A 57,671-nucleotide genomic window follows, 5' to 3' on the forward strand; every position below is an offset into this window, starting at 1 on the left:
AAATGAACTTTCCCATGGAGCGGCGCATGAGTGATGGGGTTTATGAGTTAAAAATGTTTTTCAGCTGAGGATTTTCCCTACCATAATGGTCCGACGTTATAGTCGTTTCTAGTAAGACTTAGGTAGTCAAATTCACCGAAAAGCTTATCGATAAAGACTTAGGCAGCCTTGAAGTTATTTGAAATGACTATACCTATTTATTTTTTATCAAAGTGGAAGGATTGCAAGGGAAGAAAAAGTATAGTTGATTTAATTGCAAGTAAGACACTAACTAGAGCTAAAAGCGTCTTCGGTAAAGACCTTAGTCATCTCAATCTTACTTTGATTGACTATATTCCCAATTTGCCATCTTTTGCAAAAGTTAGCCAAGCTTTTAATAAAAATTGAGGGACTAGACCAATTGTAGGTTTTGGTAAACTTATCGGGCATATCCTGCTATTTTTTTGCTCAAACCGATGCAAAAGAGACATTCAATTTAATCCTGACTGACGGCCTCCACCACTAACCAGTTGCCTGCAGGATTATAACGGCCTCCGAGGGTAACCTTTTGGCTATGGTTAAAGTCGATTAATTGTTCTGCTACTTCCGGTCGTTCTGTAATTACCTGTATAGATTTACCCAATTCTCGACAGATTAGTTGGTAGGTTTGGTTAACATTTTTTTGGAATTCACCGCTGTAAACTAATTGGTTTTTTGCCAAGGGTAATTTGGCTAGACTAACATCCACTGGACAATGGCCAGACTGCGGATATTCATCGGGATTATCCAAATAATACCTTTGCCATTTTAGCCATTCAGGATGATCAACACTAAGGTTAAATAGGGGAATAACCGCTGCTGGAGCCTGGCGATCGCCAATGAGAGCTTCCTGTACATCGTGGACATTTAAATTCTGGGGATCACAATTTTTTTCCACACTTAAAGCTGCGACCATACCCACTGCTTGCCCTGTGTTCATCACTAAAGGTTGTAAACGGGTACTGCCATTGGCCATATGACTGACCGAAATATTCTTTTCACAGGGTAAATAGCCTCCCACCGTTGGGGATAAAAGGGCTTGAAAGGGAATGGTAAAAGGAGTTCCTGTCCACCGTCCACCCCAGATTAAAGATTTAGGACTGAGGGGAAATTCATAACCAGGGTAGTGATGGTCATTGGCATAATTACCCACCGCAATGCTAGTAACTTTGTGGCTATGAATTGGCAAGGAAGCTACCTGGCCCTGGGGCAAAATATCCCTTTCTGTAATAACTTGTTGACCCTTTAATCGGCGACTTTCTCGATAGTAAGGATGGAGAGCAAAGGCCGTGGAAAGATTGTCCATTTGTGGAAAAATCCCCGTGGCTAATTCCAAACTTTCCGAGTGATGCTGTTGTAAATAATGGGCGTAGGCATAGCTATATTGGTAGGCCTCCCGTAAATAGGTTTGCTTTTCCTTTTCACTGCCCAATAAGCGGTCTAAATTTTTACCGTAATCGTTGCCGGCGATCGGCCAGTTAACCATGTAATGTTCCCCAGGTAATTGACCATAGGTTAGAAATTCCTTTTCCCCATGGTTTTGCCAAGTAGTGGTGAAATTGTGGCTCACATCAATGGTGGGTTCAGCAATGATATTTGTCTGATTATTTATTGTTTTTCTGAGCAAAAATACCCACGTGGGAGACTGTATTGGATATTCTTTTGTCATCTCATTGGGAGCAGCGGGGCAACTGGGCTCATCGAATTTATCCTGCCAATCCCAACCCCAACGGTGGTCAATGTCCCCCAAAGCTAGTAAATCTCCCAATTCTGTACCATCGAGAATTAGCTTGGCCCGAATTTCATAGTCTGGAAACCTCACCCCCACCAGGCGATCGCCATTTTTTACCACTTCCATAGGGCACTGATTGGCAATCCAAGTCAAATTGGGTAATTCTGCCACCCAGTCAGCAAAAATCTTGGCCCCTAGACGGGGGTCAAAGGTAAATAAACTTACCCAACCATGGTCTAAACCTCCCGGTTGTTGGGCTTTTAATGCCCTTAAAAACTGCCCCCATAATCCTGTTTGCCAAGCGGCTAATTCATTGCCATCGGGAGCAGACACCCCCGCGGAGGTTAACATACCCCCCAACCAGGGCCATTCACTGACGAGAATAGTTTTTACGCCCCGCCGAGCCGCCTGGATTGCCGCCGCTGTGCCCCCAGTGCCCCCTCCCACCACCAAGATGTCTGTGGTTAATTGGCTGAGGGATTTTGTCGCAGTGCCCATAGTTTTTCAGAAAATTTAAGGACGATTTAAAAATTGTTTTGCTGTCAGGATAGGAATATTTTGATGCGCTTCCAAGACAAGTAAATCACTGTCGCCACTAATGAGCACATCAGATTGGGAGGCGATCGCCGTGGCCAAAACCATAGCATCGTTGGGATCTTTTAGTTCAGGTACTTCCAGTGGTTCGATAGGATAAATAGGATAAACAAGAGAAATTTCCTTCATTCCAAGCAGAACTTCCTCTGATGTTAAAGAAAGTAATGTTAGCTTTTTTTGCAGCTTTTGGTAACTTAAAACTTTTTCTATTTCCTACAGAATTTCTAGGGAAGTACAGCTCAAAATTTCCTTTTCACGGGCCAATTTTATTAGATTTTCTGGTAAACCTTGCCACAACTACGCAGAGAACTTTCATAATGCTGCTTCTCGTTAGTAAGCTCCTCACCGTTGCGCTGTAAACCATGCTCCCACTTTTCCCAATCAAAGACAGGAAACCGTGTTAGCTCAATTTTATCTCCGTGGGCTGTAACCCCATGGTTTCCGCCGGGAACTAGTTTTGCTCTAATTTCTGGGGGAAGACCTAGGATTTGATCTCAAGTGACAGTGGCGGTCAGAACTTGATTAATGGTGCCCATGGACTGAAAGAGGGAGCAAAAGCTATCATTGCCATCATGGGTTAGCTAGAAGAGAACATGCTCTGATGCTCAGTCTAACCGTGCTGTCTTTGAAAATAAAAATTGACCGAGTGCCTCGATTTTTCTGCTAACTAAGCAAGAGCAATGCACCCGGCCCACGGCTAATTTTGCAAGGAGGGTCAGAAAACTTCCGCTAACCCTTGCCAGATTTACTTTTTCAAGTCCTTAGCCATCTGGCGGAACATATCCAAACCCTTGTCGCTGGAACGGCGATCGCCGTTGACTGGGTTAGAGGTTGTTGGGGAAGGAGTGGACTCCGTCTTTGCACTGGGTATGGCTTGGCCATTGGCCTGGATTTTTCTGACTTCTAGGGCGGAAATTTCCTTGACCACTTCTGCCCCCTGGGAATTGAGGGTTTTGGGAAAACTCCGTTTAATTTTGATGGGGGTCCGCATGTATTCAGCATTGCCCAAGCTTTTGGCGTCGTCAGTTTCGAGGAAAAATGCCTCTTTCTTCACCGGTTGAGCAGGGGGATTGGATGCAATATCTTCGACGTACTGCGCTTTTTTACCAAATAAGCCAAATAATCCGGCCATTGATCGTTGCTCCTGGGAGATATTGTTAAAATTTATTGCGAATTGTTAAATTCTAGCAACTTTTGCCCCAGCGACAATGGCCTCCGCCCTGTTCTGCTCTGGTTTTCGGCGTTTGCCCATAGAGAACAATTAAAAAATTACTGCTCCCCCCTCGTCGTCATCCCCATCATCCATGGCATCCCAATCCATTCCATCCTGGTCCTGTTCATCTCCGTCTTCGTCATAATCATCCAAGTGGTCATTGTTGGAATCTTTGGAGGCATTGTTAACTGCACCAAGGTCGATTTGTTGACGGTAATAGTCCACGCTCCGAACCTGTACCTCCACTTCGTTGCCTAGGCGGTAGGAAGTACGACTTTTACGCCCGACTAAAGCGCATTGGCGACTGCGGAACTCGTACCAGTCATCTTTGAGGGAACTAACATGAACTAGGCCCTCAGCTAGTAGGTCGAAAATTTGCACGAAGAAGCCATAGGATTGAACACCAGTAATTAAACCGCGGAAAATTTCCCCAGTGCGGGCTTTCATTTTTTCCGCTTTTTTCAGTCCCGATAGGTCTTTTTCCGCATCTTCTGCGGTTTGCTCTCGGTCATTGAGTCCCAACACCAACTGGTGCAGATCCCCTTCAATGGCCTCCTGGAGGTTCGGGGGCAATACATTCCAATTAATTTGATTGCGGCAGGTGTGGCTATTTAGTTCTACCCCGGTTTTCATTTGTTTGGTGCGGCGATCGCGGCCTTCAGTGAGCACCAGTTTAAGCAACCTTTGCACCACCAAATCCCCGTAACGTTGGGCCGGCGAAATGCAATGGGTATAGCCAGAATTATAGGCTAGGGCAAAGTGGGGAGCGGGGTGGCTAAAATATTTTTCGATTTTGAGGGTGTTGGCCAATAGATGGTTTAGTACCGCTTTAGCCGGGAGGGATTCAAACGCCTGGCTGAGGTGATGGTAGTGTTGGGGAATAATGTCCCCTTCTAGGTCAATTTTCACACCCAAATCAAGGTTTTCCGCTAACTTAACAATGTCCGTAAGGTCCTCTGCTTCTGGAGCTATCTGGCCACAGTAAAGACCCGGTATGCCCAGGGCTTGGAGTTGTAGGGCCACTTCCCGCTGTAATACCACCATCAGTTCCGCTAGCAAACTGCGAATGGGTAGGCTTTCCTGGGTCATAATTACCCCCAAACGGCCTTCATCGAGGCGCTGGGCCGGCTCTTCCGTTTGCAGGTTAAAACTGCCCCTTTGTAGACGTTGGGATTTAATTAGGGGGCAAATCTGAAAAAATAGTTCCTGGAGTAGGCCACTGTAGGGCTTCAGGTCGTCATCGACCGATTCGAGTTCGGCCAGAGCTGTTTGCACTTGACTAAAATCCAGTTGGCGATCAACTTTGACCACACTGCGGTGGTATTCAAACCCCGTTACTTCCCCCTGGTCGTCCACTGTCAAAAAGAAAGATAAGGCTAGGCGGTCTTCGTCAGGAATAAGGGAACAACGGCCGGTTAAACCTTCGGGAAAAAGGGGACAAATATGTTCATCCAAGTATACGGTGGTGCCCCGTTTACGGGCCAACTGATCCAAAAGGCTATCTTCGGCAATGTAGTGGGCGATGTCGGTGACATGGATACCCACTTGCCATTGTTTTTTTTGTTTTTCCAGACTCAAGGCCACTTCCCGCCAGGGCAATGTTTCACCCCGGGGGCGATCGCCAAAGGTGATCAATGTTAGTTTGCGGTAATCCTGCCGTTGCTTAAGTTCTCCTGGTTCAATTTCCTTGGGCAAATTTTGCACGGCTTCGATGGCTTCCGGAGTCCAGCCTAAGGGCAAATCATGTTTGCAGGAAACAATATCAGTATCGGCGGCGGCTTCGGCGTCACTGCCCAGTACTTTGGTGACTTCCCCTAGGGGCGGATGCTGGGCAATGGGATAGCGGAGCACGGAAACATGGACTAGATGATCCACAGCTTCGGCTAAATTCTGCTTTTCATCCTGAAGCTCTAGCTCAAACAACAAACGGTCATCCAGGGGCACGGCCCGATAACGGTCTTCATTTTTCTTCACTTGGGCCAAAAGGGAGGGATTAGCCCGGTCAAGAATGAGATGGACAGTCCCTTCAGGGGATTTACGGCGGGTACCGTCTTTGATCACTTTCACCAGAACCCGATCGCCGTTCCAGGCATTGCTGAGATTCCCTTCCCGGACATAGATATCGGCGGCATCTTCATCGTCTTGGATGGCAAAACAAAAACCCTTACTGGAGCAACGTAACCGGGCTTCCACCACATCTTCCCGAGCCACGCGTTTATATTTACCCCTTTCTTTGACCAACACCCCCATTTTTTCCAAGGCATCGAGGACAATTTGTAGGGTCTCGATAGCTTCGGGGCTTTCGCAACCTAGTTTTTTTTCGAGAAATTTACCCGCTACTAACTTGTCGTCAACAAAATAGGACAAAAGTGTGGCGATCGAATAATCCATGAAACTGAATCCTGGGGTGGGCTTACGGGGTGAAGGGAAGTGATTGAATTGCCGGGTTTGCCATTGACCATTGAGTTTGTAGTGGGAATCCGCCCTCAGTGGGGATACTGAACCAGTCCAACTGCAGGTGTACAGATGTTTCAGAGACGGACTACCTCCCCCACCAATCCCTGGGAAGCGGGTTAACCATGGCAGGGGACAATTAAACCAGTATTAAGGGCAATGCACCGATGGAAGCAAATCCGACGATGACAATCCATAACAACCCTCAATTGTATCAAACAGGGGCCTAACCTCACGGTTCCCCGACTCTAACCAACAGCATTAGTGTTCTGTCAAAAGCCCGTCGGCTCGGGGTTTCTAGATTAAATAAAACAGGACTTCAATGTGGCGGAGCATAGCTTCTCGCTCTTCCTGGGAAACAAAATTCCGAAAACCATAAATTCTGGAGAGGGAAACCAGTTGAATGGTATAAATTTTCTAAGTATAGGTGCTGTCAACCCTAGCCTTGGCGGCTTGGGATAATTTAGACCACACTTCCGGCTTTTAGTCCCATTGCCGATTGAGTCGCCCCAGGCGATCGCCATGCCCCATTGCCCTAGGGTTGGCTAAGGATTGGTTCGATGAACCGGGGTAAAATAGGTAAGCACAAATAATAGCTTTAGTTTAGTGCCGTTTCCCCTTGTACCCAAAGGCTGTTGTGAACTACTTCTCCCTAATCGTCACACTAGGCTTGCTTGCGAGGAAAGGGAATTCCGGCCCGTGTTAGTTAAGTTTTTGATAACTGCCTAATATTTGCCAACAATGCCGCCATTTTTGCCCCGTAAACCATGAGTGAAACTTCCCTGCGCCCCGCCAAAATAAGTACTGTTCTACCAGGTTCCCTGGGGGAAGAAATGGGCTTTGAACCGGGGGATGCCATCGTGCGAATTAACGGCCAAGCACCGAGGGACTTGATTGATTACCAGTTTCTTTGCGCCGATGACTATTTGGAATTGGATGTGTTGGACAGCCAAGGGGAACTGCACGAACTGGCGGTGGAAAAGGAATTTGACCAGGATCTGGGTCTGGGGTTTGAAACTGCTTTATTTGATGGGTTGATCCAGTGCAATAACCGCTGTCCCTTTTGTTTCATTGACCAACAACCCCCAGGGAAGCGGGAGAGCTTGTATTACAAAGACGATGACTATCGCCTTAGTTTTCTCTACGGCAGTTACCTAACTTTGACCAACCTAAGCGCCAAAGAATGGCAGCGGATAGAGCAGTTGCGACTTTCCCCCCTCTACGTTTCCATCCATGCGACAGAGGCATCGGTGCGGGAAAGACTGTTAAAAAATCATCGGGCCGGTCAGATTTTAGACCAGTTGGCTTGGTTCCGGGAAAGACGCTTACAAATCCATGCCCAGGTGGTGGTGTGCCCCGGCATCAATGACGGTCAACATTTAGAACAAACCTTGCGGGATTTAGCCCAATTTCACCAAGGGGAAGTACCCACAGTAATTTCAGTGGCAGTGGTGCCAGTGGGATTAACTCGATTTCGTCCCTCCGAAGATGAATTAGTGCCTGTTAGCCGGCAGAAAGCGGTGGAGGTAATTGCTCAAGTTCAGGCCCTGCAGAGGGAATTTGCCCAACAATGGGACAGTCAGTTTGCCTGGTTGGCTGATGAATGGTTCCTCATTGCCCGCCGGGAATTACCGCCAGAATCCCATTACGAAGATTATCCCCAGATTGGCAACGGGGTGGGCTCTATCCGTCAGTTTATTAAGGAATTTCATCAACAAGCCCGGGAATTTTTGCCGCCGGCGATCGCCCCGGAGAGAATCTGGACCTGGGTGGTGGGCAATGCAGTAGAACAAGCATTTGAGCCCTTAGTGGAACAATTAAATCAAGTCAAAGGTTTAACGGTTAATTTAGCCCCATTGAACAGTAATTACTGGGGCCAAGAAATTACTGTAACGGGACTATTGACGGGGCAGGATTTAATCGCTAAATTGACAGGCAGAGACTTGGGGGATGGTGTTTTATTACCTGCTCTGATGTTGAAACATGATGATACTTGCTTTCTCGACGATCTCCAGGTGGCTGATGTGGCCCAAAAGCTAGGGACTACCATTTATCCCGTGGCCAATGTGGCTAGTTTGCTGGAACATTGTGTCAAGCCCATGGCAGTTCTGAACCATTGCTAAACAACCTACTTAGTTTTTTACAGTAGGGGGCAGCTTGTCCTCCTTGCCGCCATTGACGCTAACTGTTTTTGCCGTTTTCCCATTCCAGGAATCAATGGGCCAGGCACTAGTTTAAGTTGGACATTGCCCCATGGCCGGGGCCATTCGCTGGGCTGGGCACCTTTGGGCTCTTGCCATTTTCTGCGCCGATCTCTGGTTTACTGGTTAATCTGTCGATGAATCCTATAGACTTTTTTCTTTATTGCTCCAATTAGCTTTCCTTGGATGTACTCCATGCCCTTCGTGCCTAGTTTGCCGTCCACCGATGCCTCCATTCCCCCCGGCAATTTTGTCAATCCCCCTACTTCTCCCATAGTTATTCTTAAGGAGCTGGTGGCCAAGTTGTACCGGGAGCAGAATAAGGTACAGGACCTCCTGGGGGCCATGGGCTATGCTCTGCGGAGTTTGCATAATCTTAATCAGTTTTTGGAACTGACTCCCTTGATGGCCACTAGGGTAACGGACGCGGATGGGAGTGTACTAGTTCTGATGCGGGATGGGGAAATGGTTGTTTTTGAGCAAATCCATGGACACAAACATGGCCTGAAAGGCACCATCAAAGGAGCTTTGCAGAAGGCCCGTCAGAGTGCTTTGGCTCCTTCGGTAGACTCCTCTGGAATTTTAGTTCACTTCGACTGTAGTTTACGACGGGAATTACCGGCGATCGCCTGTTACAACACACCCATTTTGAGCCATCAACGGGAAGTAGGCCGCCTGTACATTTTCAGCCAAGACCGTAACTATAGCTGGACCCCCACCCGCCGCAAATTGCTACAGCTAATTTCCGATCAAACTGCCGTGGCGATCGCCAATAGTGATCTGAATCAGAAGTTGAGATCCAGGGAAAGTCAGGACCGGGAGTTGGAAATTGCTTCGGAAATCCAAAATCAACTTTTGCCCCGGTGTTGTCCCCAAATCAACGGCCTGGACATTGCCGCCCGATGTAAAACCGCCAGCCGAGTGGGGGGAGACTACTATGATTTCATTCCCGCCAACTATGACCAACTGCGCCAGGGGGACTGGTTATGCCGCAATATTACCCACATTGATGTGCCCTGGAGTATCGTCATCGGCGATGTGATGGGCAAAGGCGTACCAGCGGGGTTGATTATGACCATGACCAGGGGTATGCTCCGGGCGGAAGTGCTCAATCGCCATAGTCCGGCCCAAATTCTCAATCACCTCAATCGGGTAATGTACGCCGACCTGGAAAATTCCCACCGCTTCGTTACCCTGTTCTACTCGGAATATAACCCGGAAACTAGCATCCTTTCCTATAGCAATGCCGCCCATAATCCTCCTCTGCTGTGGCGGGCGGGTAGTGATTCGCCCCAATGCTTAATTCCTTTAGACACGGAGGGGGCCTTGATTGGTTTGGAGTCCGATTCCACCTACCGGGATGCCCAAATTCAGCTAATTCCCGGCGACGTATTATTGTATTATACTGACGGGCTGACCGATGCCGGTAATGCCAAAGGCGATCGGTTCGACGACAAAAATCTCCGCTTAGCTTTCCAGCACGCCTGCGAAAATTCCCAAACAGCCCAGGGCATCCTGACAGAAATTTTTACAGCAGTGGAAACATTTGTCGGCTCAGAGAATAGTCATCAAACCGACAAAATGCCCGCCCGGGACGATATGACATTGGTCGTTCTGCGGGTAAAATCGACTGAGTGAGCCTTAACTGTTTGGGAGCGAATGGCAATGTGGCAATGTGCAGAACTGGTTTTGACCGCTTTTCCCTTTGATGGCATAATCAATGCCCATCTATTCGCCGATACCAATCTTTTTGGCCATGGCTTTGACCAAGCCCTCTTCTTTGCTCAGTCAGTTCGGGAGGTCGATATTCTTGGGGATTTCCAGGATGCGTGGAACAATTTTATCAAAACCGGCCAGGTCTGGGCATTAATTATTGGTTTTGTCCTCGGATGGGGTTTTCGGGGCTTCACTGGGGGTTGATCTTTCCACCCAGCAGTAACAATTTTAAAAATTTAAAAACCACTTCCCGTTCTTCTTCCATCAAAAAATTTCTATCTCCAATGACAAAAAAAACCTGGAGCGATCGTTTTGAAGGCACCTTGCACCCCGCCATTACTCTGTTTAATGCCAGCATTGGTTTTGATATCGAACTAATTGAATACGACTTGGATGGCTCGATCGCCCATGGCAAAATGTTGGCTAAAACGGGCATTATCAGTGAAGGGGAAGCGGCACAGTTAGTGCAAGGCTTGGAACAAATTCGCCAGGAATATCGGAACGGCAATTTTAACCCGGGAGTAGACCAGGAAGATGTTCACTTTGCCGTGGAGCGGAGGTTGACGGAATTAGTGGGGGATGTGGGCAAAAAACTCCACACCGCCCGTTCCCGTAATGATCAAGTTGGCACTGATGTACGGCTTTACCTACGGGCCCAAATTGATGACATTCGCCAAAGGTTAAGGGAATTCCAAGCAGTTTTGCTCAAACTAGCGGAAACCAATGTGGAAACCCTCATTCCCGGTTACACCCACCTGCAACGGGCCCAGCCAGTCAGTCTGGCCCATCACCTTTTGGCCTATTTCCAAATGGCCCAACGGGATTGGCAACGGTTGGGGGAAATTCGAGCCAGGACTAATGTTTCTCCCCTGGGTTCTGGGGCTTTAGCGGGGACAACTTTTCCCATCGATCGCCATTACAGTGCAGAATTGTTGGGCTTTGAAGGGGTTTACGCCAACAGCTTAGACGGGGTGAGCGATCGGGACTTTGCCATTGAATTTCTCAACGCCGCCAGTTTAATCATGGTACACCTCAGTCGGCTGAGCGAAGAAATGATCCTCTGGGCTTCCCAGGAATTTAGCTTTATCAGTTTGACCGATAGCTGTGCCACGGGGTCGAGTATTATGCCCCAAAAGAAAAACCCAGACGTACCGGAATTGATTCGGGGTAAGGCAGGGCGGGTGATGGGCCATCTGCAGGGAATGCTAGTGCTGATGAAGGGTTTGCCCCTGGCCTACAACAAAGATCTACAGGAAGATAAAGAAGCGTTATTTGATGCGGTGAAAACTGTCCAAGTGAGCCTGGAAGCCATGACCATTTTGCTTGATGAAGGCATTGTTTTTCGCCAAGAACGGTTGGCCGAAGCTGTGGCGGAAGATTTTTCCAATGCCACCGATGTGGCGGATTACCTGGCAGCCAAGGGAGTGCCTTTCCGAGAAGCCTATAACTTAGTGGGGAAAGTGGTTAAAACTAGCCTAGCGGCGGGGAAATTGCTCAAGGATTTGACTATGACGGAATGGCAAGAACTCCATCCAGCCTTTGAAGAGGATATTTACCAAGCCATTACCCCCCAACAGGTGGTGGCGGCCCGCAACAGTTACGGTGGTACGGGCTTTGAGCAGGTAAAAATGGCGATCGCCAACGCTAAAGCTGAGTTAGGCCAGGCTTAAATTGGTGTGGAGATACGCCCAGGTTTTAATTAGATTACTGCTCCGTCGTCCCCTGTCAGCGGTTACGGTAATCCCGGTTCTGTCAGATGGTTCCCTAGTCCTAGTCAAACGGCAGGATACGGGGCAATGGAGCTTACCCGGCGGCCTAATCGACTGGGGAGAAACCATAGAAATAACCGCTAGTCGAGAATTGCAAGAGGAAACGGGTTTGCGGTTAATTAAAATCGATCGCCTGGTGGGGGTTTATTCCAGTCCTGATCGGGATCCCCGTATGCACTCCATCACCATTTCCCTAGTAGTTAAAGCAGAAGGTCATTTACTCGTTGGCGATCGCCAGGAAATATCCCAGGTACAAGCCTTTTTGCCGGAACATTTACCCCTAGGGAAATTAAGCCATGACCATGACCGCCAGCTACAGGATTTCTTCCGAGGGGAAACGATTATTAGTTAATATTTTTTGCTCAATTAATAACCCAAGGCTCAGAATCTCTGATCCCCCAAGATATAGTCATTTCAAATAATTTCGAGATTGCTTAAGTGTTTATTGGTAAGCTTTTCAGTGAATTTGACTGCCTCAGTCTTACTAGAAATGACTATAGCTCTTTGAAGTTCTTTATCGTACACCTATCCTGTGAAGCCAGAAATCGGCAGTAAAAATGTGTCTAAATCCTAGGGGATTTACCCATTGTCACATAATGCCATCGGAGAATGGGTGGATATGTGGGTAATAGTTGCTTTGGGAAAATCTCTTTCATCAACTGGTATTATTCCTTGTCCATGCTCCTTAGCCCCCATGGTTGATATCACCATGGCAATATTTGCCAAATCCAGAGTCAATGATAGAAGGAAATTATAGTTGATTTAATTGAGAGTAAGACACTGACCGGCGCTAAAAGCGTCATTGGTAAAGACCCTAGTCGTCTCAATCTTACTTTGATTGACTATACTACGCAACTGGCACCTTTCACCACTGCCTTAAAACTCTCAATTATTTTTGTTTTATTCTCCACAGTTGAAGAGCTAGGGCATCAACAATTGGGCATCTCCCGGTTGGGAAAGTCCAGGTTGATTGGGAGTTGTAACGGCCGGGGGGGGCGTTTGGTTTTGATCACCCTGTTCTCCTGAACCAGGCTCCGTTCCATTGGATCCGGCCTGGGGTCGATAAAGTTCAGCGAGAAAATCTACCAATTCCTGCCGTTGTTTCCGATTCAGCTGTGCAATCAACTGGCGATCGCCTTCGAGGGGACTTTCCTGTAGGGTGGAAAAACCGGGATAACGTTCCGGCACCATTTGCTCATTGGCATTAAGATAATCTGCCAGAGTTAAACGCCAATCAAAACGATAACGAGTTGGTCTTTTTTGTATATCCCGGTGATAGCGGATCATCCGACTGATCAAGGTGTTATCCGGATCGGGACTCCCGTCACTTTGACGGCGATAATCATTGCCTTTGGGCAGATCGGGGAAGCGGTTATAAACTTGCTGGGCAATTATTTCCACCACCACTGTATAGCCCCCAGCAGGAACCCCTTGGGAATCTTGGGCCTGGGAAACTGCCCCCCACTGTCCAGGACTATGGAGTAGCATGGTGAGCAAAAAGCTCAGACAACCCAATAGCAATGAGAGGGGGAAAAGGGGCTTAAACATGGCACTGAGACGTTAATTGTCGCTAATAATTTCGGGGCGAGTTAACTCGTCGGACATTTCAATAATGGCGCGGATGGCAGGCTTCATGTTGGGGTCGTCAATGCTATCAAAATCTTCCGAGCGATTTTCCTTGGCCCGCTTAGCCACCCTCACCGTAATGTTGTAGCGGTTTGAGGCTGCCTCTAGCAGTTCTTCGGAACGATAAATAATGTGATTGGAATCCAAATTGCTACGCTTGGTCATGGTAAACAAAGTAAAGGAAGAAATGGCGATCGCCATTGAGGGAAGAAAACAGAGAGAAACTAGATCCAGGCAAAATCTGGGCAACACGCTTCCCAGTCTAGCGGAAAATCAACCCAGCTCCATTTAGATGGGGTCGGTACCATCTCCAACATCCCTGAGAAGGATTATCACCATGGACGAAAACATCGGCTTAGACCTTGGTATCGAACAATTCAACCGCCAAGACTTTTATGCTTGCCATGACACCCTCGAAGCTGTGTGGCTGGAGGCAAACCCGATGGAGAAAAACTTTTACCAAGGTATTCTGCAAATTGCGGTAGCCCACTACCATCTCTCCAATCACAATTGGCGGGGAGCCGTGACATTACTAGGGGAAGGCATCCGTCGATTGCGGAATTTTCGTCCCCACCATCGAGGAGTAGACATAGAAAACCTTTTCCAAACTAGCGCTCTGCTGTTACAGGATTTGCAAGCCATTGCCCCCGAAAAATTGCCCCAATGGCTAGACCAGGCATCAAAGGAGCAATTGGCACCCCAAATTAAAGTCGAGTCAAAATAGGGCCAAAAAGATCCAAACACTGTGCTAGCATTGTTAATGCCGAAAGCGAAACGGCGAGCGTAGCCAAGGGGTTAAGGCAGAGGATTGTGGTTCCTCCACTCGTGGGTTCGAATCCCATCGTTCGCCCTCTTCATAGGATTATTCAGAATTCAAATGGCGGTTCTTTCGCCAAGTAGATAGACCGGGTCTGATTTACATTTAGGACGGTAGGTGAGGCTGTGAAAGCAAAACTTACAGTTCACCTTAAATTCCTTTAGCACATGGTTCGCCTAGCCCAGTTTCCTGTGATTTTTACAAAACTTTGCCCGACCGGTTATAGTAGAAAATGATGCAAGTGATTAAACGATCAGTTCGGAGTTAGGGAGTAATAATGGAATTTAACTTTGACTTTCATACGTCAGAACAAGAAGAACAACAAGTTAATACTCTGCTCCAGTATCTGCAAAAACAGCATCCCGAAACTCTTGCCTGGATTGCCCAGTCCGCCAGTTCTGAAATTAAGGAAATCATCCACCAAAACGTGCAGGGCCTCGTGGGTATGCTTCCTATGGACGACTTCGATGTGCAAATCACCACTGACCGGGAAGATTTTGCCAATCTGCTAGCTTCGGCCATGATGACGGGCTACTTCCTTAGTCGTATGGAACAACGAAAGAATCTGGAGTCATCCTTTTCCAACTCAGATTATCTTTAGAAGCCGATGATCATAGTGCTAGGGAGCACCACTGCTGATGGCGTTCAGACGATGGGAGAACTTGCATTTACCCACTCCACGAAAATCAAACAGATATACTATTGATGGTCCATGGCTAAGGAAAAAGAAAGGATAAAAATTGTCAGCGATAATCGCCAAGCTCGCTTTTTGTACGAAATTTTAGAAACCTATGAGGCCGGCATTGAATTGCAAGGCACTGAGGTTAAGTCCATTCGGGCCGGTAAAGTTAACTTGCGCGACGGCTTTGCCCTTTTGCGGGATGGAGAAGTCTGGCTGATGAATGTGCATATTTCCCCCTACGACAAAAGTAGTCAGTTCTTTAACCATGACCCCCGCCGTACCCGTCGTTTGTTAATGCATAACTGGGAAATTCGCAAACTGATTGGTCAGGTTGAGCAAAAAGGCCTGACTTTAGTGCCCCTAAAAATGTACTTCAAAGGCAGTTGGGTGAAAATTGCCCTGGGTTTGGGCAAAGGTAAAAAACTCCACGACAAGCGGGAAACCTTGAAGCGTCGTCAGGACGACCGGGATATGGCCCGGGCCATGAAGCGTTAACAGCCCAAAATAGCCTAATTCTCCATATGGTATGGCAAAAAATGGGCTGTTTAGGACATTTTAAATTTTAGACCCCTTATTTAGAAAGGTTTTCAGTGATTGTTAGTCCTAAGCGTCCTGATCTTTGCTATGGCAGTTGGGTTTTGGACGATCGCCGCCGGTAAATGAATCAACGAAGAATTTTTAGACCTTCACACTTATCTTTCATTCTTTCATCTTCCAGATTAAATTCTGCCCGTACTGAATATTCTCGGCCGGGATGAAAATAGGAATTATAAAAGAAACTAAAGGGGGCTTTTTCCACAATGCAAACCCGATCGCCGTCTTTAATTTGACTAAAAATTTCCTTTTTTACCATCCAATCTGCGGTTTCTAACTGTTGGGTCAGGGGTTGAAAAGCTGGATAGGTAAAGAACTTATTAGTTTTGTGAATAAAGATAATCATAAATATAAAGGCAACTAAGCCAAAATATTGCGGCTTTAGAATATTTCTTGGGTTGGGATTATGGTCAGCAAAACGGGTAACTAAATAGGCGTTGAGACTGACAAAAACAATCATCCAATACATGTAGTAGCGCAATTCATAGGATTGGGGCATCCACATAGTTACCACTGACATAACTAGCATCAAAGCCAGGGCTACCTTAGTTGATTTCTGCCAATTTTTCCAGCAAAGAAATGCGAAAAGTATAGTATTAAAAATTACATAGCCGCCAAAATATCCCCCCATGCCAAAGCGTTCTTCATTCCAGGAAATAAAGTCCATGGCCAATGTCCAACGCCAGGGTCGGCGATCGTCAAAGGCATTAATTTCTAGTAAAGATTGTCCCCAACGGGCTGGGGGTGGTAATCGGCGAATCTTTTCGTGCATGAAGTTGGGGGATTCTTCAGTATGATTAAGCACCTGGCCGGCAATGCTAATTTTGACGGGATAGGCCGGGTTTTGGTAGAGAACAATATTCTTGACGGGGTTGTAGAAGATAATCAGACTAGCAAGGGTACCGAAGGCAAATACCTGGGCTAGTTTGAGCAAATTGTCCTGGCGAGTTTTATCTGTTCGCCAGTAGTTAATAACAAAAAGTGGCAATGAGCAAAGTATCAATAAAAAAACTACAGGGATTAGTTGTAGTTTAATATTGGCCGCCACAAATGCGGATAAGAATAAAATTGAGATAGTTTTTAAATTAAGTTTAATCCTATCTATGTAGAGTAAATACAAGGTTAAAATGCAGATGCTAACCCCCACATTGCCGGGCAAATCAATGTAACTTCTTGCGGCATGCATGTGCACCATCGGCACGGCCAGCAGGGAAAGACTAGCTAAATAAAAAGGAATCTTCGGAACTTTTACGAGATAAATGATTAAAACTATTAAGCTAAAATAAGAAACTAAATTAGTCGCCTCAATGCGGTTAAAAACCACCCAGAATAATCCCTGGAGCCAGTTCGCCAAGAGAGGAAAACCAAGAAATCGATTTTCTGTAAAGTATTCAAACGTGTATTGTTCCGGTGGAATGATGCCCCAAATTCTAGCGGCAAAAGGGATATGGTACATGAACGCATCCCCACCATAGTTATAGTCAAAAAAAGCAATGCCAAAAATAGAAATTAAGGTTAAAACTGCCGCGCCACTGAGAATGTAACCAATAATATTTAACACTCCTATTTTTTTGATCTTTGCGCCCACAGCAAATTTCTTCAAAGGATGATTAACATCTAAGGTCTCCAAAATTGACCAAGCAGTGGCCGTGGCCCCCACAATCAATAAAACAATTCTCCCCAAACGTAGATCGTCCCCCTGAAATACATTCCAATAACCAGCGATGCCCAGCATTGCGGCCAGGGAAATGGAAATGTTCCCCCAAATGAAGAGCACGTTATTTTCAAATTTGCTCAGGAAAGCATAGCGGCGCACAGCCGAAACTCCCTTGTACACTGAAAAACTAAAAATTAACAGTATGAGCCCGATCGCCAAACCAAGGAGGGGAACTAACATTGGGGATTAAATACTAGAAATAAAGGGCGGAGGGGAGAGAGTCAAAGTTGGTGATTTTAGTGATTTTGGCGCTATTAATGGTCAAAGTAGGATCTTGGGTACCATGTTGGAATTCAAAATACAGTTGAATTTCACTAGTTTCAGGTAAATTTATCACCCAATCTCGGTAGCTAGAGGCTAACAATTGACTAAAGGCATGGTAACGAAATATTACTTTTTCATTAACTTTAACCCCACACATTAAATCATTGTCGGTGCCTTCGGCGGTGAAATCCCAATCAATTAGATACCGACCTTTAGGCAAAATAAGACTGTTTTTCAACAGGGCAGAGCCGTCTTTAGTTCGCTTAAAGTCCTCTGGTCCTAATATGCTCTGACTTACAAATTGGAATGGTGCTTGGTAGGGAGTTTCCCCCAGGCGATCGCCATGGATATAGAGATTATTGCGAATGTCCGCTCCCACGGGATAATCCTCAGCAGATTTAACTTCTCGGTAGGTATTAACGTCAATGGCAACGTAACCTAAATTACGCAGAAAATCTAAACATCTGGTGTCATTTCGCTGGGTTTCTAAAACCAGATGAGGTTTAGCGGCAATCAGTGTTTTTTCTAGCCCCTTAATAGCGTCAAATTCTGCCCCTTCAATGTCCATTTTTAGTAGGTTTGGCACCAGCTTAGTATGGTCGATAAAGTCATCTAGGGCAATGGTTTTGACTTCATAGGTGGAACCTTCCCCATTCTCACTATAAATGCTGTCATTGAGATGGCTTCCGAGATAAATTTTCACCGTTTCGTGGGAAGTGGAATAAACTGCATGGTGAAAAAGTTGAACGTTATTGCAACCGCTTAAAACTAAATTACGTTGGGTTTTGTCAATAATACGGGGACTAGCTTCAAAAGCACAAACAATGCCCTTTGGTCCTACCATTCTGGACATCACAGTGGTCAAGCCAGCAAAATTTGCCCCCACATCAAAAACAATATCTCCAGGTTTACAAAGATCCCGTAATACTATCTGCACCGGTGGTTCCCAGAGGTTTTCCTGGTACCAGGGGGCAATGCCAAACAGTTGAACGGAAGCTAATTTTTCTTCCACAGCCAATTTTTTATCAATTTCTGGGGCAAGGATTTTGGCTAATTTATACTTGAGCTTATCTTTGATTTTGTTGAGCATAATTAATTATTTTTTAGAGGTGGTAATATCTGTAAACCAGAGAAAGGAATGTTGTTCGTGGCGATTGTCGTTGAAGATGGAATAACGGGGAGCAAAAATTCTCTCCTTGGGCCAAGACTGTTGATGTTCCTGCTCCCATTGCTGAGTTAGTTTACGGGCCGCTAACATCGAGTTGAGGGGAGAAAATTTGGATAGTTTAGGGAACCAGTCCAAGGAACGGTAGGCGGTCAATAAAGACTTGATGCCAGCAAAGTATTTTAAAGCTTCAGCATCGGGTTGAACTTTTTCTAGGTAAAGTCCCAGATTATAGGCGTGATCAAAGTCGGTGCTAACATGTTTGCAGTAGGACTTACGATAGCCTAAACAATGGTAAAGCAAATTCTCCACTTCCCCTGGCGATCGCCGTTGGAAAGCATATTTAACACCGGCCAACGTACGATGTAAATACCAAGCCCGCATATCCTCAATTTCCGTGGCGGGACTTTGGGTAGTACGTTCATCAGGATAATTCCAAAATAATCCCAACATCTTATCGACTACCTTACTTTTAATGAAGGGCATCACTCGGTTTTTAAATTCCGTATCCCCTGCCCCCCGAAAACTTTGGTCGTAGTAACCAAAACGTTCGTGGATTGACCTACGGTACAATGCCCCCACCCATGATAAATAGCAGGTTTCCAAGTAAACTAAATCCTGTTCATAGCCGGTGCGGTCGTAGGGCATAATGTCACTGACCCAACCCCCCTGCATGTCTACATTGGTGACCAAACTATGGCCAATGGCCCAATCCAACTCCGGGTCTTGATCCAGTTCCCCGGCTAAAATTTCTAAGCAGTCGGGCAAAATGGTTTCATCTACCCCCAAGAAAGCTAAATATGGGGATTTCGCCAACTTTATACCCCGATTCCAGGCACTTTGGATGGTTTCCCGCTGTGGCGATCGGACATACAAAATTGGATAGGCTAATTCCGGAGCGAGGGCTTTGAAAACTTCATACTCATTCCCTGGGGACCCACTATCCACCAATACCACTTCCGCCTCTCCCCGCTTAATCAGGGTTTGATGTTGTAGTGTCCGCAGAAATAGAGGCAATTTGGCCGCCGCATTGTAAAGGGAAACAATGATCGTAGCCCGGCGCGGTTCTTCCCCCCGGCGATCGTCCCAAATCTCATACTCATCCCCAGCAGGATTAATCAAATTATCCGAACGAGCCTGTTCAATTAAGCTATAGCAACGCTCTTCCCGCTCCGATGGTTGGCCATAAAGGGCCGATACCGCTTCCTGTTCCTTGGGGAAACCGTATTCTGTTAGGGTCCGCAACACAAAGGGTAAATCATCAAACTGGTCTTCCCCCAGTGCCCGCATGGCTCGAAGTTTATAGGTAGCTGACACCAAAGTATTGCCCCGCAATTCTTCAATGCGAGCTAATTCCCGCCAGAGTCGCACCCGATCAATGCGGTAATTAGTGGCCAGTTTACCCCGTACCCCCTGGAACTCCGATTCATAACCGGAGCCTAAGCGCCATCCCATTTGGATTTTTTCAGCTAAATCTTTCGCGGTCTGTTCCGTTGCATTGAAAGTTTCTTTGTACTTTTTCAACAAATTGGGAGCTTTAACTAATTGGGCATTGCGGTCATCCCCTAGGGGCTGTAAAATCCTTCCCTTTAACTGGCCAGCAGTACCCTTTAGGTTATTTTTAATTTGTTTAAGAGTTGGTTTTAGCTGGGCTTTCAGAGGTTGTAAGAAAGAGACGTTTTCTTGGGTGCTGACCCAGTAGCCCATTAGCTGGTTGTACCAACTTTGTAACTCGTTTCTAATTTCTTGCTCATACTGACTAGGTTGATGGTAAATCTCTTCTAAGGCAGGGCCATTGGCGACGGCTTCTGAACTTTTTACCTTATCTACTAGTTGACTACGATACCCAGAGTAGTCCCTTAAAATATGTTCAATGGCTGGTAGACAACTGTAAATATTATCCAGATCAATTTCCACAAAAGGAATGCTGGGAAAATCCTCTTTCAGGAGGCGACAAACCCCCGCACCACTGCCAATAATAGTGGGGCAACCAGAAAATAGAGATTCTAGAGCAACTAAGTTGAGCGTATCGTAACGGGAAGGCACAAAGGTAACCGTTTTGCGAGCAAATAGACCCATCAATTCCTGTGGAGGCTTGGGAGGTAAAAATTTAACTGGACTTTGGCGATCGCCAAGCATACTCCGCAGATAACTTTCGGAAGAAATGGTGCTGGTATCGTTAAAACTATGGGGACCAATGATATTGGCTTCGTTATACAAATCCTTATTCAGCCACCAGGCTAAGTCAATGAAAATATCGGGACCTTTACGTCTCTCTGTACGACCAATAAAATTTAAATTAGGGCGATCGCCACTGGCAATTTCTTCTAGGGGTTGGGGTAATTCAAAAAAGTGGAGAGGATGGTAATAATGGGCAGAAAATGGACTGAGAGCTTGCCATTCATCGATATAACTCTTGCTGATGCCGTAGCGCAGATCGACGGTGGCATATTGCTTTAATTCTTCTAGATCCAGGGGGATATTTTCTTTGCCTTGGTTGAACCAATCTAACTTTAAAGTTGTGGAAATTTTGCCGTGGAGGGAAAGGGCAATTTTATCGAACTTAACCCGGTGATAATCAAGGGCAGGACGAAGAAAGATAGCCCATTGTTCATAATCTGGGGAATCAATTAAATCGAATTCCCTACCACTGAGAGAAGCTGCAATGTTGCTTGCCCTAACAAAGGAACGGTAAACCCATTTGGGGGGATTGACATCAAAAAAGTTATTTAGATCTGCGAGGAAATATTTTTCCTGAAAAGGGACTCCGTAGGCATTATCAGGACGCTTCGTCCCACTGCTTTCCTTTTCAATCAGGTAATAGAAATCAATGTTGGGATTTTTACGAATTAAACTACGGTAAAAAGTTTGCCCACCACCTACTTTGGCAAATAGGTCAAAATCTGTGATTAATACCTTCATGAAAGCAAATCTAGATAGGTTTGATAAAGCTGACGATGGTCATAATTTTGGGCAAAGTTGCGGGCGGAATTACCCAATTGCTCATACCGATGGGGATGCTGAATAATATCTTCAATTACCCCGATATAAGTTGCTAAATTATTGTTAATTAAACAATGCACCTCCGACTCCACAGGATAACCCCGAAAGGCGATCGCCGTGCCGAGGATTACCTTACCATAAGCCATTGCCTCTAGGGTTTTGACGGACATGCCAGTACCTGTCTCCAGGGGGATTAATACCAGTGCCGCCCGCCGATAAAGGGCTTGGAGAACGGAATCGGAGACTTTCCCTAGGGCAAAAAAGTTTCGTTCTTGCTTAGATGGACAGCAACCACCGACGGCGATCGCCTGCCAATGGCCGCCCCCAGCCTGAGCTAGGGTTTGAATCTGCTCCACTGCTTTGACATTGGGTAGATGTTGACTGCCGACAAATAAACAGAAGGGTTGACGCCAATTAATGGCCGTATCCAGGGATTCTAGAATTGCCTGGGTTGGTTCTGGGTCAGCAGAAGTTGGATAGGATGCCACATCTAAACCGATGGGAACATAATGGCTCCCAATGTTATAACTCCGGAAAAATGCTTGGTCTTCTGGGGAAAGGGTCACCACTTCATCGGCTTCCTGCAAAGCCTGTAACTCTTCCGCTAGAGCAATCTGGGCTAGCCAGCTATCCGTAGGTAATTGTTTGGCCAACACGTCATGGGCTGTGAGAATCAGTTTTACGCCCCGATTACGACAAATGGGCCCGGCGATCGCCGCCCAAAAAGGATATTCCAGCAGTACCGCATCTGCTCCGTCAATCACCCTTTCTAGTATTTCTTGAAACCTAGCATCAAAACGGCTGCTATAGTAAATCCAAGGTAGCCAATTTTCTGTTAATTGTTGTCGGGATAGAGTGGAAGAATTGCTATTATCAGATAAAGAAATATTCAGCATTTTTTGCCAGCTCAGAAATGCTTCTTGGTAAACTTTTTGAACCAATTCTCCCTGGGGAAACCCTGACTTGAAATAACGGTAATGAACTTGGCCATGCCAATTACTCTGGCGATCGCCAACGCTCAAGACAGTCACGTCTAAACCCTCACTGGCCAAAAAATCTGCTACCCTTCCTGACCTTTGGCTGGCCCCACTGCACCTTTCCTCAATGTCTCCCCAGGGATAAAGCATGACAACCTTTTTAACAACATTTTTGCTTTTAGGTGCAATCAGGACTTTCTCCCCAAGAAGATAAGTAATGGCTTGGTTTAACTGATCATAGTCAATGCCCTGATCAGTGGTCCTTAGCGAATAAACTTCTGCTTGGGGTTGTAGTTCCTGTAACTTAAAGGCTAAGGATTCAAGGGTGGTGAGTAAAACTGAAAATAATTTCAGTTGATTTATTTCCCATTGTAAATCCTGATATATAACCTCTCTTTTCTGGCGGAGTGCATCATCGTAGGCATAGAATTTATCCACCGCTAATATGGTTTTAGCTAAATCCAAACCTAATTTTTTTAGATGATGTTGACAAAAGAATGAATCTACATAAATTAAATCAATATTACCTTGAATATTATTTTGTAATTCTGGTGGAATAATCAATCCCGCTGATTGCACCCAATTTGTAATTAAGGTGGATTGGTGATGGTAATAATCCCGCAAATATTGTTCACATTGTTCCGGAGATAAATGGGTAGAATTTTTGGCAAAATTGATGTAAAAATTGTCAGCTGTATAATAATCTTGTAAGATCCAATGTTGTTTCAAGCCAAGTTGCTGTAAATTATCAAATAAATAAACATCTTCTGGAGAAGAACTATGTTCTGGTTGACGATAAAAAATACCGTAGACTTCATAACCACAACGACAAAAATGCCTAATTATATTAACATTACGCCTATCAAGTAATTTGTCTAAGGAAATGACTATCAGTATCGAAGCAATGGTCAAATTTTCAGATTTAATCTGAACAGTTTTCCCGGGGACTATTACAGGTTGTCTGAGTAGGCATTCTAAAAAATAATCCGGAGATTGACACGACCGCCAATGATGACTAAATTCTTCAGCTTTTTTCGTTAAATTCGCTAAATTCTCCAATACATATCGAACAGATATAGGCAAATTTGAGGGACTTGAATATATACCGGCTCGGGTTAGATCAACCTGCTCTGCTAACCAACTTCCTTGGGGTACCACCACTGGTTTACCCGCGGCCAACGCCTCCGTTAATACCCCCGAAGTACGTTGATAATTGGTAGGATTATAAGGCAATACCACTATGTCTGCCGAGGTAAGTAAACGGTAATAATCATCGGGTTTAAGGGCATGGTCAATTAATTCCACCGCACTACGGGGATACTGAGAAAGTTTAAGCTTTGCTTCTAAAACTGTCGCTTCTCCCCCGGTAACATTATAGTTAGACTGAATCGTAAACTTTGCTAAACCCGGCTTAAGATAGTCTGGCCATAAATCTTCGATTAAAGCTGGTAAATGTTGATAACCTTTTTCTGATCTAGCATCCCCTAGGTAAACTATATGAATATAATTCGTATTATTCTGACTAAAATCTTCTAGACACAACTTTTCTTGACGAAAGGGAATGGGAACTTGAACAAAATTAGCTAGACTAAGTTGGTTATATTTTTTGACCAAATCGGCGGTGTCCGTGTAAAAGCGGATTTTATCTGGCCAAAGTTGGGTTTGACAAAAACCTTCCAAGCATTTTTGTAATCCCATCCCCTTAGCATTGACCACTAGAGGATCTTCGGTATCTCGCCTAAACAATAAGTGATAGGTGGGTAAATCAGTAGGATTTTGATGGGCCAAAAAATAAAATAATTCTTCTAATTGTTCAATGCCAAAAGTATGAATTAGAACTTGATCTCCTGAAGTTAATTTTAAAGTTGATAAAACCTCCCCTAGGGTTTGGACAAAACTCCTAGGTTCTACGGTGATTTTTTCTCTGGGTTTACCAACTTTATTGAAAATTGTATTAACGGTTTCAGTGATAATTTGATTGGTTATTTTTAAGGGGATTTTAGTGATCAAACGAGTAATTCCCCAAACAATTTTTAATAAACCCCAAGTTGTATTTGCCAAGGGTATAGACCGCAAGGAGCGCAGATCTGCTTTAAACCATTCTTTTAATCGTCGGGTGCTACCTTCTACTTTTTCTAATAGAATTCTTAATTCCCGGTAATCTTGTTGCCATAGATAGAGTTGGTAACGCAATCGTTGCTGCCAGGGTTGTTTTGGCTTGGGTGAAACAGGAATAAGAGATTTTTCCTCTTCGATATTGACTGGCTGGTTAAACCAGTCGACTTCAAAAGCTTTGATGATTTTGATATTTTCAATTGCTAAAGAATCATTTAGAACTTTGTTGGCAATGATAATTGGTTCATAACCCTTTCTTTCTGCTGCTTCTGCCACAGCAATACTGCATTCATAATGGTGTCCTTGCAGGTTACACAGGGAATGATCAATAACAACAAATTTCTTCATTACTGGAAAAAAATAAAAGTGGCTCTTCTCCAGTTCGGTGGGAATGGAGAAGCCAGTCAACCTAGATAACTAGGGTATAACTACGGCAAGTCAGCTACTGCTTAGTGGCCATATTTAATTAGTAAACTAAGCTAAGCAAGGTTAGCTAATGCCTAACTTGGTCAATAGCGGTAGGCGATCGCGATTAAAATCCTCTGCTACATTTTTGAGATGTTCTAAATTTTCAGCTTCTGTTTCCAAGGTTTTTCCTTCCTTAATAATTTTCTTGCCTTGATTGGAAAGTATTTGCCAGATAAATTGGGGGCCATCCTGTTTACGTTCTCTCGCTAATAGCAGTAGTTGTTCCAGACGATTGACAGCAACGCCTGTGCCAATTAGGGGAGAAGCTAAAAATGTCATTTCATCGCTGTAGAGAGATTTTGCTTTGACGGCACTGTTAAAGGTATCGGTGGATTTTTGTCTTTGTTTACGTACTGTTTCATTTACCGCAGGATGGACATAGCCAATGCCGGTCATGAGAATTAAGGCTTGGTAAAGGCTGTTTAAGGTAATATCCTTCGTTTTACCATCTTTTTGCAGTTCTCCCAGGGTCAGAGGACCATTCTCTAGGGCTTCACAAATGGGGCGATAAACATTTTCCTGGAGCTGCACTTCCCCCAAAGGAAATTGATGTTTAAATTTGATTGATTTGAGGGATGTTACCAGAGCAAAACGCAGACCTTGTAGGGCCCGTAAGTGTTCTTGGGGTAACAGAGAAAGTTTACCTCGGGTAAAAATATCTCGCCGGAACTGGGTATTTAAGAAGAAATCCCGTACTACCTCCCGAAAAATTGGATCCGTTACTTGGGATAGTTGAGTTTGGGCCGCGCTGGATAAATTCACTGCGTCCACATAGTCAATCAGATGGGCCGACCCCATAAAATTAAGTTTTGCTTCCTCCAACTCCTTGGCTACTTCATCAAAATAAAAAGCATTCCATTCTTCATTAAAATACTCGTGGGCTAAATAATAGCGGTTTTGCTCTTTGAGTTTTTCCAAGCGGGGTTTTAAAATCGGATTCTGAGTGAAATAAGTAGCCTTCGCTTCCAACATTTGCTCGGTAAAACCTAGAGCTTTTTCGATACGACTAAGAATAGGTTCAGATGAGCTGCGCCCGTAACGAAGCATCAGAGCTTGCATGGGTCGGGCCGCGGCCCAGCCAGGCAGGGTGTTATAGGAAATGTAGACCAAGCCTCCCACTTTTAGCTTTTGACGGATGAAGTTAACGATCGCCTGGCGGTTCCCTGGCGTAATCCAACTGTAGATACCATGGAGAACAATAAAATCAAATTGAGGTAAATCCTGATTAATAAATTCCTCAAAACTATCGTCAAAAAAGTGGACATTTTTAGTGCCAGCTGTTTCCGCTAAAGTGCGGGCTTCAACAATGTGATTGGGGTTAAAATCATTGGCGTAAAACTGAGCTTGGGGATAACAGCTTGCTAACAAATTGGTAGAATAACCCCGGCCACAAGCTAGTTCGCAGTAATTAAAGTTCTTTTCCAAATGGGGAGATTGTAGGGACTTGAGGGTGGCGGCTAGGGCTAATTTGAGGGGACTTAGTTCCCCATAAAAACCACAGGTATAGTTAACTTCTAGGACGTAGCCCTCATTCCAAGTCATGGCTTCTGATTTTCCATAGGGGTCAAGATTAGCCCTTAGCTTACAAGAAACCTATAACTTTAGACAAATAAGAAAAGCTAATCCCTCATAATATAGCCTTTTTCCGGTTCCCCCCAACGGTGGGGGATGAGGGGGGTTAATCCGGATCGACTTCGATTGTTCCAATTTTTCTGGGGTAGCCAAAAAAAATAAGTGAGCCTGGCTACCCACCAGACCCACCAATCTAACCTCCGCTAAAAATCAAACAATACATGATAACCATTAATGCTAAAACCTTTATCAAAATCACTTAACTTACCCTTATAACTCCAAAGCTCACAACTACAATAACCATCCTTATCCCATGGAAACCTTTTCCATTTACTCAAACCATCTTTAATAAAGACTAAATCACCAATCAACTTAACCTCTAACTTTTTACCATTTGATAAAATCATGTAAACCATGCTAAAATCTCCATTAAATCAAATTACAATTTTTAGGTAGTTTCTAGAATTTAAACTCTAAAAACTACCTATTTTTATTTTACCAATTTTTAAATATCTAAATCCTCCCAAAAACTACTCAATTTATCAATCAATTCAACCTTTTTAAACTTTTTATAATTCTTAATTTTTCCACTACTCAACTTATACAAATTTCTTATTCCTAACTTACTTAATTTCTCCTTATAAATCTCAATCATATCCTCATCATCCAAAAAATACTTAATACTCTTAACTTCTTCAACTACACTAAAACCAACACTATTTCCACTTAAAACATTACAATTCACACTTTCAACCTTATTTTTACTCTTTCCATAAATACCCCAACTAAAAAACACAAAAATCAAACAAAACAAAAACAAATCTAACATAATCAAAATCCTCAATCAAATTACATATTTTTCTTATCATTTCCAAAATTTATATCTTTCTTCGTTGCGTCCTAGTGTCAAGGGTCTAGCTAATCTTGGCGAGTTATCTTTTCTTGGCAAATACGGTCGCTGGTTATTTTTCTTAGTGAGGAACGAACTTAGAAAAATTTCAGCTAGCCTATTTGCTTAGAAAAAGTTAGAGCCTTAGATTAACTCCCTTGACACGGGTTAAAAATGATACAATGGAAAACAATTTGGATACCCTTCAAGTGCAAGAAATTAAGTCGAAATTTAGAAGATCAGCAAAGACTATTCCCATCAAACCAGTACATACAGACAACCCTTTCTCTCCTCTCCTTTCTCTCCTCTCCTTTCTCTCTCTGCAATCCCCTACTAGATTTTTTTACCCCAAGAAAAAAACAAAAGCGGGTTCCAAAGAAAATCACGTTTTTTTCCGGTCAGTATTTTTGCCAGTGATAGAAAAGGTTTAGACGTAAGAAAAAAACCAAAATAAAAAGCACATCCTTAAAGAGGCAAATTTCACTTGTTTAAATTTGCCAAATATTAAACGTGCAACCTACTCCCGATTTTCGACGAATCTGCTAAAATTCCTAAACGGTAAAAAAATCGTAATAAACCGAGCTTTGCTCGTCCTTAGCTGTCTTGCTTTCCGGTTCCCCCACACGGGGGGTTAGGGGGGTGGGGAGGAGTCCACAAAGTTCCCCCCTGGGGGGGGTTAGGGGGGGTCGGATAATAAATCGACGGGTACTTCGCTTTTGATTTTATTACTCTAGATTTTCATTAGGTTCTGTTTCAAGATATTGGGTAAATACTTTTTCATCTGAACGGTAATATTCACAATTTGTTGCCATATTTGAACTTCCATTTTTTCTTAAAAACTTGCAGTAAATGGCTTGTTCCCATCCTTGTGCATGATATCTACATAAATAACAATTTTTTATTTTAATCTTTTTGTAATAAGCTTCAATTACCTTAGCTTTATAAAGCTGACTCATTAAGTATCCGCTTGTATAATAGTCATAATTTTTAAGCATTTCTTTATATATTACATATCCAATATTGACTACCTCTTCCAATTTTTTGTGCTGTAAAATAGCGCTTGCTCCATTTTTGCGAACAACAAACAAAGTGTATCTCACATCTGATTTAGCATAGGGCATAATTCCATATTTACACACTCCATTACAGTATCCATCATATTTGTCTTTTTTAAAATTATAAAATTTAACATCTTCACACTCTCCTAATTCACATGAATCTATAATTTTTATATCATCTTCATTTTTTATTGCAAATTCAATAATTTTATATTTTGAAGTTAGTTTTTTTTCTTCACAACTATGAGTTGCATATACTTCAAAAAATATTTTTTCGCCATTATTTGCTGTAAGTAATATGTCCGGTATAAATTTTTCTATTCTCTCTTCAATTTGAATATTTTTAAAATATTTTGTTATGTCAAATTCATTTAAAGTTTCTCCTTCATATAAACAGTCTTCTAAAAACTCGTTTTTATAAAAATCACATATTTTTCTCATTGTCAATCTAATCAAGAATTGTTTTCCGGTTTTTAAACAATTTTGATAAGTTTCATAAAATTTAAATTTTGCTAATTTGTGTAAATAACTCTCCGGAGAACATTCAATTTCTTGAATAACCTTGTGGCGAAAATGTTTAGCCCTTTTAGAACCTAAAACTGTAATCATTTCATGTCCGCAGCTAATGCAAGTAAATTTTTCATGTTTATTCTGTTCTTCTTTGGTGATTTTATTAACATCTATGATTTCTTGAAGGGAATTAAATGCGAATTTGTATTTAATCATAATTTCAATCTCCTTTGCTACGCTCTGGGCCAAAATTAAGGGGAGTGCCGAGATAAAAACAGACCCTGGGCATCAAACAGAGCCTTTCGCCGATCCACATCCTTCCGCCGCCAAAGCGTAGGGAAAGAAAAATAATCACTAAACTGATACCAATAGTAACAACCTTGTGCTTAATACTCATGATTAATTACCAAAAACTCTGATAGGGTTAAGGGGTCTAATGGGGGGTGCTTTAACATCCTCCATCGTTAGAATTTTTAAATTATTAGCTTTTAAAGTTTCGTATAAATACTTGTCTTGGTAATCCTGGGTAAAACTAATGACCGTCTTTAAATTATTTAACTCAGTGTATAACCTCCAACTAATAAAAAATGAAACAATTAAAAAGAAAGTCAAAACATAAAGATAAAGAGTTTTCAAACTAACACTAGATTTGTTTTTCATGATTAAAATCCTCAAAAATATTTAACTGATTAGACTCTTCATTTACAAGAGATTGGGGTCTTGTAGGCATTCTTCTGTATCTTTCAATGCCACAATTAGGACAGAAAAAAATTTTGTAATAAAATCCTAATCTTTCCTCATAAAAACACTGAACTGTTTTAGTATTGATTGGGTGCTGGCAATTATGACAATTAAAAATCATTAGCCTAATAACTCCGATAAATCAATAGGTTTGGTTTTCCCCCTGCCATTACGGTGGTGGGGTTTTCTGGCTTCCTCCTTAAGCTTTTCTTCTTGCTTGTGCTGTTCTGCTTCAAAATAAGCCCTTGATAATTCCTGCCAGTCGTCCGGTCTTTCTATCAATAAACATTGGTCAAGAGTGCTGATAATGTTTAAATTTTTATTGTCAATAATGTCTAATCTAGTGAAAGAATTGAAACAATTAAAAATCTGCTTGTCTGCTCCGGTTAAAGCTCCTGAGAAAGTATCAATGGCATAGGCAAACCTCGTCTTGATACCATTGGTTCTAGCTTTGGGATTGTAATACCATTCCTTAAAAGTAGCGGCATCAAAAATGTGTACGTTCTTAAACTTTAGCTCAGGTCTTCTCATCTTCTTGTTCCAAAATGTCATTCCCGAACAATACCAAAAGAACTGGGTTAATAACCTTAACTGCTTGTCGATTTGCTCATCAAATTGGGCACAGTAAATTAAATCAACCCCATCTTTCCTTGATTGAGCAAGATCCGATAATAATTCCTTTGGTGTCTTAGCAAATTCTCTGGCATTAAGAAAAATACCAGCTTCATCTAACAACACAACACTTTCAGGAATCATCAAATCTTGTAAATTTTCTGGGTTGATAATCCAACTAATTCCTCTACCCTTCTCAATTTGCTCCTTTAAAAAAGGAAGCATAGGTTTAAAGGTAAACTTTTTGGGCTTTTTACCAATTGCCTTCTTAAAACTGCTTGATAGAACATAAATTAGTTTGTGTAACTCATATCTAAAGCTCCCTAAAAAACTGTCAAGATAAGCAGGTAAACAAGCATAACGGTAAACCTCCTTAACATTTAAGGCAAAATTAGCAACGATCTGCTTTTCTCGTTTGTCAGCATACATTAGCCCATACTTGAGCTGACTATGGGATTTTCCTGAGCCAATAGCGCCAAAAATACCAATAATTGTCATGTTGCTTTAAAGGGAATTAACTTGTAAATCTTGATTATTAAAGCTAAGCCTCCTAATTCAATAAAAGTGTTTAAAACTGCTCTGATAACTGCCGTTCCCACTAGGGGGACAGCTTCTCCTAAATCGCTGGCAATATTGCTTAACTTAAGGTTTTCAGGGGTTGAGGGTAGAACATTAGCTACGGCATCTACCACAGCATTAATTCCAGCATTGATAGCACCAAAGGGATTGGTTATGACTGCCACTAAAAAACTGTAGGTAGTGGCAAATAGTTCTAGTAGGGCTTGAGGCCAAGGCTTAACAGTGACATTAACGCTGATGTCTTGACCATCATTTTCAATGACTGCGCTAGCATCTGGTGTGGGTGGTGCGTCCTGGGCGCTGGCAACTCCTGTAATTAGCAAAATGATGAAAATAATCACAAAAACTATGATTAGATTCTTTGATAAAACATGAGAGCCACGGCAATTTGTGCCGGAATTTTTACTGCCATGATAATGTCTCTTAGAATACATAATTGTATATTCTCTCCAAAAAATTCATAGGTTGGACAATCACCACCAGAGTTTCCCCCAGTGGTAGAGCCGAGCATATCAAAGGGAAATTTCGTGCTTAACTCATCAATTGCATTAGTTAGAAAAAATGGTTGGTCACTGAAGTCAAATTGGGGTATATCTAAAGTCTCTTCCTCCTGAGCTAATGATGGGAGAGTGATGGTGATAACAATAGTTGCCGCTACTGCTAGAGCTTGAAGAAAAAGTAGATTACTACTGCTATTTCGAGAGGAATTTTTAGGGAAAGAATAGCGTCTCTTAGAAAACATAGCTCTGTGGTTTGTTCAAAAAAAGTGTAGGTTGGGCAATCTGGTAAACCTTCAGGTAATGGGCCTCCGAGCATATCAAAGGGAAACTTATCTTTAAATTTGTTTTGAGCATTGGTAACAAAAAATTGTCCATTGAATTGTGGTGGTGGTGGTGGGTCAAACTTTTGCAGAAAAGTAAAGATTCTTAGGAAAAAAATTTTGGGTTCTTCTGGTTCCTCCGGTGGTTCAGGCTCATCAGGTGGATCTGGTTCCTCTGGATTGTCCGGTGGAGGATCTGGATTATCCGGTGGGGGGTCTGGAGTATCCGGTGGAGGATCTGGAGTATCCGGTGGGGGGTCTGGAGTATCCGGTGGGGGGTCTGGAGTATCCGGTGGGGGTTCTGGAGTGTCCGGTGGAGGATCTGGAGTGTCCGGTGGAGGATCTGGAGTATCTGGTGGAGGATCTGGAGTATCTGGTGGAGGATCTGGATTATCCGGTGGGGGGTCTGGATTATCTGGTGGAGGGTCTGGGTTATCCGGTGGCGGATCTGGTGTTGGGGTTGTAGTCGGTGATGGTCCAGGGCTGGGGGACTCTGAAGGAGAAGGACTGGGAGCTGGGGTTGTAGTCGGTGACGGTGATGGGTCTGGAGACTCCGACGGTGAAGGACTAGGGCTTGGTGTGGTAGTTGGTGATGGTGATGGGCTGGGAGATTCCGTTGGAGAAGGACTGGGAGTTGGTGAAGGTGAAGGATTAGGATCTGGATTGCCAGGGCTGGGCCATGGGTCAGGTTCAGGGTCAGGATTCGGGTCTGGTGATTCTGAAGGTGAAGGACTAGGGCTTGGGGTTGTAGTTGGTGACGGTGATGGACTGGGGGTTGGTGAAGGTGAAGGATTAGGATCTGGATTGCCAGGGCTGGGCCATGGGTCAGGTTCAGGGTCAGGATTCGGGTCTGGGGACTCTGAAGGAGAAGGGCTGGGAGTTGGCGTTGTGGTTGGTGAAGGTGAAGGACTAGGGCTTGGGGTTGTAGTTGGTGACGGTGATGGACTGGGGGTTGGTGAAGGTGAAGGATTAGGATCTGGATTGCCAGGGCTGGGCCATGGGTCAGGTTCAGGGTCAGGATTTGGGTCTGGGGACTCTGATGGAGAGGGACTGGGAGCTGGGGTTGTAGTTGGTGATGGGCCAGGGCTAGGGGACTCTGATGGAGAGGGACTGGGAGCCGGGGTTGTGGTTGGTGTAGACCCAGGACTAGGAGATTGCGTTGGTGTAGGCCCAGGACTGGGGGATTCCGTTGGTGTAGGCCCAGGGCTGGGGGATTCCGTTGGTGTAGGTTCAGGACTGGGGGATTCCGTCGGTGTAGGCTCAGGGCTGGGGGATTCCGTTGGTGTAGGCTCAGGGCTGGGAGATTCCGTTGGTGTAGGCTCAGGGCTGGGAGATTCCGTTGGTGTAGGCTCAGGGCTGGGAGCTGGGGTTGTGGTTGGTGAGGGTTCTGGCTCAGGTTGGGTTTGGGGTCTGCAAGGAAAAGGAACTATGCCAGGTTCACCGGGAAAAACAATAATTCCGGGTGCTCCAGGAAAAGTGCTAGGGGGACAATTTGGTGCTTCTGGTGTGTCGATCGCTGGTGCTATACCTGCCTTAATTAATCCATCTAAAGTAGGAATAAATAGATTATTAATAACAGGAACAGCTTGGGGTAAAGGTGTAGGCTGGGGGATTATGTCATCTAGATTATTCTCGACAAAATCCCTAACGCTATTGAATAGAGAATCAAATAAATCTCCCGTAAATTCTCCAATTGCTTCGATAATGTCATCTACGATTGATTTACCGTCTTGCCTTCTTACCCGTATATTTCTTATTTCTGCTTTTCCTCCCCAGTATCCGTTGTAATAGCATCCCGTGCTTACTTGATCTTTATTTGGCCCTGATTCAACTGTCCATGAGGCAAAATTTTGACTGTAATCATTTTTCCCATTCAATATTAGTTTTCCTACCGGACCATTTATTACTACTTGTGATATTTGCCATCCTCCGCTAACCTCTATCACTCCTACATAAGGGTGCCATAATCTAGTTCTGCATTCTGCGGTGAAAATATAAGTTTTATTTGTTTTGCCCGTCCACTGACTGCAATCAGCATTTAGACAAATAGTAGCTAAGGCATTTCTCAACGGGTCGCCATCTAAATTAACATCTACAGTATTTCTATTAACTAAATCAGCAAGCTTAATTGCACTTCCTGTCACTAAGCCCGTTCTAGTAATTTCCCAACCTAATTGACTTGCACATATAGCATTGGCTACACAAGCATCCAAAGAAGTAACAAAAGCTTCTGCGGGTCGATTACTAACTCCAATAAAGATAGAAATAGTCATTAAAAACAGAACAAAAAAAGAAACAATTCTATTGGTTAGCTTTCGTCTGTTCTTGTATAAACTCTTCTTAAACTTATTAAAAATAATGGGTAACTTATAAAAAGCAGATTTCATAAGCTACCCTCCTAGTAATTTGCTCTGGCTAAAATCAGCAATTAACCTTTGGTTGTCATGCGGTTGACTTGCTTAACAGCAATACGGAAGCCCATAGCAGTCATAACGATTGCGGCCACTCCGGCAGTTACTCCACCAATGGCGCTTACGGTATCAGCTACAGCAGAGGTGTCAGCTTTGGCAACAGTGGGAATGGTCAAGCTGGCTAGAATAGCACTTCCGATTAGGATTTTCTTGTCAAAATCGCTTAATTGAAGTTTGAAAGATTGCATTGGTTTAATCTCCAATAAAGAATAGAGCTTAGCTTTCGGCTAAACAAACCCTCCCAACTACCCACTGTTATTAAATTCTGATTAATTGGCTAAATCTTATAGAAAAAGTAAGCCGCTACAGTAAGGGCTAAAGTAGTGCCAAAAATAACTAAACCTGCGCTAGTTCCCCACTCATAACCAGACTGTAAAGTGCTGTTTATCTGGCTTAAATCAGAATTGGCTAAAATCAACATACTTAACCTCTGGTAAAGGATTTAACAACAAATACAATGACCATAACTCCCATTAAAGCGGTAGCATACTTAGCGCCTTCAGTTAAGATTTTAGCGGCGGTTTCCTGTCCAAAATTACTGGGTAAATTTAGATTGGTAGCGTAATAAAATTGATAAATCATAATCTGTAAATAATTCCAGTAAGAAAAGATAAACTGCCATGGATTACTACAGCCTTAAAAAGACTTATGGCTAAATTCCAGTGTTCAGCTATACATAGAGTGTCAATTGTGGTGTTAGGGTTTCCTGCTCCGGGGTTAGCATTTGGATTTTGTGCTAATAACAAAATTCCGTCAAAAATGTGGCTTATATCCATACGTATTTCCTGATTACGATTACAATCCAAGCGGTGGTGTACATTGATAGAAATGGGGCTGAAAAAGTAGCTTCAATGGCTTGCTGTAGGCTTGTAACTTTTTCGATGTAGTTCGTGCAATCCTGATAATACGCATCGGAACATCCGGTAATGATTAGAGATCCGGTGTATAAGCTTAAGCTTGTCCATAGTGTGCGGTTCCTCATGGGACTAGGCGGCAAGGTCTGCCATGTTTAATTGCTCGATGGGATTCATGTCAGCAATGCGTTCCATTTCTTGTCCTTTGGTATCACGGACAGATTTAAACTCTGCTTCATACCAACCGGGGATAAATTGGAGGTTGTTAAAATTCCAATGTTCAAAAGTTTCCTCAATTGCCAGATAGCCATAAGCTTTCCCCTTTTCGCTTAAAGCTTCCATCTCTCCCATAGGGTCAATTAAATAGGTGACAAGGCCTTTCCATTGCTCCATCTTGACCATCTTTGCTCCAATCAGAAGAATCTCCTCTCGTTCGGGAAACTTGATCTTCTTAAGCAAATTGGCTCTGATGGGGATTAGGTTGTAGCCTTTTTCGCCTAACTTTTTCTTTGGAGTGCGTCGGCGCTCAATTTCATAGATTCCGGGTGCATCTGAGAAATCTTCGATCCTTAAAGCAGAATTTCTGAGGTTAATTCTCATAGGTTGATAACCCTTGATTACCCCGTCGTTAGTTCGTTCAAGATTCATCACTTGGATAAAACCAGACTTGATGGTTTCCCCTTCGATGACATATTCCTCTTGGGAAGCGCCAATAACTAAATATTTGGAAGTACTAAGCATAGGGTTGTTCTCGTTGTTCTTGTAGGTAATTAATCCAAGCTAAATGGTGTTCTTGGAGCCTTTCGCTAGAGCGTTCGGCTATGCGGCTAATACTTTTAGTAAATTCAGTCTGTCCGAGACCGAAATACATAACAGCAAAAGTGGGCCCTGCTTGTCGCTCCAACCAATCCAAGGCTCTTTCTAGGGTGGGTTCGTCTCTGGGCTTTCTGAGCCGGCATTGGCCAATCTCTTTGACAAACTGCTCCCAAAATCGGTATCTCTTATCGTGGTTACTGTTGCTCCCAGGCTTAATAAAATCAAGAGTTCCGGTTAAAAACTTTCCTCCTGCTCGAATATCTCTTTTTTCGATAATCTCATCGGCACAAAATTCCGCATAATCTCCACGCAGTAATAATTCCCAACGGTCGGCGGGGATACCGTGCATAAATTCAGCGTTGTAGAATTTGACGATCTTTTCAGAGCTACCAAAAATACAAGTCCCTATTGGTTCCTCTCCCTTGACTGCCTTAGACTCGATAAATTTAAAACTATCTAAGCCTTTGTAGTGCTTCTTTTCTGCTAGGGCTTGTATCTTTTTTTGGCTGATGCGCCGCTTTTCGTCATCAATGGCAATGTCAATGCGGGTAAGCTTTTTAAGCCTCTCTTTGATAAGCTCTAAGCTCTTTAACTGATCCGTAAACTCCCAGCAAATAGTACCGGGAAACTGTAAATGGCAGTCGATGTAATCATCATGGACGGTAAAGCCTCCCCATAATCCCTTAACTGAGCGAATACGGTTGTTAAACTTTCTGCCAATAGTCACTCCTTCCTGGTCAAAAAAACATTTGTCCCCTGTGACCATGCCCGCTTGTACTTCCTCCAAAAAGCTCTCCAACTGGCGAAACTCTGAAAAACGGGCCATGCCTTGCAGGTAGTCAATGCCAATGCTGAGGTGCTTAGGGGCCATAACTGGGTAAAAGAGAATAAACCAATAAAAAATTTCACGGGCGTGCTAACAGCCCTCTAGAAATACCGGGATTCAATGCCAGCCACAGTAAAAAAAAAGTCCCATCGCCGCAATAGGACAAATGAAACTGGATAACTAAGCCTTATAACCTGACTGCTAATGCCGAGACCAACAGCGTTAGCGCCCGATTTAAGCCTGTTTAAGTAACTTTCTGTCGTTCTCTTTATTTCCCCCCCAATCTTCTCGATAGCTCCCGCACCCGTGTAATTAAATCATTTGTCTTAGTCATCTGATTATTTAAATCTTCTACTGATTTTTCTAACTCTGTCGCTAATTCTGCTAAGTCCTTAGCGGCTATGGCTAGTGTTACTGTACTGGAATTGATTAATGTCTCTAAATAGGTACTGTGCTTCATATCTGCGGCGTGGGCTCCGATGCGGATCATCTCAACGGTGCTGGGCTTGAGACTAAACCCTTTGACGATGCGGGTTTCACCACTACCTAACTTTCTACCTCTTTTAGCCATAGTTTTTTCCTTTTTGTAAAGAAATGTAAAACTTCTGTAAATTCTTTATAAAAATTTGACAAGTAGTTTTTTTTTTTTATAATACACCACGTCGAACATAGCATAAATTTTTGCCCTTTGCCTAGGTCTTACCTATGTCTCCTCCTGATATAGATTCCTCTACCCACTACTTCTGCTCTTGTGGTGCTCGTCTTGGGTCTCCAGACTTTGATGGGCTATGGTCTGCGGAGCATAATACTTTGTGTCCTTGGGTTCGAGACCATGCTTCTAGGATTGTTAATGCTTTAGAGATTGATGATCCTATTCATATTGATCAGGTTCTTAGTGATGTTATTGCTAATTCTCCTTCTTATATTTCTCATGTTTCTCCTCTTCGTAGTAAAGATATAGAATCTCTTCTTTTTTTTATTTTTATGTAGATAGTTAATCCTTCCCTACTGACCTCTGAGCTTAGGTTGAGGGGTCACTAGGGACGGAGTAGCTTCCCGTCTCATCGGTTAGTTAGCTAATAGAATGATTTACAAGAAAGTTGCTTTATTGCCTCGCCCCTTTATGTCGGACTATTAACTAGCTAGCTACCCAATAAGCTTAAGAGTAAACTGTCTTGTATTTATAGGTTTCTGGCTTCTATTGGGATTAATTTAAAGCTAACTTTCTCTTTCCTATTGGAGACAATTTAATAATGAGAATTGCAGGTCTTGACATTTGTAAAGGCTACGCTGTGGCATGGATTCTTGATGAGCTTCCTGCTGATCCTAAGCAAGTTTGGAAACACGGCTTTAGGTCACGGTTCAAAAAGCCATCTGATGATCCTTATACCTTCTGGTTTTGCCATGATGTTTATCGCACTCAAGATGGTGAAAGGGTTTTAGATGTGCGGGGTATTGATACTTTCCTCAGTTGGGAGGTTGATGCTATTGCCTTAGAACCTACGGGCCTTCATTACTCAATGTTCATTTCTAAGGTTTGTGAATCTCACGGTATTAAGGTTTTCTGGGTGAATCACCATAGCTGTAGAAACTGGCGACAAACCCACGGACTACCAGATAAGAATGATATTGCTGATGCTTATGCGCTCTGTGCTTATACTCAAACCTTTAAAGATTACTGGCGCTATTTCATCCGTTTTGAGAATGGGTCAATTGCTAAAATTCGGGACTTATATCACTTAAGAAAATTTTGTATAAAGATGTCTGTTAAGGCTTCTAATCGGGCCCAGCATCATCTAGCCTTTGATTTCCCTGAGTCTGCTTCTCTCTACTCCGATCCTGTTGGTAAAGCTTCTGATGGTCGTAGGCCATTGCTTTCTGTAGTTGCTGGTCATGAGCGGGGTACTCGTAGGTCTCCTTGGGTCAATCGTCTTAATAATTCCATTGCTAGGGAATATGGCATAGAGCTTTCAGATCCTTCTATTTATCTTGCTGGTTTGACTGATGACTTTGATTTAAAGGTCAATGAAATTAACAGCAGGCTCTCTGAGCTGGTTTATTCTCCCCAGTTTGCGGGTTATAACTTTGTCTTTGATCGATTTAATTTTGGTGTTCCTTTGCGGGGTCTACTTCTTACTCTTATTTATCCCTTCTCTGAGCGTTTTACTGGTTCTTCTCTTCCTGCGTTTAAACGTCGTATAGGGTTGGCAAGGGTAGAAACGCAGTCAGGGACTAGCATCAAAGGTTCTAAGACTGGTTCTAGTTCTTCTATTTGTCGGGCTGAGTTCTATTGCTGGGTTAGTTCCCAGTTCAAGCTTGGTGCTAAGACTCAATACTCTGAACAGTTGCAAAGGATTAAGGACTATCACGATGAGAAAACCGCTCAGCTAAAGGCAGATCCTGAAAAGTTGGCTTTGCAGGCGGCCGCTAAATACCAAGCTCGTTTACGGTCTGAGATGTTTAACTCTCTCTCGTCTTCTGGTCTGATGACGGTTAATCAGGTTAAAGCTCTGCTCTCGGAAATTGACTGGTCTGCTAAGGTGCCTGCTGGTATGGCTAAAAATAATCTAGTAGGTAACTTGGTCATTAACAAGACTGGAGGCTACGCAGCTAAGCTTCTCTACCGTGCTCTAGATGAAGTTAGGGAGACTCTCGATATTACTGATTAATTCTGGCTTATAGGGGTCTTTTCTTAAGATCCCTTATTTAGTCTGTAAATTAGTGGATTAGAGTAAAGGGGCTTTGGGGCCTAGCTTAATCAAACTGATTTTTAGATTCAAGCATTTTCCCTAATTTTTCTGGGCAAAGGGTTCAACCTCTGTGGTCTGGGACAAAAATACTTTTAGTAAACCAGATTTCCTAGTTAGTAAAGGGTAAACCCCACTGATTAATCGGGAAAACCCGCCTTACTGACCATGGAGTTATGCTCCTAGAATTATGGTTGTAGCCCTCACACAGCTAATCTACACTCGATATAGAAAATTTTATGCAACCTACAGACCCTAACAAATTTACGGAAAAAGCCTGGGAGGCGATCGCCAAAACACCGGAGATAGCCAAGCAGTATCGGCAACAGCAAATTGAAACAGAACATTTACTCAAAGCTTTGTTGGAGCAGAATGGCCTGGCCAGTAGTATTTTCAATAAGGCGGGGGTGAGTGTGCCCCGGGTGCTCGACCAGGTGGATAATTTCATTGATCAACAGCCAAAATTAAGCAATCCCACCGAATCTATTTACCTAGGCCGTAGTCTCGATAAATTATTAGATAATGCCGAAAAAGCCCGCTCCAAGTATGGGGATGATTTCATTTCCATTGAACATTTAATGACCTCCTACAGCCAGGATGATCGTTTTGGCAAAAATTTATATCGGGACCTTGGCTTAAGCGATAGCAAACTAACAGATATTATTAAACAAATTAGGGGAACTCAAAAAGTGACTGATCAAAATCCAGAAGGTAAATACGAATCCCTCGAAAAATATGGACGAGACTTAACTGAATTGGCCCGGGAGGGTAAGCTAGATCCCGTCATTGGCCGGGACGAAGAAGTACGCCGTACCATCCAGATCCTTTCCCGTCGGACTAAAAATAACCCTGTATTAATTGGGGAACCAGGGGTCGGTAAAACGGCGATCGCCGAAGGCTTGGCCCAAAGAATTATTAACCATGATGTACCGGAATCGTTGCGAGACCGGAAACTAATTTCCCTCGACATGGGAGCATTAATTGCCGGAGCCAAATACCGGGGAGAATTTGAAGAAAGACTGAAAGCGGTACTTAAGGAAGTTACCGACAGCCAAGGGCAAATTATTCTCTTTATTGACGAAATTCATACCGTTGTCGGCGCTGGAGCAACCCAAGGGGCCATGGATGCGGGCAACTTATTAAAACCGATGTTGGCCAGGGGAGCTTTGCGTTGTATTGGGGCCACAACTTTGGATGAATATCGCAAATATATCGAAAAAGACGCAGCATTAGAAAGACGTTTCCAAGAAGTTTTAGTGGACGAACCCAATGTGTTGGATACCATTTCTATTCTGCGGGGATTAAAAGAACGTTATGAAGTACATCATGGGGTAAAAATTGCCGATAGCGCCCTCGTGGCGGCGGCCATGTTGTCCAATCGCTATATCAGTGACCGCTTTTTACCGGATAAGGCCATCGACCTAGTGGATGAAGCAGCGGCCAAACTAAAAATGGAAATTACCTCCAAACCGGAAGAATTAGATGAAGTAGACCGCAAAATTCTTCAACTAGAAATGGAGCGGTTATCTTTACAGCGGGAAAATGATCCTGCTTCCAAAGAGCGGCTAGAAAAATTGGAAAAAGAGTTGGCTGATTTTAAAGAAGAACAGTCTAAACTTAATGGCCAATGGCAATCGGAAAAAACAGTTATTGATCAAATTCGTACTGTTAAGGAAACCATTGACCAAGTTAACTTAGAAATCCAGCAAGCCCAACGGGATTACGATTACAATAAAGCGGCGGAGTTACAGTATGGCAAGTTAACTGATTTACAACGGCAAGTGCAAGCCTTGGAAACCCAATTGGCAGAGCAACAAACCTCTGGAAAATCTCTGTTACGGGAAGAGGTTTTAGAGTCTGATATTGCTGAAATTATCTCGAAATGGACTGGTATTCCCATCAGTAAATTGGTGGAATCGGAAAAGGAAAAACTACTTCATTTGGAAGATGAACTACACGGCCGAGTAATTGGCCAAGATGAAGCGGTAACTGCTGTCGCAGAAGCTATTCAACGTTCCCGAGCTGGTCTTTCCGATCCCAATCGTCCTACGGCTAGCTTTATTTTCCTGGGCCCCACCGGGGTAGGGAAAACTGAGTTGGCTAAGGCTTTGGCGAAAAATTTATTCGATACCGAAGAAGCCCTGGTGCGAATCGATATGTCGGAATACATGGAAAAACACGCCGTTTCCCGTTTAATGGGGGCCCCTCCGGGTTATGTGGGCTATGAAGAAGGGGGACAATTGACGGAAGCTATTCGCCGCCGGCCCTACTCTGTCATTCTCTTTGATGAGATTGAAAAAGCCCATGGGGATGTGTTTAATGTCATGCTACAAATTCTGGATGATGGTCGTTTAACCGATGCCCAGGGCCATGTGGTGGACTTCAAAAATACGATTATTATTATGACCAGTAACCTGGGCTCCCAATATATTCTAGATGTGGCGGGTGATGATAGTCGCTATGAAGAAATGCGGAGCCGAGTTATGGATGTAATGCGGGAAAATTTCCGCCCAGAATTCCTTAATCGGGTGGATGAAACGATTATTTTCCATGGCTTACAACAATCCGAATTACGATCCATTGTTCAAATTCAAATTCAATCTTTGGCTTCCCGTTTAGAGGAACAAAAATTAACTTTGAAGTTGACGGATAAAGCCCTGGATTTCCTAGCCGCCGTGGGCTATGACCCCGTTTATGGAGCCCGACCTTTAAAACGAGCAGTCCAAAAATATCTAGAAACGGCGATCGCCAAAGGTATTTTACGGGGGGACTATAAACCCGGCGAAACCATTGTGGTGGATGAAACCGACGAACGACTGAATTTTCAAAGTTTAAAGGGGGATTTAGTCGCCGTTTAGGGATTTCTGTTCCGTCAATTCGGGGAGATTGAAGCTAATCTCCCGACGCAAGACCACACGTGCTAGGAGTTGTGGTTCTAACTACCACTTGTTGGTGCCCCGTACTCCTCAACAAGCTGGTCACGGCTATTTCTGCCTGCTCGTTGGCTTGGTCCAGAATGCCTTGCTCACAGGCCGCTGCTGTGATTTTACTGAGGGTCTCTCGTTGGGCCAGGCTTTGTAACTCCGGTGCAGTGTCGGGTCCTAAATTTAAAAATCCCCGGTCGTATTGGTAAATGCGAGAACGAGCTACGTCAACCTTCTGGTCTAAAATTTTGGGCGCAGGTAGGGTGACAATCAATTCTTCTCCCCTTCGCTCTATGTCCTGTTCATTTAACTGGGCCAGGTCAATGCCCGCTCGCACTTCTCCATAGCCAATATACAGTAAATTTGTCCGGCCTAGGGTGAGAGTACCCCATTGTCGTTCCTGGCTGGTGGGTACCACAGTCTCCATCGCAAAAACGGTGGTGGTTAGCTCGCTCACGGCTCGAATTTGTTGCACCACTAGGGTTGCAAGTTCCATATGGGCTTCACTGTTATTGATGCGGAACCAAGGGGCAATGGACTGTAATCCTTGGCTAATTCCCCCAATGGCGATCGCCATGGCGAATAATAATCCTCCAGTGCCGAGCAATGGGGCTGACTTGAAAATTTTCTGGGGTAACTTTAGTGAAGAACGCACCATGACTGAAAACCTAAAAATTTCGACGGGGGCATCGGTAGCTATGTCATATATTAAGTAAAGGAACTTTTGTTCCGATTTACCCATTTAATGGTCAAAAAGATTGGATGGGTCTGGACAAATCTCCCACCAGAATTGGGCCCAGGGGTTTAGGAACGGCGATCGAATCTCATTACCGGGATGGCAGAGAAGACTAAATTTAGGGCAATTTTAGGGCAGTTTAGGGCTTAGGTCAGTTTCGAAAAATTCCACTGCTAGCGCCCAGAAGCCGAAACCCATGCTGTATATGGTGTTTTGATATGCCAGGAGGCGGACTTGAACCGCCGACACGAGGATTTTCAGAACTCGTACAAGAATTATATCAAACTTTATTCATTAAGGCTTTCAGCGTTTTTAGGCTGAAGGCTTTTTGCTTTTATGCAAATTTTATGCAAGTTTTTAGAGTGAGCAGAAACATTGACAATGGAGTATTTGGGGCTATGCCAAGGCAAATTAATCCACGGGATAACAATGGAGGAATTTTGCTCCGGTGGTCGTTTAAGGGAAAAAGTTATAGTTTGACCCCGGTACCTGGGGGGCGGTTTGATAGTGCAATCGACATTAAGCGGGCCCAGTCCGTAGCTAATCTGATCAGTGCTGATATTGCCATGGGCCAATTTGACCAAACCTTGGCCAAGTATGGGGGCAGTCTCCACAAAACCCAGTTGGCGATCGACGATGCCCAGGAAAGATTAAAGCAATTACGCCAGCAACGCTCCGAAGCAGATTTGCGGGAATTGTGGGAAAAATACAAGGCTTTTAAGGCTCCCCAGTTGGCCCCCACTACTCTCAAGATTGATTACGGGCGACGGATGAATTTTTTAGGGAAGCTGGAAGATTCCAGGTTGTCCCAAGCCATAACCATTCGGGATTGGATTGTGGCCAACACCACCACGGAACAGGCCAAGAAAATTCTGCAAAATCTAAATGCCTGTTGTGAGTGGGCGGTGAAGTCGGAGCTAATCGAACTTAATCCGTTTGTGGGCATGGCGGGGCAGATTCACGTTAAGCACGATGAGGAGGACATTAACCCATTCAATCCGCTGGAAAAGGAGGCAATCATTCAGGGGTTTTATTCCAGCCCCCACTATGGGCATTACGGGCGGTTGGTGGACTTCCTGTTTGCCACTGGTTGCCGTCCGTCTGAGGCTATTCCGTTGGAGTGGGGAGACTTGCGGGGAAATAAATTAACTTTTCAGCGGACGTACAGCGATGGGGTGCTTTCCCCCCGGCTCAAGACCCAAAAAAAACGGACGATCATCCTTAATGAAAGGGCGATCGCCGCTGTGAGTTTCGACTCAGATCACTATATTTTTCCTTCACCAGAGGGGAAGCTTATAGATTGGCATAATTTTGCCAATCGTGCCTGGCCCAATGTTCTTGGACTGTTCCCAGAGATTGAATACCGCAACCCCAAGCAAACCCGCCACACTTTCATCACTGAACGGATTTTGGCGGGGGATTCCCCGGCGGATGTGAGCCGTTATGTGGGCAATTCACCGGGGACAATCTACAAAAATTACCTGGGGGCTAGTCGGAGCTATTCACCGGACTGATCAAGAAAATACTCATTTCGCCAATTTGTTAAGACAGATATTGCTGATTTGTAGTCTTCTTCACTGTAGCCTTGCGACCGAGCTTCATCTGACAAATACTTTTCTTGTGCAAACTCTATGATTTCTTGATCTGAAACACTGCCTGCCATTTCAGCAAAAGCTTCAAGTAAGACAGGATTTGCAAACCCATAAACTTTTGCACAATGAATCAATTCGAGGATGTCGGATAAATCAACGTTAATTGTTTTCATAATTACCTGGGGGCTAGTCGGAGTTATTCACCGGGTTAGAGATTTCTCCATATTTTTTCCCGCAAAACGGACAGTAGGTAAAGCCAACGCTTTTTGGTTGGGCTAATTTAGGTTTTCGCCCATTTTCTAGTTGAACTAGGGGGATTGTTTGAATGAAATAGCACGGCCCTTTTTTCGGCAAAACAAGGGTTAAATTTTTGTCGCAAAGTTTTAACCCTTGGGGGGCTAGACGTTCATCAAGATTTTTTAGGCAATCACACATAATCTAATCCTCTTTTTTCGGGGTGGGGGCTAGTCGGAGCGATTCACCTGATTAATCCCATGGTTAACGGAGGCGATACGTTTTTCGATTTTTTCGAGAGACGCATCAACTTTTATCTCTTGATGGACTAATTCGGGGGAACGATGCACAAATTCATACTCGGTTTTTTGCAAGCGACGCATACAGCGGAGATGCATGATCAGTTCAAATAATTCAAATTGTTCATTATTTTCCATAGCCTTAATTCCAAGATTCCATGTAATTAACTAAATCGAGCATTTCTGCTTCTGTCAGTTCTACAAAGGTGGATTTTCCATATTTATCGAGGCAATTCACCGGGCTAAAAGGGGATTTCTTTGCCCCACTCATCAACAATCCAGTTTCCCTCAGAAAAAATATAGGAGTTAACCCAAGGGCCTTCGCAGTAACATTGCCCTGGGCATAGAGACTCCCAGAAAAAATATTCCGGCCAGACTGGAAAGCGAAACTCCAAGTCGAACATTAAAATTGCCCATGTACAGAAAGCTGTTAAGAAGTTTTTCATCGGTCTAAGCCTCCTTAGATTTTAGATAAAGAATTAAATCAAGCTGTTCTGACTCATTAATTTCCAAAAAAGTCGATTTTTCATATCTTTCCTTGCAAATCCGCTGTAATTGCCAGGGATTCAATTGCAGGCGATCCATTTCGGCTTTTATCTCAGATGCCGTGAGCTTCTGATCCTCGGTTAATTCCACTTTTTTACCGTTGGAAATTTCTGGTGAGGTATAAACCCCCTCAAATTGCTTCACCTGCTTCACCAGCCTATCTGGCAAGGGTTTCAGACCGTCAACTGCTTCACTAATTGCTTCACCAACTGCTTCACCAACTTTTTGACCTCCCCTTTTTTCTTCTTCTTCTTTTTTTTCTGGTGAAGAGGAAGTGAAGGAAAGTGAAGACATTGGTGAAGCTGTAACCCCTATGGAATAAGGCAGTGAAGCTGGTGAAGCAGTTTTATTTAGTTTGAGTCCAGCAAGATAAAAGCTACCTTTTTTATCTTTGTCGATCGTCTCCCGTTGCTTGGTAATTTTTGGGAATAATTGGCTGAAAGCATCGAAAATTTGGTTGGCTCCCTTGATAGGACGGTCAAAACGCTTTAATTGCTCATGCCAGATTAATTTAGGTCGTCCTTTGTCCGTCTCAGGCTGAATTACTTCTAAAGTTCCGTTAGCTTCATACCATTCCCGCAGGATTAACCACAAATCAGAGATGTAAATTTTCTCGCCCTGGGCTTCAACGATGCCCATTTCCTCCACAAATTCCCAAAGGTGGTTAGATTTTTTGCGGATCTCTTGGAAGTAATGGTCAAGCCCTTCGTAGGGAATGCCATCTTGGGCGATCGCCGGAATCTCGGCAAGGACACGATTGAGGAAAGCCGGGGAAACATTTTCCACCACCCATTGGGGGTCGTATTTAAAGCGGGGGTCAGCCTGCATTTCCCGTGAATCTGCGGGGTTTGGGTTGCGCTTGAAGGATTTCTGGAAGCGAATCACACAAAACCGTGAGGTCATGGCATTGAGGGAACCATCCATCCTGGGGGCTTCGTTGACGTTGAAGAAAAAGACGGCGTTGGGCTTGATCGTCCTTTCGTCCCGGCCTTTGGGGTTAATTTTGACTTGCTCCCCAGAAATCAGACGGAATAGGGATTTCAGCTTTTCTACTTTGTATTGGTCGCTGTTTTCCGATGCCCAGCTCACTAATGCCCCATCTAAGTCCGCCAGGCCACCGATTTGGCCTTGCTCAAATTGGTAAAAGTTATTCAGGGCGGTATCGACCATGAACTGTCCAAAAATCTGTTCCACCACCAACCGCAGAGAATCCTTCCCGTTTTCCCCTACCCCTTCCAAAAACAGAGCACGGGGGCGGCCGGTGAAGCGGCGGAAATTTTCTAGATCAAACGCCAGGGCAACAGAACGCAGGAAAATGGTCTGCTCTTCTGGGGAAATGCAACTTAAAAGGCGATCGCAGTTTTCGGGGTTGGCGTTGGGGTCATATTTGACGGGGGAGCAATAGGTATAAAAAACTTTGGAGGTGTGTGGTTCGATTACCGCCTTGGGGACTGATTTTTCCCATTGGATAATCAGCCGACCATTGGCCAAATTTATCCCTGGTGGATTGATTAGCTCCTCCTTAACCCGTTTGCGCTTCAGTGTCCACTCATAGGCACCGTTGATCGATTGTGGAGATAGATGGGCGGCAACCCATTTTCCATACTTCCCCTTGACAGGGTTTTGATAGGCCCATTCGATTAAAAGGGCTTCGGCTTCGGCACGGCTAAATTTTTCGTAGTATTGTCCGTTGTAGCGGTATAGGGAAAGCTTAGTGTCATCCCCAAAGCTGATATATTCCGCATCGAAAAAGCAGTCTAGGTAAGCTTTTTCCTTCCAAGAAACAGCCGGATCTCTGTAGGATTCCCCTTTGCCTTCCTGGCCCGGTATGCCCTCATCGTCATCGTAGTATTCACTGGGTTCCTGCAATGGGATGGTGGTGGTTACTTCAACTTTTTTGGCCCCTGGTTTGGCCTCCGATTTCATTGAATCTTTCCACCACTGGGGATAATCCCAGCCGAGCATTGTTCTGGCATGGTGAACCAGAGTGCCAATGCCAAAGTCCCCGGTACTGCTGGGAATAATTTGTTGCCAGTTCCGTTCCGGGGAATGGCCCGTCATGAGCATGATCGCTTCTGGTTCAGAAAATATATTTTTCAGGGCCACGGCAATTTCCCTGTATTCCGCATAGGTTCCACTATCCGGCACCGTTGGCGGTAAAAATTCCAAAATTTCCAGGGCTAGTTGTTTGTCCCTTTCCAAATCATCTAAGGGGCTACTGACGGAATGTTTAATTTTTGGCGATCGCCTCGCTGGCTTTTGTATGGGGGGGACTAAGGGAATTTGTAGAGTCCAATCCTTTGCCGCCAAAGCTTGCTCAATTTCGGCTTTGCTATAGCGGCGATCGGTGGGATTGATCAGCTCACACTTGACCGGCTCTTCCCCTGGCTTGATATGCCAACCCCCAGCAACCCTCAAAACACGGCTGGGATTTTTCAGAGTGCGATCGCCATCCAAGAAATTTAGTAAGTTAGCCTGAAGAATTTTCCAGTCTTCAACGGGGATAGGCTCTTTTAAAACCCAATAAGAATGGATGGATTTGCGTGTTTTAACTTGAAAGGTAGGCTCTAGGAAATTAATCTTTTCCCAAAAGTCTTCTTGCTCCTCCATGGGGCGATCATCCCACTCAGCAAAAAAGGCTCGACAGGTTTTAATATCCTTGTCAGATTGACCCTGACCATTTACTACAAAATACAGTCCCTTTTCTGGATTTTGCTCTTGAATAATACAGGGCAAAATTTGCTTAGTTTTGGAGGCGTAACCCTTGCTACCCTTGGGCGGAAACTGTCTATAAAAAATAGTGTCCCCGTCTTTATAGCCCAAAGCTTTTAGCTGTAAGTAATGTTGCGTAGTATCAATTTGCATGGTATAATATATCTCAATTGTTACGGTAAAGTATTGCAAGGACACAACCGCAAGACAGTGTACAAACGGTGGTTCCATAGGAAAGGGAAGGTGTAAAAACCCTCCCTTTTTTTGTGTTTATTATTCTTCAGTAACTAAATGGGCATTGTGAGCCGCATCAGCCAGATAGGTATCAATCAAAAGGGCTGATTTGATTAGCGGAAAACTTGGAATGCCATTGGGAATAAATTCCCCAGCGTGGTAACTGGCATACTTGGCAGTTTGATGGATTGACCAGGCCCGCTCTAACCGTTGACCCTCGCTTGAGTCAAGGTGGAAGGCAAACCCATCTAACACGTTGACCCGATAGGGATAGACGTTGTTGGTGCAAACGGTGACCTGGGTAATGGTATCTAAGTTGAGAATCTTGGTCACGCCGTCGGGCAACTGACACCGGAAAAGTGAATAGTGGAGGTTCATAGGGAAAAAGGGGCACAATGCCCCATTGCAGTAGGAGATAACGGAGCGGTTCCCACAGATTCCCAGCGAAAAATATAATGGAATTATCCGCTTAGAAATAAGTGGGCTTTTTTGCTAGCCACGGCTAAACAGGAAAGAGGTGCAAATTCTGTCCCTGTTTAGCTTCTGGCTGTTTTCCCAAGTCTGATAAACCCAGGAGAATTGTACGCTTTGCGTACAAGATAAATTAAAATGGAATATAGTAAGCAAGTCAAGCCCAAATATTCAAAAGTGCTCAGAGAATTTAGGCAAAAAAACAACTACTCTCAAACCAAGGTTGCAGAAGCCCTTGGAGTACGTCGGGCTACCATAAGCGATTGGGAGAATGGCAAATCATCAGCCCGTGACTTTCTGGCGGGGGTACGGTTTGCCATGCTTGCTCTAAAAGAAGGCATGGAATTGGAAGACTTGATTATGTCCTATCCTGACCAGACCACGGAGCACGAATAAGCTAATGGCGACTATTGAGACAGACCTAAAAGAGATCCTTGGGGAATTCAAGCAGGAATTTGCCAAGATTGACCAACGCTTTGAGCGTATTGACCAGCGCTTTGAGCGTATGGAAGCTTCCCTGACAGAAATCAAGGTTTCCCAGGCCAAAATTGAAGAAAAGCTAGACTCTGTAGATTCCCGAGTCAAAAATCTGGAAGACAGTCAAAACAAGCAAATCTGGACATTGATTCTGGCTATTACTGGAGCCATTACAGCGGCGGTGATTAAGTTTGGCTTTTTTCCCAACCCATAGATACCGAACCGTTCGGCATCTATTTAGTATTTCCCTCAGTTACCGCTGGGGGGTTTTCTTTGGCCCGGTTACTCCACCGCTGGAGCTTCGTAAAATGTAAGTGTTGTTTTACCTAACGATCAATCATGAACGCAAGAGATTTTTTATTGAAATGTCCAGACGGCGCAAAAATCGTTTCTTCTGGTCAGCTAACTGAAATGCAAATAGCCATGGCCAAAGCCGAGGATCGTTTTTTTGTTGATAAAGAAACCATGCTGGGTTGGGCAATCGTTAAAGGCTAAATTAATCCTCAGTCCTCAGTTACCGCTGGGGGTTTTTCTTTGGCCCGGTTGCTCCATCGTTGAATCTTGAAAGTCATTGCCGCCCCATAAAACCAGACAATTCCTATAAAGGCTGGGAACTGTTCACTTTGCGCTATGCCTTTGAGAATTCGGCCTGCATTACTCCCCATCACCCCATGGTCTGCACCAAAGGCATAAATCAAGAAGAAGGAAAAAGCCAATACTGCCCCCGTAACAATAAGTGAGAGTAGCCCCAATGGCACAATAAAAGCCCAACTCGCTAAATAACACCAAAAGGCTTCCCACCAACTAGCTCCCCTGGGGAACCAAGACGGATTCTCTGGATCATCCTTTCCCCACAGCCAATCGTGAATAAATGCAGTGGAAAGAATGGGGAAAATTATTCCAAATCCAATTGTCACCGGGATTACCATTGAAGCAGACCCCATCCACTCAACAAAATCAAAAAAGGGTTTCCCTACAACTGCCCAGAGCATGATTAACAGACAAAGCCACAGGGCTTTTAGTAAGTCTTTCCAATGGGGAATAAACATAATTTTTGGCGGTGGTAATTCCTAATCATAGAAATTTCCCTACAAATTTCAAAGCCCCCACTGGTAGCGTAATACAGCAAACCATTACACTTGATTTAGTGTTTTGGTTTCCCCATGGTTGCAATCCCCACCGCCCAAGCCTTAGCCGATGCAAATATTGATTCCCTAGAAAGGTTAGTCGTGGCCCTGGGATTGCATTTTTCCCAATTGTTGGGCAATCTCCCCAGCACTTCGGCGGTTAGTCAGGCAGTAACCGTTTCCCTCCAACAGCGGCGAATATTTAACCAAGAAACCCAGGAGCAGGAAGAAACAACTACCATTAATTTCTCCTGTCGCTTCAACTTAGAAGGGGATTATGGAAACGACGGCGGGGAATTGCTTTCCAATGTTTTGCCGTTCCTGACTGGAATAGCTCCCACTTTCCCCCTCACTCCCCCCAGCCTGGAAACGGAACCGGCCCTGTCGTCCCTGGACATTCCTTCATTGACCACAGCCGAACAGTTAATGGTCTGGGCATTGCTCACCCTATCCGCTTCCCTCCACCCCAACAGCCGGGATTACATCCAAATTGACCCCCGCTATGGGGATTCTCAGCTACGCATTAACTGCCAACTACCAGGCGATCGCCAAGCCCTCGGATTATCCGGTTTCCAGTTAATTGCCGGGGTGCAACGGGTAGCCGGTCAATATGTGGAATTGAATTCTGGGGCCGTAGCGGCGATCGCCCAAGATGCTTATGAAATTGCGGTAGATGAAGGATATTTGGGGACTAGGGCGGAATGGTTGGAAAGTTTAAAAGGTGAAGATGGGGAGCCTTCCACTGTTCCAGGTCCACCAGGGCCAAGTGCTTATGAAGTTGCAGTAGATGAAGGATATTTGGGGACTAGGGCGGAATGGTTGGAAAGTTTAAAAGGTGAAGATGGGGAACCTTCCACTGTTCCAGGTGCACCAGGGCCAAGTGCTTATGAAGTTGCAGTAGATGAAGGATATTTGGGGACTAGGGCGGAATGGTTGGAAAGTTTAAAAGGTGAAGATGGGGAACCTTCCACTGTTCCAGGGCCAACTGGTTCAGTGGAAGCGGCAGGTGCTTTAATCCTTGATTTGGTGCCAGAACCAGCTACCCCAGCCCCCAACAAATTAACCATTTGGGCTTCTGCTCTGGATGGGCTGATCTACCAGAAAGATGAGTTTGGAATTATAAAGGCGATCAGTACGGGCGGCGGTGGTCGTGAACTGTTGACCGCTGATAGAACCTATTACGTCAGGGCAGATGGAAGTGATAGCAATAATGGGTTAACCAATACTGCTGGCGGTGCTTTTGCCACGATTCAGAAGGCAGTAGAAATATTTAAAAAATTAGACATTAACGGTTGGAATCTAAAAATAAAAATATGCACAAATATAACTACCGCTAACACTATTCGTTTACCACAAATGGTGGGTGGTGTACCAATTATAGAAGGAGATACTACAACGCCAAGTAATATAGCAATAACAGGAACCGCATCCAGTCTGGGTTCTTTGTTTTACGTAACAGGCGAATGGGTAATTGATGGTATAAAATTTATCACTACAGGTTCCGCTATGCGAGGAATAAACACAGTTGGTGGAAAACTTTCTGTCAATAATTTAAATATTGGAGCTACGACATCTCATGGTATTGTTTGTGAATTAAATGGTCTAATAAATGGCGTTTCATCTTCTATTGTTCGTAGCGGAAGTAATAATAGCGCAACTATTATTGCGCTACTTGGCGGAGTTATAAATTTGCTTTATTCCAACTTGAATATGAGTTCTGGCAGTGCCACTCATGCTTATAGAGTTTTATTGGGGGGTTGTATTGATATGTTTGGCGCAACTAGAACTGGTTCTATAACACAGCTTGAAGAGACGGGTGGACAAATAAGAGTCTGATTGAATCCTATGTTCTTCGATTATCCCAACTACGATCGCCTATTTGCCCAGAAGATTGCTGGGGCAGTGGGAAGCGTAATCTCCCAAGCTCTGGGCGATCACTCTTTTTTCACCGGGGGCAGTGAGATTCCCTACACGTTTATTGAGAGAACAGAGCTAGGTGTACCCTGGGCGAAAAATTGGACAGAGCAGTGTTTTGAATCAGATTAATGAAATTTCTTGACCCCGACCAAACCTACGACATTCTATTTGCCCAAAAAATTCAGGGGCAGGTAATGAGCCTGCTTACTAACGCCCTCGGTAGCCATGGTATTTTCGGAGATTCCATCTGTTTTATTGACCGCATTGTGCCTAATCCCATTAATCCCTGGTGTGAAGATTGGTCTGCCAAAATGTTTGAATTGCTCAAGAAACTAAGCCGGACTTTTATTTTGGATGATGGCTATTTAAACGGATCTGCCTACGGTTTTGAGCCGGAATACCAGGCAGATTTACCGGATAGCCTCGACCTAGAGGATTTTTTGCCACCGTCCATATTGACTGTTTCAATTCCGCCCAATTCAGAGGGGACAATCACCTGGCAGGAAATAGAAGGGGCGTTGACCTGGCAAGAAATAGTTGAACTAGTGACCGAGCAAAAAGTAGGGAAGGGCCAAACTTGGGAGGAAATAGAAGAAACACTGACTCAGGAAGAAATGGAAAGAATATTGTCGTGGCGGGAAGTGGAGGGGCGGGCCTCTTCCTATTGTGACAAGCTCATCAACCCGATTATCGTTACACGCCGACGGGGGCGATTTTTCCGTAATGGGACAAAAGAGTCTCAAACCTACGAATTTCCCACCGCTAATTGGCTCCATAATTCAGTCTGCTTTGATGGGGTGGAACTTGAATTAACGTCCACTGAAGCTCAGCTTTTGCTTTATGACCAGATGGACAGTTTCCTGGGTTATCTCTGGGATGAATTGGGCATTCCTAATGATTGCAAGGTGTTAACAGGATGTTCCGCAAAATTAACCAGCACATTTAGAATACACACTTTCCCAAGAGATTATCCGGTTTATTTCTCTCAAGGCAATCTTCCCAGCCCGCAAAGTCACGTAATTGAATATAATCAGCCCTTATTTAATTCTGTCCCTAATTCATATTTTTATGTATCGTTAATAATTAATGGGGAAAATATGGGTAAACCCATAACTACTATTTACGATAAACAAAACGACAAGCTGGAATTAGTAGTGTGGTGGAACAAGGATTATTTTACAAACTTAATAGAAAATGGGGAAGATCCTTTTGCGGTAGAAATATCAACGCAGTTTAATTCTCAACCTATATCAGGCACAGTATTAAAATTAAGCAGTGAAATGAAAATATCTTCTAATCAAGGCTATTCTTTCTTAAATCAAGGCTATGGAGCAACCCTAGATTTGTCTCCGACGGGAGTTACATTAGATTGGTCTATTCCCAATACAGCTTATACTGTTAATTCTTCAGAGTCGCTAGGAACTATTGTTAGCGAGATAGAAAATGAGGTGGGTGGATTTGTGTTATTTCATGCTTCCAATGACAAACAATGGCGAGTTAACACAATATTTAAATCTTCTCATTTACTGCCAACGGATTTAAATTTATTTGATTCTGGTGAGGTGGCTTTGATGCTGAATGATTGGCAGGGCTTCTCTGATATTTTGCAATATACTTCTGATTCCACTTACGGAACAGGTGCCCCCTCTTGGAATGTTGTTTTCCCCGGTTGGATTAATAGCTATGCCCCTGGCCCTGTAGGCTATGCCACCTGGAAGGAATTTGAATTAAAGCACATTATCAAAATAAAAATTAATTATAACGAAATAATGCAAGAGCCTAATATTTCAATTGAGCCATTTCTTTCTACCTCTGAAGTAGCTTATGAATTTACCGATAATCTTGCTTATGCGTTTACTCCCCCCAGTAGCTACCTTTTTGAAACCATGAATAGCTCTGTTTTTCTTGTCAGGAGTTTTGCCCACAATGGCTAATCCCTATTTAGTTGTTGTTGATTCCACCCCACCAAAAACCAGACTTTTTTTTGGCTCATCAGGGCCCGACAGCCCCGATTTCCCATTTAGCCTAGACCCCGATCCAGACAAAGGTGACATTATGCCCGACAGCCAACGTATTAAGGAAATTCACGCCGCATTGGAAGCTGATCGCTATGGCGTTCACCCCAGCGATCCGCAGAAAAAACGATTTAACAATCTAGGTAGATATCTGGAAACCTTAGCCTATGCCACGGGTATAGCCTTCAACGCAGATGGAAAAAACATTCCCCAGCCAGAATCCAACTGGGTTGATGCTGATTACATTAAAACCATTAATGCCAATCAATCCCTGCGAAATGGGCAATTTGCCGTTCGTGAAGTCACCGACGCTTACGGGCAACGAATGGTGTGTGATGCGTTGTTTGAGGTAAGGGCACGGCAAGTCAGCACTACCACTGATTCTGACGGCAATTTGCAAATTGCCGAGACTTCTCCAGGAGGCGCCATGCGGGTTCCCCATATCGGAGGGATTTTTGACACCATAGCGGACGACCTGACCAAGTTTTGGGGCGGCGGGGACATTATGGTCCCCAAGGTAGATGGAACCGGGGTTGTGTATTACGACAGCATGGGGGAATGTTTGGCGGATTGCCTCTATATGCTGGGCTCCCACTCCAAATCAATAAATGAGTTGCAGAATCAGAGCATCAAAACAGTTTTCCTTTTGCAAGAAATTTTTAGAGCTTTGGGTCTTCCTTGCCACGTTGCCACAGTTAAAGGAGAAGGTGGAGTAATGCCCTGCCCTGAATTAGACGAAAAATCCCCTACCTTAACTAGCCTGCTGGGGCTAGTTTTAATCAATTTAAGTCGAGTGGTAGGAGCCTCCATTGCTTTTCGGGAAGACAATTTTGCACCGCCCCCGCCATCGGGGCCAGACCCCGATCCAGGCGTTGGTGGAGTTAGTGCTTAAACACAGGTAAAAAACTATGGGACTGAGTACTTTTCTCTGGGGTTGGAAAATTGGCAATACGATCGCCGATTTTTTCACCCCGCAATTAATGACTGTTGACGAAGAACGGCGGGCCATTGAAGAAGCGGAACGACAAAAGACCAATCAATATCTCCCACCAAAAGCCTATGAGAAAGTGGGAGACACAGAATATAAAGTTCCTTTGCCCCCGCCACCAGAAATACCGCCACTAGGAAAGAAATTTTACCCATCGCCTACCATACAAACAACGGCAACTGTTGAGGAAGCTTACTATCAGCCCGATCAAGGGGGATTCCCTAATTGGTGGCAATGGCTCCCTGGCCCATGGCACACCGCATTTAATTACCTTCGCAAAAAAGCGGCTGTTCACCAACCCAGTGCAGTTAAAGGGCTTTTCCAGTTTGGACGGTTGATGGTAGATAACCATTCTGAGTATCCCTTGCAAATGCCCGAATGGGATTACATGGTGGGTGCTGGCGACTCTCAAGCGGCCCTTCAGTCCTCTGCTGATGCTTTTGCTTGGTGGCTAGCAAAAAATGGAGGAGCACCAAATCCAGGCCCTCAAGTTGGAGACTTTTATGACCAAGGAGCATTGCTGTGGGCGGTGGATTTACGAGCCTATAACCAGGGTTTGGCGTTGATGTACGGTATCCAGGCCCCCGCCGATGCTTTTGCCAATATGTGGATTAGAAGCCGAAATGCCCTTTCTATGATTCCCAGGGGAACAACCTATCAATCCCTGGAAATTACCCCTGTATCTGCCGTTAATCAGCGCAATTATTACGAATGGCAAGGGGAAGTTGATTCTGCTGTTGGCGGGGCTGGATTGGCGACAAGCATTTCTAATCTAATGCAGGGCTTAGAAAATTCGGTCCCTCGGATTGTTTTGGAAAACAGTGGGGGAGGAATCAAGCAGATCCAAAGGGCCCTAGCTTCTGACCAATTTCCTTTCAACGTTCCGATTAGCTTGCTATTGGAACCAGAAGATATTAAAGGGAAAACCGATGAAGAAATATATGAAAAAATCGAATCTATCCCCCAATTGCTATTGTGGCTGACCAAAGCTTTGGATGAGTTGATCGGCAAATTCCCCATCACCATGGAGATTGCAGAAAATGACCTGTTAGACATGGATGACGAATTTGAAAAGTGGGAAAGCTCCCCCCCTCCTGGCATTTCCGATCTGCCCTTTTATCTCCGAAATGACAAAATGGTTAGCTATCGGAGATCTAACGGATTAATTGTTAAAACAGTTAAAGTACCTAATCTGGCAGAGGCGATCGCCGAAATATTAGGGATTAATCTGGCAGAAAAAACCACCAACGATTTGGCGGTGGAAATGCTCACTCGCACAATGACTGAAATAGGCAGTACAAAAGCGGTGGCAGTCAACGCTAATGCCTGGATTGAAGCGGTGGCAGATTATCTAGGCTTTGAATCTAAGGATGTTACGCAAAATGTTGAGTACACCTACAATCCATTATTGCAACCAAAAGAAAGTCAGCCTATTAGTTGGCAACAACTTCTTAAGCCCACGGAAGTGCCCACGGCTATGCCTCAATTTAGTGACAAGTTAACTTTTGAAGCTAAATTTGAGCTAATTAAAGAAATTCATGCCATTGTGAAAGCCGCTTTAACTGAAGGCATTGGAAAAAGCAATGGGCAAATGCTTTCTCGCTTAAAAGATTTTGCCAAGGAAATGGGCATTACTCCCAAGGTTCCAGACAGAAATAACGATGGTGAATCAGATCAGCAAAGAGAAAAAGACGACTTTGATCGCTTCCTAGAAGATGTGGAATATGGCTTCATTGGACAGGGAGCATGGGCCACCGACGGACAAACCAAACCCTATGG

The 57,671-nt window shown here is 44.1% G+C and carries 53 protein-coding genes and 1 tRNA gene (2 of these 54 cut by a window edge); 25 read left to right on the forward strand and 29 right to left on the reverse strand.

Going from position 1 to position 57,671, the window contains the following annotated elements; translation table 11 throughout:
• On the forward strand, nucleotides 1-68 hold the 3' portion of the coding sequence (locus tag D082_RS05725; protein WP_238546860.1) for a GNAT family N-acetyltransferase. Its footprint begins 1,858 nt before the window's first position; the window shows 68 of its 1,926 coding nt (coding positions 1,859-1,926); the start codon falls outside the window, past its left edge; the stop codon is at nucleotides 66-68.
• Between the two features lie 407 nt (nucleotides 69-475).
• Here the strand turns inward: D082_RS05725 and D082_RS05735 are convergent, their stop codons facing one another.
• The 4 genes from D082_RS05735 to D082_RS05750 all read right to left on the reverse strand — a co-directional run bounded on the left by D082_RS05735 (nucleotide 476) and on the right by D082_RS05750 (nucleotide 5,948).
• Nucleotides 476-2,248, reverse strand: a complete 1,773-nt coding sequence (locus D082_RS05735; RefSeq protein WP_028948759.1) for an FAD-dependent oxidoreductase — start codon at nucleotides 2,246-2,248, stop codon at nucleotides 476-478.
• 15 nt (nucleotides 2,249-2,263) lie between these two features.
• The gene (locus D082_RS05740) at nucleotides 2,264-2,554 is read right to left on the reverse strand and encodes a putative toxin-antitoxin system toxin component, PIN family (RefSeq protein WP_255356949.1); all 291 of its coding nucleotides are present in this window, start codon (nucleotides 2,552-2,554) and stop codon (nucleotides 2,264-2,266) included.
• 535 nt (nucleotides 2,555-3,089) lie between these two features.
• On the reverse strand, nucleotides 3,090-3,476 hold the full coding sequence (locus tag D082_RS05745) for a hypothetical protein (RefSeq protein WP_028948760.1): 387 nt from the start codon (nucleotides 3,474-3,476) through the stop codon (nucleotides 3,090-3,092).
• A gap of 129 nt (nucleotides 3,477-3,605) precedes the next feature.
• Nucleotides 3,606-5,948 (reverse strand): ribonuclease R family protein, encoded by a 2,343-nt coding sequence (locus tag D082_RS05750; protein WP_028948761.1) that lies wholly within the window; start codon nucleotides 5,946-5,948, stop codon nucleotides 3,606-3,608.
• Nucleotides 5,949-6,778: 830 nt separating this feature from the next.
• Here D082_RS05750 and D082_RS05755 point away from each other — a divergent pair.
• From D082_RS05755 to D082_RS05775, 5 genes are all read left to right on the forward strand, one after another.
• The gene (locus tag D082_RS05755; RefSeq protein WP_028948762.1) at nucleotides 6,779-8,134 is read left to right on the forward strand and encodes a TIGR03279 family radical SAM protein; all 1,356 of its coding nucleotides are present in this window, start codon (nucleotides 6,779-6,781) and stop codon (nucleotides 8,132-8,134) included.
• Nucleotides 8,135-8,485: 351 nt separating this feature from the next.
• Nucleotides 8,486-9,850, forward strand: coding sequence for a PP2C family protein-serine/threonine phosphatase (locus tag D082_RS05760; protein ID WP_028948763.1), 1,365 nt, complete (start codon nucleotides 8,486-8,488; stop codon nucleotides 9,848-9,850).
• A 21-nt stretch (nucleotides 9,851-9,871) separates the two neighbouring features.
• Nucleotides 9,872-10,132, forward strand: coding sequence for a hypothetical protein (locus D082_RS05765; RefSeq protein ID WP_144428715.1), 261 nt, complete (start codon nucleotides 9,872-9,874; stop codon nucleotides 10,130-10,132).
• An 80-nt stretch (nucleotides 10,133-10,212) separates the two neighbouring features.
• The gene (gene argH, locus D082_RS05770; protein WP_028948765.1) at nucleotides 10,213-11,598 is read left to right on the forward strand and encodes an argininosuccinate lyase; all 1,386 of its coding nucleotides are present in this window, start codon (nucleotides 10,213-10,215) and stop codon (nucleotides 11,596-11,598) included.
• A 4-nt stretch (nucleotides 11,599-11,602) separates the two neighbouring features.
• Nucleotides 11,603-12,049 (forward strand): NUDIX hydrolase, encoded by a 447-nt coding sequence (locus tag D082_RS05775; protein ID WP_028948766.1) that lies wholly within the window; start codon nucleotides 11,603-11,605, stop codon nucleotides 12,047-12,049.
• A gap of 569 nt (nucleotides 12,050-12,618) precedes the next feature.
• On the opposite strand, the gene D082_RS05780 is transcribed toward D082_RS05775, so the two are convergent.
• On the reverse strand, nucleotides 12,619-13,245 hold the full coding sequence (locus D082_RS05780) for a hypothetical protein (protein ID WP_028948767.1): 627 nt from the start codon (nucleotides 13,243-13,245) through the stop codon (nucleotides 12,619-12,621).
• 12 nt (nucleotides 13,246-13,257) lie between these two features.
• Nucleotides 13,258-13,488: a DNA-directed RNA polymerase subunit omega gene (locus tag D082_RS05785; protein WP_028948768.1), complete on the reverse strand. Its 231-nt coding sequence runs from the start codon at nucleotides 13,486-13,488 to the stop codon at nucleotides 13,258-13,260.
• Here D082_RS05785 and D082_RS19285 point away from each other — a divergent pair.
• From D082_RS19285 to smpB, 5 genes are all read left to right on the forward strand, one after another.
• On the forward strand, nucleotides 13,487-13,615 hold the full coding sequence (locus tag D082_RS19285; protein ID WP_255356936.1) for a hypothetical protein: 129 nt from the start codon (nucleotides 13,487-13,489) through the stop codon (nucleotides 13,613-13,615). The two genes, D082_RS05785 and D082_RS19285, sit on opposite strands and share 2 nt — an antisense overlap.
• Before the next feature lie 45 nt (nucleotides 13,616-13,660).
• Nucleotides 13,661-14,047, forward strand: a complete 387-nt coding sequence (locus D082_RS05790; RefSeq protein WP_028948769.1) for a DUF309 domain-containing protein — start codon at nucleotides 13,661-13,663, stop codon at nucleotides 14,045-14,047.
• A 53-nt stretch (nucleotides 14,048-14,100) separates the two neighbouring features.
• Nucleotides 14,101-14,173 (forward strand) — tRNA-His (locus tag D082_RS05795).
• Between the two features lie 244 nt (nucleotides 14,174-14,417).
• Nucleotides 14,418-14,741 (forward strand): DUF760 domain-containing protein, encoded by a 324-nt coding sequence (locus tag D082_RS05800; RefSeq protein ID WP_028948770.1) that lies wholly within the window; start codon nucleotides 14,418-14,420, stop codon nucleotides 14,739-14,741.
• 111 nt (nucleotides 14,742-14,852) lie between these two features.
• Nucleotides 14,853-15,317 (forward strand): SsrA-binding protein SmpB, encoded by a 465-nt coding sequence (smpB, locus tag D082_RS05805; protein ID WP_028948771.1) that lies wholly within the window; start codon nucleotides 14,853-14,855, stop codon nucleotides 15,315-15,317.
• A 169-nt stretch (nucleotides 15,318-15,486) separates the two neighbouring features.
• Here the strand turns inward: smpB and D082_RS05810 are convergent, their stop codons facing one another.
• The 12 genes from D082_RS05810 to D082_RS05870 form a co-directional block, all read right to left on the reverse strand.
• Nucleotides 15,487-17,313 (reverse strand): hypothetical protein, encoded by a 1,827-nt coding sequence (locus tag D082_RS05810; protein WP_028948772.1) that lies wholly within the window; start codon nucleotides 17,311-17,313, stop codon nucleotides 15,487-15,489.
• 13 nt (nucleotides 17,314-17,326) lie between these two features.
• Complete coding sequence (locus D082_RS05815) at nucleotides 17,327-18,487, reverse strand: FkbM family methyltransferase (protein ID WP_028948773.1); 1,161 nt, start codon at nucleotides 18,485-18,487, stop codon at nucleotides 17,327-17,329.
• A 6-nt stretch (nucleotides 18,488-18,493) separates the two neighbouring features.
• A complete protein-coding gene (locus D082_RS05820) occupies nucleotides 18,494-21,484 on the reverse strand; it encodes a glycosyltransferase (RefSeq protein ID WP_028948774.1) in 2,991 nt (996 codons plus the stop codon).
• On the reverse strand, nucleotides 21,481-25,005 hold the full coding sequence (locus D082_RS05825; protein ID WP_028948775.1) for a glycosyltransferase: 3,525 nt from the start codon (nucleotides 25,003-25,005) through the stop codon (nucleotides 21,481-21,483). Before D082_RS05825 ends, D082_RS05820 begins: the two co-directional genes overlap by 4 nt.
• Before the next feature lie 141 nt (nucleotides 25,006-25,146).
• A complete protein-coding gene (locus D082_RS05830) occupies nucleotides 25,147-26,667 on the reverse strand; it encodes a class I SAM-dependent methyltransferase (RefSeq protein WP_028948776.1) in 1,521 nt (506 codons plus the stop codon).
• Nucleotides 26,668-26,900: 233 nt separating this feature from the next.
• A complete protein-coding gene (locus D082_RS05835) occupies nucleotides 26,901-27,113 on the reverse strand; it encodes a hypothetical protein (protein ID WP_038530334.1) in 213 nt (70 codons plus the stop codon).
• Between the two features lie 89 nt (nucleotides 27,114-27,202).
• A complete protein-coding gene (locus D082_RS05840) occupies nucleotides 27,203-27,526 on the reverse strand; it encodes a hypothetical protein (RefSeq protein WP_028948778.1) in 324 nt (107 codons plus the stop codon).
• A 785-nt stretch (nucleotides 27,527-28,311) separates the two neighbouring features.
• Nucleotides 28,312-29,370 carry a competence protein CoiA family protein gene (locus D082_RS05845; protein ID WP_038530337.1) on the reverse strand — a complete coding sequence of 353 codons (1,059 nt, stop codon included), beginning with the start codon at nucleotides 29,368-29,370 and terminating at the stop codon, nucleotides 28,312-28,314.
• A gap of 4 nt (nucleotides 29,371-29,374) precedes the next feature.
• Complete coding sequence (locus tag D082_RS18525; protein ID WP_158506495.1) at nucleotides 29,375-29,551, reverse strand: hypothetical protein; 177 nt, start codon at nucleotides 29,549-29,551, stop codon at nucleotides 29,375-29,377.
• Nucleotides 29,552-30,015: 464 nt separating this feature from the next.
• Nucleotides 30,016-31,005 (reverse strand): hypothetical protein, encoded by a 990-nt coding sequence (locus D082_RS05860; protein ID WP_028948782.1) that lies wholly within the window; start codon nucleotides 31,003-31,005, stop codon nucleotides 30,016-30,018.
• Nucleotides 31,002-31,427, reverse strand: a complete 426-nt coding sequence (locus D082_RS05865) for a hypothetical protein (protein ID WP_028948783.1) — start codon at nucleotides 31,425-31,427, stop codon at nucleotides 31,002-31,004. Before D082_RS05865 ends, D082_RS05860 begins: the two co-directional genes overlap by 4 nt.
• 11 nt (nucleotides 31,428-31,438) lie before the next feature.
• Nucleotides 31,439-31,828 (reverse strand): hypothetical protein, encoded by a 390-nt coding sequence (locus tag D082_RS05870; protein WP_028948784.1) that lies wholly within the window; start codon nucleotides 31,826-31,828, stop codon nucleotides 31,439-31,441.
• Between the two features lie 220 nt (nucleotides 31,829-32,048).
• On the opposite strand from D082_RS05870, the gene D082_RS18530 reads away from it, so the two are divergent.
• Nucleotides 32,049-32,372 (forward strand): hypothetical protein, encoded by a 324-nt coding sequence (locus D082_RS18530; protein ID WP_028948785.1) that lies wholly within the window; start codon nucleotides 32,049-32,051, stop codon nucleotides 32,370-32,372.
• Nucleotides 32,373-33,334: 962 nt separating this feature from the next.
• Nucleotides 33,335-33,694 (forward strand): hypothetical protein, encoded by a 360-nt coding sequence (locus D082_RS18270; RefSeq protein ID WP_158506496.1) that lies wholly within the window; start codon nucleotides 33,335-33,337, stop codon nucleotides 33,692-33,694.
• Nucleotides 33,695-34,334: 640 nt separating this feature from the next.
• Here the strand turns inward: D082_RS18270 and D082_RS05890 are convergent.
• The 5 genes from D082_RS05890 to D082_RS05905 all read right to left on the reverse strand — a co-directional run bounded on the left by D082_RS05890 (nucleotide 34,335) and on the right by D082_RS05905 (nucleotide 37,444).
• Entirely contained in the window at nucleotides 34,335-34,565 is a 231-nt protein-coding gene (locus tag D082_RS05890) for a hypothetical protein (RefSeq protein ID WP_028948786.1), read from the reverse strand.
• 89 nt (nucleotides 34,566-34,654) lie between these two features.
• Nucleotides 34,655-34,798, reverse strand: a complete 144-nt coding sequence (locus D082_RS18535; RefSeq protein ID WP_158506497.1) for a hypothetical protein — start codon at nucleotides 34,796-34,798, stop codon at nucleotides 34,655-34,657.
• Nucleotides 34,799-35,363: 565 nt separating this feature from the next.
• Nucleotides 35,364-35,831 (reverse strand): hypothetical protein, encoded by a 468-nt coding sequence (locus D082_RS05895; RefSeq protein ID WP_158506498.1) that lies wholly within the window; start codon nucleotides 35,829-35,831, stop codon nucleotides 35,364-35,366.
• Nucleotides 35,832-35,964: 133 nt separating this feature from the next.
• Nucleotides 35,965-36,918 carry a replication initiation factor domain-containing protein gene (locus D082_RS05900; protein WP_028948788.1) on the reverse strand — a complete coding sequence of 318 codons (954 nt, stop codon included), beginning with the start codon at nucleotides 36,916-36,918 and terminating at the stop codon, nucleotides 35,965-35,967.
• A 223-nt stretch (nucleotides 36,919-37,141) separates the two neighbouring features.
• Entirely contained in the window at nucleotides 37,142-37,444 is a 303-nt protein-coding gene (locus tag D082_RS05905) for a hypothetical protein (protein ID WP_028948789.1), read from the reverse strand.
• Nucleotides 37,445-37,578: 134 nt separating this feature from the next.
• On the opposite strand from D082_RS05905, the gene D082_RS18275 reads away from it, so the two are divergent.
• The 3 genes from D082_RS18275 (at nucleotide 37,579) to clpB (ending at nucleotide 42,478) form a co-directional block, all read left to right on the forward strand.
• A complete protein-coding gene (locus D082_RS18275; RefSeq protein WP_144428717.1) occupies nucleotides 37,579-37,863 on the forward strand; it encodes a hypothetical protein in 285 nt (94 codons plus the stop codon).
• A 263-nt stretch (nucleotides 37,864-38,126) separates the two neighbouring features.
• Complete coding sequence (locus D082_RS05910; RefSeq protein WP_028948906.1) at nucleotides 38,127-39,542, forward strand: transposase; 1,416 nt, start codon at nucleotides 38,127-38,129, stop codon at nucleotides 39,540-39,542.
• 317 nt (nucleotides 39,543-39,859) lie between these two features.
• The gene (gene clpB, locus D082_RS05915; RefSeq protein ID WP_028948905.1) at nucleotides 39,860-42,478 is read left to right on the forward strand and encodes an ATP-dependent chaperone ClpB; all 2,619 of its coding nucleotides are present in this window, start codon (nucleotides 39,860-39,862) and stop codon (nucleotides 42,476-42,478) included.
• Between the two features lie 34 nt (nucleotides 42,479-42,512).
• Here the strand turns inward: clpB and D082_RS05920 are convergent, their stop codons facing one another.
• Nucleotides 42,513-43,202: a DUF4230 domain-containing protein gene (locus D082_RS05920; RefSeq protein WP_028948904.1), complete on the reverse strand. Its 690-nt coding sequence runs from the start codon at nucleotides 43,200-43,202 to the stop codon at nucleotides 42,513-42,515.
• 425 nt (nucleotides 43,203-43,627) lie between these two features.
• Between D082_RS05920 and D082_RS05925 the strand changes: the two genes are divergently transcribed.
• Nucleotides 43,628-44,794 (forward strand): hypothetical protein, encoded by a 1,167-nt coding sequence (locus D082_RS05925; RefSeq protein WP_051738699.1) that lies wholly within the window; start codon nucleotides 43,628-43,630, stop codon nucleotides 44,792-44,794.
• On the opposite strand, the gene D082_RS05930 is transcribed toward D082_RS05925, so the two are convergent.
• The 4 genes from D082_RS05930 to D082_RS05950 form a co-directional block, all read right to left on the reverse strand.
• A complete protein-coding gene (locus D082_RS05930) occupies nucleotides 44,779-45,045 on the reverse strand; it encodes a hypothetical protein (RefSeq protein ID WP_028948902.1) in 267 nt (88 codons plus the stop codon). The genes D082_RS05925 and D082_RS05930 overlap by 16 nt on opposite strands.
• Nucleotides 45,046-45,336: 291 nt before the next feature.
• Complete coding sequence (locus tag D082_RS05940; protein WP_028948900.1) at nucleotides 45,337-45,543, reverse strand: hypothetical protein; 207 nt, start codon at nucleotides 45,541-45,543, stop codon at nucleotides 45,337-45,339.
• A 312-nt stretch (nucleotides 45,544-45,855) separates the two neighbouring features.
• Nucleotides 45,856-48,816, reverse strand: coding sequence for a DUF5906 domain-containing protein (locus D082_RS05945; protein ID WP_028948899.1), 2,961 nt, complete (start codon nucleotides 48,814-48,816; stop codon nucleotides 45,856-45,858).
• A gap of 120 nt (nucleotides 48,817-48,936) precedes the next feature.
• Nucleotides 48,937-49,275, reverse strand: a complete 339-nt coding sequence (locus tag D082_RS05950; protein WP_028948898.1) for a hypothetical protein — start codon at nucleotides 49,273-49,275, stop codon at nucleotides 48,937-48,939.
• Between the two features lie 231 nt (nucleotides 49,276-49,506).
• Here D082_RS05950 and D082_RS05955 point away from each other — a divergent pair, with 231 nt between their 5' ends.
• The 3 genes from D082_RS05955 (at nucleotide 49,507) to D082_RS18540 (ending at nucleotide 50,340) form a co-directional block, all read left to right on the forward strand.
• On the forward strand, nucleotides 49,507-49,764 hold the full coding sequence (locus D082_RS05955) for a helix-turn-helix transcriptional regulator (RefSeq protein WP_038530346.1): 258 nt from the start codon (nucleotides 49,507-49,509) through the stop codon (nucleotides 49,762-49,764).
• A gap of 4 nt (nucleotides 49,765-49,768) precedes the next feature.
• A complete protein-coding gene (locus D082_RS05960; RefSeq protein ID WP_038530349.1) occupies nucleotides 49,769-50,059 on the forward strand; it encodes a hypothetical protein in 291 nt (96 codons plus the stop codon).
• A 125-nt stretch (nucleotides 50,060-50,184) separates the two neighbouring features.
• A complete protein-coding gene (locus D082_RS18540) occupies nucleotides 50,185-50,340 on the forward strand; it encodes a hypothetical protein (protein WP_158506499.1) in 156 nt (51 codons plus the stop codon).
• 8 nt (nucleotides 50,341-50,348) lie between these two features.
• Here D082_RS18540 and D082_RS05965 read toward each other — a convergent pair whose 3' ends face one another.
• On the reverse strand, nucleotides 50,349-50,762 hold the full coding sequence (locus tag D082_RS05965; protein WP_144428718.1) for a hypothetical protein: 414 nt from the start codon (nucleotides 50,760-50,762) through the stop codon (nucleotides 50,349-50,351).
• Between the two features lie 246 nt (nucleotides 50,763-51,008).
• Between D082_RS05965 and D082_RS17310 the strand changes: the two genes are divergently transcribed.
• The 5 genes in view from D082_RS17310 to D082_RS05995 are tightly spaced (at most 16 nt apart) and all read left to right on the forward strand, a layout consistent with a single transcriptional unit that may run on beyond the window.
• Complete coding sequence (locus D082_RS17310) at nucleotides 51,009-52,808, forward strand: hypothetical protein (RefSeq protein ID WP_051738700.1); 1,800 nt, start codon at nucleotides 51,009-51,011, stop codon at nucleotides 52,806-52,808.
• A gap of 9 nt (nucleotides 52,809-52,817) precedes the next feature.
• Complete coding sequence (locus D082_RS05975) at nucleotides 52,818-53,018, forward strand: hypothetical protein (RefSeq protein ID WP_028948895.1); 201 nt, start codon at nucleotides 52,818-52,820, stop codon at nucleotides 53,016-53,018.
• Nucleotides 53,018-54,823 (forward strand): hypothetical protein, encoded by a 1,806-nt coding sequence (locus D082_RS05980; RefSeq protein ID WP_028948894.1) that lies wholly within the window; start codon nucleotides 53,018-53,020, stop codon nucleotides 54,821-54,823. The genes D082_RS05975 and D082_RS05980 overlap by 1 nt, the downstream gene beginning before the upstream one ends.
• Nucleotides 54,816-55,796 (forward strand): hypothetical protein, encoded by a 981-nt coding sequence (locus D082_RS17315; RefSeq protein ID WP_028948893.1) that lies wholly within the window; start codon nucleotides 54,816-54,818, stop codon nucleotides 55,794-55,796. The genes D082_RS05980 and D082_RS17315 overlap by 8 nt, the downstream gene beginning before the upstream one ends.
• 16 nt (nucleotides 55,797-55,812) lie before the next feature.
• On the forward strand, nucleotides 55,813-57,671 hold the 5' portion of the coding sequence (locus D082_RS05995) for a hypothetical protein (RefSeq protein ID WP_028948892.1). 64 nt of this gene lie beyond the right edge of the window; the window shows 1,859 of its 1,923 coding nt (coding positions 1-1,859); it begins with the start codon at nucleotides 55,813-55,815; the stop codon falls past the right edge of the window.

The organism is Synechocystis sp. PCC 6714, assembly GCF_000478825.2.
Taxonomy (GTDB): Bacteria; Cyanobacteriota; Cyanobacteriia; order Cyanobacteriales; family Microcystaceae; genus Synechocystis.

Coding starts and splice junctions, on each gene's coding strand:
- D082_RS05735 (WP_028948759.1), bottom strand. CDS start 2,248: ATGGGCACTGCGACAAAATCCCTCAGCCAATTAACCACAGACATCTTG.
- D082_RS05745 (WP_028948760.1), bottom strand. CDS start 3,476: ATGGCCGGATTATTTGGCTTATTTGGTAAAAAAGCGCAGTACGTCGAA.
- D082_RS05750 (WP_028948761.1), bottom strand. CDS start 5,948: ATGGATTATTCGATCGCCACACTTTTGTCCTATTTTGTTGACGACAAG.
- D082_RS05755 (WP_028948762.1), top strand. CDS start 6,779: ATGAGTGAAACTTCCCTGCGCCCCGCCAAAATAAGTACTGTTCTACCA.
- D082_RS05765 (WP_144428715.1), top strand. CDS start 9,872: ATGGCAATGTGGCAATGTGCAGAACTGGTTTTGACCGCTTTTCCCTTT.
- argH (WP_028948765.1), top strand. CDS start 10,213: ATGACAAAAAAAACCTGGAGCGATCGTTTTGAAGGCACCTTGCACCCC.
- D082_RS05780 (WP_028948767.1), bottom strand. CDS start 13,245: ATGTTTAAGCCCCTTTTCCCCCTCTCATTGCTATTGGGTTGTCTGAGC.
- D082_RS19285 (WP_255356936.1), top strand. CDS start 13,487: ATGGTAAACAAAGTAAAGGAAGAAATGGCGATCGCCATTGAGGGAAGA.
- D082_RS05785 (WP_028948768.1), bottom strand. CDS start 13,488: ATGACCAAGCGTAGCAATTTGGATTCCAATCACATTATTTATCGTTCC.
- D082_RS05790 (WP_028948769.1), top strand. CDS start 13,661: ATGGACGAAAACATCGGCTTAGACCTTGGTATCGAACAATTCAACCGC.
- D082_RS05800 (WP_028948770.1), top strand. CDS start 14,418: ATGGAATTTAACTTTGACTTTCATACGTCAGAACAAGAAGAACAACAA.
- smpB (WP_028948771.1), top strand. CDS start 14,853: ATGGCTAAGGAAAAAGAAAGGATAAAAATTGTCAGCGATAATCGCCAA.
- D082_RS05810 (WP_028948772.1), bottom strand. CDS start 17,313: ATGTTAGTTCCCCTCCTTGGTTTGGCGATCGGGCTCATACTGTTAATT.
- D082_RS05815 (WP_028948773.1), bottom strand. CDS start 18,487: ATGCTCAACAAAATCAAAGATAAGCTCAAGTATAAATTAGCCAAAATC.
- D082_RS05820 (WP_028948774.1), bottom strand. CDS start 21,484: ATGAAGGTATTAATCACAGATTTTGACCTATTTGCCAAAGTAGGTGGT.
- D082_RS05825 (WP_028948775.1), bottom strand. CDS start 25,005: ATGAAGAAATTTGTTGTTATTGATCATTCCCTGTGTAACCTGCAAGGA.
- D082_RS05830 (WP_028948776.1), bottom strand. CDS start 26,667: ATGACTTGGAATGAGGGCTACGTCCTAGAAGTTAACTATACCTGTGGT.
- D082_RS05835 (WP_038530334.1), bottom strand. CDS start 27,113: ATGGTTTACATGATTTTATCAAATGGTAAAAAGTTAGAGGTTAAGTTG.
- D082_RS05840 (WP_028948778.1), bottom strand. CDS start 27,526: ATGTTAGATTTGTTTTTGTTTTGTTTGATTTTTGTGTTTTTTAGTTGG.
- D082_RS05845 (WP_038530337.1), bottom strand. CDS start 29,370: ATGATTAAATACAAATTCGCATTTAATTCCCTTCAAGAAATCATAGAT.
- D082_RS18525 (WP_158506495.1), bottom strand. CDS start 29,551: ATGAGTATTAAGCACAAGGTTGTTACTATTGGTATCAGTTTAGTGATT.
- D082_RS05860 (WP_028948782.1), bottom strand. CDS start 31,005: ATGACAATTATTGGTATTTTTGGCGCTATTGGCTCAGGAAAATCCCAT.
- D082_RS05870 (WP_028948784.1), bottom strand. CDS start 31,828: ATGTTTTCTAAGAGACGCTATTCTTTCCCTAAAAATTCCTCTCGAAAT.
- D082_RS18270 (WP_158506496.1), top strand. CDS start 33,335: ATGCCAGGTTCACCGGGAAAAACAATAATTCCGGGTGCTCCAGGAAAA.
- D082_RS05890 (WP_028948786.1), bottom strand. CDS start 34,565: ATGCAATCTTTCAAACTTCAATTAAGCGATTTTGACAAGAAAATCCTA.
- D082_RS18535 (WP_158506497.1), bottom strand. CDS start 34,798: ATGTTGATTTTAGCCAATTCTGATTTAAGCCAGATAAACAGCACTTTA.
- D082_RS05895 (WP_158506498.1), bottom strand. CDS start 35,831: ATGAGAATTAACCTCAGAAATTCTGCTTTAAGGATCGAAGATTTCTCA.
- D082_RS05900 (WP_028948788.1), bottom strand. CDS start 36,918: ATGGCCCCTAAGCACCTCAGCATTGGCATTGACTACCTGCAAGGCATG.
- D082_RS05905 (WP_028948789.1), bottom strand. CDS start 37,444: ATGGCTAAAAGAGGTAGAAAGTTAGGTAGTGGTGAAACCCGCATCGTC.
- D082_RS18275 (WP_144428717.1), top strand. CDS start 37,579: ATGTCTCCTCCTGATATAGATTCCTCTACCCACTACTTCTGCTCTTGT.
- D082_RS05910 (WP_028948906.1), top strand. CDS start 38,127: ATGAGAATTGCAGGTCTTGACATTTGTAAAGGCTACGCTGTGGCATGG.
- clpB (WP_028948905.1), top strand. CDS start 39,860: ATGCAACCTACAGACCCTAACAAATTTACGGAAAAAGCCTGGGAGGCG.
- D082_RS05920 (WP_028948904.1), bottom strand. CDS start 43,202: ATGGTGCGTTCTTCACTAAAGTTACCCCAGAAAATTTTCAAGTCAGCC.
- D082_RS05925 (WP_051738699.1), top strand. CDS start 43,628: ATGCAAGTTTTTAGAGTGAGCAGAAACATTGACAATGGAGTATTTGGG.
- D082_RS05930 (WP_028948902.1), bottom strand. CDS start 45,045: ATGAAAACAATTAACGTTGATTTATCCGACATCCTCGAATTGATTCAT.
- D082_RS05940 (WP_028948900.1), bottom strand. CDS start 45,543: ATGGAAAATAATGAACAATTTGAATTATTTGAACTGATCATGCATCTC.
- D082_RS05945 (WP_028948899.1), bottom strand. CDS start 48,816: ATGCAAATTGATACTACGCAACATTACTTACAGCTAAAAGCTTTGGGC.
- D082_RS05950 (WP_028948898.1), bottom strand. CDS start 49,275: ATGAACCTCCACTATTCACTTTTCCGGTGTCAGTTGCCCGACGGCGTG.
- D082_RS05955 (WP_038530346.1), top strand. CDS start 49,507: ATGGAATATAGTAAGCAAGTCAAGCCCAAATATTCAAAAGTGCTCAGA.
- D082_RS05960 (WP_038530349.1), top strand. CDS start 49,769: ATGGCGACTATTGAGACAGACCTAAAAGAGATCCTTGGGGAATTCAAG.
- D082_RS18540 (WP_158506499.1), top strand. CDS start 50,185: ATGAACGCAAGAGATTTTTTATTGAAATGTCCAGACGGCGCAAAAATC.
- D082_RS17310 (WP_051738700.1), top strand. CDS start 51,009: ATGGTTGCAATCCCCACCGCCCAAGCCTTAGCCGATGCAAATATTGAT.
- D082_RS05975 (WP_028948895.1), top strand. CDS start 52,818: ATGTTCTTCGATTATCCCAACTACGATCGCCTATTTGCCCAGAAGATT.
- D082_RS05980 (WP_028948894.1), top strand. CDS start 53,018: ATGAAATTTCTTGACCCCGACCAAACCTACGACATTCTATTTGCCCAA.
- D082_RS17315 (WP_028948893.1), top strand. CDS start 54,816: ATGGCTAATCCCTATTTAGTTGTTGTTGATTCCACCCCACCAAAAACC.